38 protein-coding genes, 2 tRNA genes and 1 other RNA gene (1 of these 41 only partly in view) are annotated in these 53,899 nt (G+C 71.3%); 17 read left to right on the top strand and 24 right to left on the bottom strand.

Features of this window, described 5'->3' with window-relative positions:
• The 7 genes from AOM00_RS06815 to upp form a co-directional block, all read right to left on the bottom strand.
• Positions 1-1,513, bottom strand: partial view of a ribonucleoside-diphosphate reductase subunit alpha gene (locus AOM00_RS06815; protein ID WP_228373435.1) — the 5' portion only. It extends 1,343 nt beyond the left edge of the window; only the first 1,513 of its 2,856 coding nucleotides appear in the window; it begins with the start codon at positions 1,511-1,513; its stop codon lies off the left edge, out of view.
• Between the two features lie 407 nt (positions 1,514-1,920).
• Positions 1,921-2,922, bottom strand: coding sequence for a carbohydrate ABC transporter permease (locus AOM00_RS06820; protein ID WP_062517071.1), 1,002 nt, complete (start codon positions 2,920-2,922; stop codon positions 1,921-1,923).
• The gene (locus tag AOM00_RS06825) at positions 2,919-3,857 is read right to left on the bottom strand and encodes a carbohydrate ABC transporter permease (protein ID WP_174442332.1); all 939 of its coding nucleotides are present in this window, start codon (positions 3,855-3,857) and stop codon (positions 2,919-2,921) included. Before AOM00_RS06825 ends, AOM00_RS06820 begins: the two co-directional genes overlap by 4 nt.
• Before the next feature lie 58 nt (positions 3,858-3,915).
• On the bottom strand, positions 3,916-5,307 hold the full coding sequence (locus tag AOM00_RS06830; RefSeq protein ID WP_062517072.1) for an ABC transporter substrate-binding protein: 1,392 nt from the start codon (positions 5,305-5,307) through the stop codon (positions 3,916-3,918).
• Positions 5,308-5,339: 32 nt separating this feature from the next.
• Positions 5,340-7,040, bottom strand: a complete 1,701-nt coding sequence (locus AOM00_RS06835) for a glycoside hydrolase family 13 protein (RefSeq protein ID WP_082096715.1) — start codon at positions 7,038-7,040, stop codon at positions 5,340-5,342.
• A gap of 255 nt (positions 7,041-7,295) precedes the next feature.
• Positions 7,296-8,306, bottom strand: coding sequence for a LacI family DNA-binding transcriptional regulator (locus AOM00_RS06840; RefSeq protein WP_062517074.1), 1,011 nt, complete (start codon positions 8,304-8,306; stop codon positions 7,296-7,298).
• 49 nt (positions 8,307-8,355) lie between these two features.
• Positions 8,356-8,997 carry a uracil phosphoribosyltransferase gene (gene upp, locus AOM00_RS06845; RefSeq protein WP_062517075.1) on the bottom strand — a complete coding sequence of 214 codons (642 nt, stop codon included), beginning with the start codon at positions 8,995-8,997 and terminating at the stop codon, positions 8,356-8,358.
• 83 nt (positions 8,998-9,080) lie between these two features.
• Here upp and AOM00_RS06850 point away from each other — a divergent pair, with 83 nt between their 5' ends.
• The 3 genes from AOM00_RS06850 (at position 9,081) to AOM00_RS06860 (ending at position 10,759) form a co-directional block, all read left to right on the top strand.
• A complete protein-coding gene (locus AOM00_RS06850; protein ID WP_369345422.1) occupies positions 9,081-9,536 on the top strand; it encodes a nucleoside deaminase in 456 nt (151 codons plus the stop codon).
• On the top strand, positions 9,537-10,634 hold the full coding sequence (locus AOM00_RS06855) for an FUSC family protein (protein ID WP_062517077.1): 1,098 nt from the start codon (positions 9,537-9,539) through the stop codon (positions 10,632-10,634).
• Positions 10,635-10,668: 34 nt separating this feature from the next.
• Positions 10,669-10,759 (top strand) — tRNA-Ser (locus tag AOM00_RS06860).
• A 118-nt stretch (positions 10,760-10,877) separates the two neighbouring features.
• Here the strand turns inward: AOM00_RS06860 and AOM00_RS06865 are convergent.
• The 5 genes from AOM00_RS06865 to AOM00_RS06885 form a co-directional block, all read right to left on the bottom strand.
• Positions 10,878-11,252: a hypothetical protein gene (locus tag AOM00_RS06865; protein ID WP_156159074.1), complete on the bottom strand. Its 375-nt coding sequence runs from the start codon at positions 11,250-11,252 to the stop codon at positions 10,878-10,880.
• 69 nt (positions 11,253-11,321) lie between these two features.
• Complete coding sequence (locus tag AOM00_RS06870; protein ID WP_062517079.1) at positions 11,322-11,516, bottom strand: hypothetical protein; 195 nt, start codon at positions 11,514-11,516, stop codon at positions 11,322-11,324.
• A gap of 212 nt (positions 11,517-11,728) precedes the next feature.
• Positions 11,729-15,046 carry a hypothetical protein gene (locus tag AOM00_RS06875; RefSeq protein WP_062517080.1) on the bottom strand — a complete coding sequence of 1,106 codons (3,318 nt, stop codon included), beginning with the start codon at positions 15,044-15,046 and terminating at the stop codon, positions 11,729-11,731.
• Positions 15,047-15,048: 2 nt separating this feature from the next.
• Complete coding sequence (locus tag AOM00_RS06880) at positions 15,049-23,211, bottom strand: OmpA family protein (RefSeq protein ID WP_062517081.1); 8,163 nt, start codon at positions 23,209-23,211, stop codon at positions 15,049-15,051.
• A gap of 136 nt (positions 23,212-23,347) precedes the next feature.
• Positions 23,348-24,859 carry a hypothetical protein gene (locus AOM00_RS06885; RefSeq protein WP_062517082.1) on the bottom strand — a complete coding sequence of 504 codons (1,512 nt, stop codon included), beginning with the start codon at positions 24,857-24,859 and terminating at the stop codon, positions 23,348-23,350.
• Positions 24,860-25,117: 258 nt separating this feature from the next.
• Between AOM00_RS06885 and AOM00_RS06890 the strand changes: the two genes are divergently transcribed.
• The 3 genes from AOM00_RS06890 to AOM00_RS06900 all read left to right on the top strand — a co-directional run bounded on the left by AOM00_RS06890 (position 25,118) and on the right by AOM00_RS06900 (position 27,709).
• Positions 25,118-26,170: a DUF998 domain-containing protein gene (locus tag AOM00_RS06890; protein WP_062517083.1), complete on the top strand. Its 1,053-nt coding sequence runs from the start codon at positions 25,118-25,120 to the stop codon at positions 26,168-26,170.
• 61 nt (positions 26,171-26,231) lie between these two features.
• Positions 26,232-27,317, top strand: a complete 1,086-nt coding sequence (locus AOM00_RS06895; protein WP_062517084.1) for an FUSC family protein — start codon at positions 26,232-26,234, stop codon at positions 27,315-27,317.
• A gap of 32 nt (positions 27,318-27,349) precedes the next feature.
• Complete coding sequence (locus AOM00_RS06900; RefSeq protein WP_062517085.1) at positions 27,350-27,709, top strand: DUF2200 domain-containing protein; 360 nt, start codon at positions 27,350-27,352, stop codon at positions 27,707-27,709.
• Between the two features lie 13 nt (positions 27,710-27,722).
• Here the strand turns inward: AOM00_RS06900 and AOM00_RS06905 are convergent, their stop codons facing one another.
• Positions 27,723-28,262 (bottom strand): hypothetical protein, encoded by a 540-nt coding sequence (locus tag AOM00_RS06905; protein ID WP_062517086.1) that lies wholly within the window; start codon positions 28,260-28,262, stop codon positions 27,723-27,725.
• Positions 28,263-28,344: 82 nt separating this feature from the next.
• The gene (locus AOM00_RS06910; RefSeq protein ID WP_062517087.1) at positions 28,345-28,914 is read right to left on the bottom strand and encodes an NADPH-dependent FMN reductase; all 570 of its coding nucleotides are present in this window, start codon (positions 28,912-28,914) and stop codon (positions 28,345-28,347) included.
• 149 nt (positions 28,915-29,063) lie between these two features.
• Here AOM00_RS06910 and AOM00_RS06915 point away from each other — a divergent pair, with 149 nt between their 5' ends.
• Positions 29,064-31,004: a glycoside hydrolase family 127 protein gene (locus AOM00_RS06915; protein WP_062517088.1), complete on the top strand. Its 1,941-nt coding sequence runs from the start codon at positions 29,064-29,066 to the stop codon at positions 31,002-31,004.
• A 29-nt stretch (positions 31,005-31,033) separates the two neighbouring features.
• A complete protein-coding gene (locus tag AOM00_RS06920) occupies positions 31,034-32,026 on the top strand; it encodes a LacI family DNA-binding transcriptional regulator (RefSeq protein WP_062517116.1) in 993 nt (330 codons plus the stop codon).
• Between the two features lie 217 nt (positions 32,027-32,243).
• Here AOM00_RS06920 and AOM00_RS06925 read toward each other — a convergent pair whose 3' ends face one another.
• The 5 genes from AOM00_RS06925 to AOM00_RS06945 all read right to left on the bottom strand — a co-directional run bounded on the left by AOM00_RS06925 (position 32,244) and on the right by AOM00_RS06945 (position 37,723).
• Positions 32,244-32,957 (bottom strand): YesL family protein, encoded by a 714-nt coding sequence (locus tag AOM00_RS06925; RefSeq protein ID WP_169746820.1) that lies wholly within the window; start codon positions 32,955-32,957, stop codon positions 32,244-32,246.
• Between the two features lie 8 nt (positions 32,958-32,965).
• Positions 32,966-34,312 (bottom strand): arabinan endo-1,5-alpha-L-arabinosidase, encoded by a 1,347-nt coding sequence (locus AOM00_RS06930; RefSeq protein WP_062517090.1) that lies wholly within the window; start codon positions 34,310-34,312, stop codon positions 32,966-32,968.
• A gap of 1 nt (position 34,313) precedes the next feature.
• A complete protein-coding gene (locus tag AOM00_RS06935; protein ID WP_369345423.1) occupies positions 34,314-35,264 on the bottom strand; it encodes a carbohydrate ABC transporter permease in 951 nt (316 codons plus the stop codon).
• Between the two features lie 18 nt (positions 35,265-35,282).
• Entirely contained in the window at positions 35,283-36,239 is a 957-nt protein-coding gene (locus tag AOM00_RS06940; RefSeq protein ID WP_082096718.1) for a carbohydrate ABC transporter permease, read from the bottom strand.
• Between the two features lie 74 nt (positions 36,240-36,313).
• Positions 36,314-37,723: an ABC transporter substrate-binding protein gene (locus AOM00_RS06945; protein ID WP_062517091.1), complete on the bottom strand. Its 1,410-nt coding sequence runs from the start codon at positions 37,721-37,723 to the stop codon at positions 36,314-36,316.
• A gap of 383 nt (positions 37,724-38,106) precedes the next feature.
• On the opposite strand from AOM00_RS06945, the gene AOM00_RS06950 reads away from it, so the two are divergent.
• The 3 genes from AOM00_RS06950 to arfA are packed head-to-tail and all read left to right on the top strand — an operon-like array spanning position 38,107 to position 42,029.
• On the top strand, positions 38,107-39,390 hold the full coding sequence (locus AOM00_RS06950) for a glycoside hydrolase family 27 protein (RefSeq protein WP_228373433.1): 1,284 nt from the start codon (positions 38,107-38,109) through the stop codon (positions 39,388-39,390).
• Complete coding sequence (locus AOM00_RS06955) at positions 39,387-40,481, top strand: arabinan endo-1,5-alpha-L-arabinosidase (RefSeq protein ID WP_082096719.1); 1,095 nt, start codon at positions 39,387-39,389, stop codon at positions 40,479-40,481. Before AOM00_RS06950 ends, AOM00_RS06955 begins: the two co-directional genes overlap by 4 nt.
• Positions 40,482-40,526: 45 nt before the next feature.
• Positions 40,527-42,029 carry an arabinosylfuranosidase ArfA gene (arfA, locus tag AOM00_RS06960; protein WP_062517093.1) on the top strand — a complete coding sequence of 501 codons (1,503 nt, stop codon included), beginning with the start codon at positions 40,527-40,529 and terminating at the stop codon, positions 42,027-42,029.
• Between the two features lie 72 nt (positions 42,030-42,101).
• Here the strand turns inward: arfA and AOM00_RS06965 are convergent, their stop codons facing one another.
• Together AOM00_RS06965 and AOM00_RS06970 are read right to left on the bottom strand one after the other, a co-directional pair.
• The gene (locus AOM00_RS06965; protein ID WP_062517094.1) at positions 42,102-42,776 is read right to left on the bottom strand and encodes a LytR C-terminal domain-containing protein; all 675 of its coding nucleotides are present in this window, start codon (positions 42,774-42,776) and stop codon (positions 42,102-42,104) included.
• A 31-nt stretch (positions 42,777-42,807) separates the two neighbouring features.
• Positions 42,808-42,895: transfer RNA gene (locus AOM00_RS06970), tRNA-Ser, on the bottom strand.
• A 66-nt stretch (positions 42,896-42,961) separates the two neighbouring features.
• On the opposite strand from AOM00_RS06970, the gene ffs reads away from it, so the two are divergent.
• From ffs to AOM00_RS06990, 4 genes are all read left to right on the top strand, one after another.
• An RNA gene (ffs, locus tag AOM00_RS06975) (signal recognition particle sRNA small type) lies at positions 42,962-43,052 on the top strand.
• 66 nt (positions 43,053-43,118) lie between these two features.
• A complete protein-coding gene (locus AOM00_RS06980; protein WP_062517095.1) occupies positions 43,119-45,080 on the top strand; it encodes a DNA polymerase III subunit gamma and tau in 1,962 nt (653 codons plus the stop codon).
• Between the two features lie 141 nt (positions 45,081-45,221).
• A complete protein-coding gene (recR, locus tag AOM00_RS06985) occupies positions 45,222-45,818 on the top strand; it encodes a recombination mediator RecR (RefSeq protein ID WP_062517096.1) in 597 nt (198 codons plus the stop codon).
• A gap of 86 nt (positions 45,819-45,904) precedes the next feature.
• The gene (locus AOM00_RS06990; protein WP_062517097.1) at positions 45,905-47,443 is read left to right on the top strand and encodes a GAF domain-containing protein; all 1,539 of its coding nucleotides are present in this window, start codon (positions 45,905-45,907) and stop codon (positions 47,441-47,443) included.
• 116 nt (positions 47,444-47,559) lie between these two features.
• Here the strand turns inward: AOM00_RS06990 and AOM00_RS06995 are convergent, their stop codons facing one another.
• The 3 genes from AOM00_RS06995 to AOM00_RS07005 all read right to left on the bottom strand — a co-directional run bounded on the left by AOM00_RS06995 (position 47,560) and on the right by AOM00_RS07005 (position 51,374).
• Complete coding sequence (locus tag AOM00_RS06995) at positions 47,560-48,819, bottom strand: ABC transporter permease (protein WP_062517098.1); 1,260 nt, start codon at positions 48,817-48,819, stop codon at positions 47,560-47,562.
• On the bottom strand, positions 48,816-49,754 hold the full coding sequence (locus AOM00_RS07000; RefSeq protein ID WP_062517099.1) for an ABC transporter ATP-binding protein: 939 nt from the start codon (positions 49,752-49,754) through the stop codon (positions 48,816-48,818). Before AOM00_RS07000 ends, AOM00_RS06995 begins: the two co-directional genes overlap by 4 nt.
• A 111-nt stretch (positions 49,755-49,865) precedes the next feature.
• Complete coding sequence (locus AOM00_RS07005) at positions 49,866-51,374, bottom strand: carboxylesterase/lipase family protein (protein WP_062517100.1); 1,509 nt, start codon at positions 51,372-51,374, stop codon at positions 49,866-49,868.
• A 131-nt stretch (positions 51,375-51,505) separates the two neighbouring features.
• Between AOM00_RS07005 and AOM00_RS07010 the strand changes: the two genes are divergently transcribed.
• Both AOM00_RS07010 and AOM00_RS07015 read left to right on the top strand, forming a co-directional pair.
• A complete protein-coding gene (locus tag AOM00_RS07010; protein WP_062517101.1) occupies positions 51,506-52,777 on the top strand; it encodes an aspartate kinase in 1,272 nt (423 codons plus the stop codon).
• Positions 52,774-53,817 carry an aspartate-semialdehyde dehydrogenase gene (locus tag AOM00_RS07015; RefSeq protein ID WP_062517102.1) on the top strand — a complete coding sequence of 348 codons (1,044 nt, stop codon included), beginning with the start codon at positions 52,774-52,776 and terminating at the stop codon, positions 53,815-53,817. The genes AOM00_RS07010 and AOM00_RS07015 overlap by 4 nt, the downstream gene beginning before the upstream one ends.
• Positions 53,818-53,899: the final 82 nt, after the last annotated feature.

Consider the following 53,899-nt stretch of genomic DNA (forward strand, 5'->3'; position numbering starts at 1 on the left):
ATTCGGGAACCGACGACAGCGTGATGTCGACGAGGTTGTCGAGCTGGCGGACCGCGAGCCGCACCGAGTCCTTCATGCGGTCCCAGTCGATCCGACCGTCGATCAGGTGCTCGGGCAGGTTGATCGACGCGAGGTTGCAGACGGCGATGTTCTCGCGGTCCTGCGGCAGGCAGATCTCCGTGCAGAGGTTGGAGAGGTGGATGGTGCCCGTGTTGGTGTTGAGCGCACGCAGGTTGATGGTGTCCTTCCACGTGAGCCACGGGTGGGCGGTGGTCTGCAGCATCACCAGGATCGACTTGTACTGCTCGCGCGCCTTCATCTTCTTGAAGGTGCGCATGCGGCCCGCCTCGGCGAGCGCGATGTACTCGGCGTAGCGCGCGGAGAAGGCCGAGCCCACGAGCTCCACCAGGTCAGGGGTCTCGGCGGGGTCGAACAGGTACCAGTCGCCGTCGGTGGCGACGCGCTTCATGAACTCGTCGGAGATCCACACGGCGGTGTTGGCCGTGCGGGTCCGGCGGTACGGGTCCCCCGAGTTCTGCCGCAGGTCGAGGAACTGGTGGAAGTCGAGGTGCCAGTTCTCCATGTAGAACGCGAGGGCGCCGAACTTCTTGCCGCCGCGCGAGACCGCCCGCAGCGTCGAGTCGATGGTGTGCATGAACGGGATCGGGCCGGTCGAGGTGGTGTTGTTCGAGCGGATGGGCGAGCCCTCGGCACGGAGCTTGGTCACCGACAGCCCGATGCCGCCGGTGCCCTTGGTCAGCCACATGACATCGCGCACCGACTTCGCGATGTGCTCGATGTCGTCCTCCATCTGCATGACGAAGCAGTTGGACAGCTGCGGGTAGGACGTGCCCGCGTTGACGAGCGTCGAGCCCGCAGGGAGGTACTCGAGCGTCGAGATCTTGTCGTAGAACAGCAGCGCCGCGCCGGTCGGGTCCGCCTCGTTGAGCGACAGGCCCATCGCGACGCGCATCCAGAAGTACTGCGGGACCTCGAGCGCCTTCCCGTGGCGGTCGGTGATCATGTAGCGGTTGCGCATGGTCACGGTGCCGATGTACCGGAGGTTGTCGTCGCGCGTGTGGTCCAGCCGCGCGGCGAGCGCGTCGAGGTCGAACAGCTCGGTGAGACGCGTGTCGAGCAGGCCGTCCTCGACGGCGTCGCGGATGTAGCCCGGGAACCGCGCCTGGTGCAGCAGCGAGAGCTCGAGCTCGGTGTCGTAGCCGCCCAGCACGCGCTTGTAGATCACCTTGCGCAGCAGGCGCGCGGCGACGATGTCGAACTGAGGGTCGTCCTTGACGTTCTGGACCGCCACCCCGATCGCGGCCTCGTCGAGCTGCTCCGTGGTGATGCCGTCGAAGAGCGTGATCGCGAGCTCGGAGGCGATCTGCGTGGTCATCGAGATCTGATCCGGGAGGCCGTGCGCCGCGCGTTCGATCGCCTTGTTGATGCGGTCGGCGTTGTACGGCTCGCGCGTGCCGTCACGCTTGGTGACATGGATGCCCGGGCGCGCCACGGCGATGCCCTCGGTGGTCGCGCCGGCGGTGTTCTCGGTGATCGTCACGATGCTCTCCTCGCGGGTGCCGTGCGTGACCCTCCCCAGGCCGCGCAGCATGGTGGTGACAGGGCGCTCGGATGGCGGCGGAGTCCGGGGTGGTCCACCCGCATCGTCAGCACGAGGCGCAAGTCGAACCTAACCCGAACACCACCCATCCGCAACAAGATATGGGGGCAATTTCACGCACTCGCCCCTAGATGTTGTGGTCTTGTGGAGTTCTCTGTGCAAAGCCTGTGGACACCTCGGCGTGTCATGTGGACGGGGCAGCCCTGTCTGTTGAAGACTGCCCCACCGCATCGGGGCGCCACCAGAACAGTGTCCCGCGGGGGTCTGACAACGCCCCCCCGGCTCGATCCGCGGCGGGGTCAGCCCTTGACCGCTCCCCCGAGACCCGCCGAGCGCAGGAACACGCGCTGGAAGATGAGGAACATCGCGATGGGGATGATCGTCGCGATCGCGAGCGCCGCGAGGAACACGTCGAGCTCGGTCTGCGACTGCACCGCGGGCAGGCGGACCGACAGGGGCTGGACCGCGGGGTCGGGCAGCACCAGCAGCGGCCACAGGAAGTCCTTCCACGCCGCGATGATCGCGAACACGGACACCACGCCCAGGATGGGCCGCGACATGGGCAGGATGATCGACCAGAACAGCCGGAACGGCCCGGCGCCGTCCGTCTGCGCGGCCTCGATGACCTCGCGCGGGAGGTTGTCGAAGAACCGCTTCACCAGCAGGATGTTGAACGCGTTCGCCGCCATCGGCAGCCACACCGCCAGGTAGTTGTTGAGGAGCGAGTGGTCGCGACCCAGCAGCGGCGGGTCGACGATGGTGAGGTACAGCGGCACCAGCAGCACCACGGACGGGATGAACAGCGTCGCGAGCACCAGCGAGTTCAGCACCCTGGCATAGCGAGGCCGCAGCACCGACAGCGTGTAGGCGCCGGTGGTCGCGACCACCAGCTGGAACGCCCACGCTCCGGCCGCGATGACGATCGTGTTGAAGAAGTACTGGTCGATGTGGATGTCGCTCCACGCGGTCGACAGGTTCGCCCAGTCGATCCCGTTGGGCCACAGCGCGAACGGCTGGCGCAGCGTGTCCTGCGTCGGCGTCACCGCGGCCTTCGCGAGCCACAGCAGCGGACCGAGCCCCGCAAGCACGAGGGTGACCGACAGGAATATGTGGACGCCCGTCATGGCGCGCCGCACGCGCGGCTGGCGGCGGTCCGCGTCGGAGACGATCCCCCGCTCGGAGTCGGTGAGCGACGGCTTGCGCCGCGCGCGGCGCCGCTCGGGGACGGACGATGCGGCGGCAGGCGAGGACGGCATCGTCGCCGCGCTCACGGGGGCGGGGGCGGCGGTGTCCGCGCTCATGACGTGCTCCAGCGGTTGGTGAGACGGAAGTAGACCCAGGACAGCACCGCGAGGAAGCCCGCGAGCATGACCGACAGCGCCGTCGCCATGCCGTAGTTGCCGCCGAGCGAGTTCTGGAAGGCGTAGCGGTAGATGAGCAGCAGCACCGTGACGGTCGAGTTCGCGGGCCCGCCCCCCGTGAAGAGGAACGGCTCGAGGAACACCTGCGCCGTCGCGAGGATCTGCAGGATGAGCATGACGAAGATGACGCCGCGCAGCTGCGGCAGGGTCACGTGCCACGCCTTGCGCCAGATGCTCGCGCCGTCGACCTCGGCGGCGTCGTACAGCTCCGGCGGCACGGACAGCAGCGCCGCGAGGTAGATGATGATCGAGCCGCCCGCCGCGGCCCACGTGGCCTCGATCACCAGGGACGGCATCGCCATGGAGGTGCTCTGCAGCCACGGCTGCGGCCCGATGCCGAACCATCCGAGGATGGTGTTGAAGACCCCGTCGGGCGAGCCGTCGTAGAAGACCTTCCACAGGAGCACCGCGACCACGGGCGGCACCACCACCGGAAGGTAGGCGAGCGCCGAGTAGACGCCCTTGCCACGCTTGACCTCGCTCATGAGCACCGCCATGAGGATCGGGACGGGGAAGCCCATCACGAGCGCGAGCGCCGCGAAGTACAGGGTGTTGAGCACGGCCGTGCCCAGCAGCGGGTCGTTCAGCACCGCCTGGAAGTTGTCGAGCCCCACCCACTCCGCGGGGGTGAGCAGGTTGGTCTTCTGGAAGCTCATCACCACGGACCGCACGATGGGCGTCCAGCTGAAGATGGCGAAGACCAGGATCATCGGCAGCGCGAACAGGAGCTTCGAGAGCCCGCCGGCGCGGATCCAGGACAGAGGCGTGGCGCGCCGCGAGGCCGGTGCCGCCGGCGGGTGCTGCGTGGTGGTCATGGGAGTCCTCCGTGGAGGCGGTGGGTGCGGGCGCGCGGCCCGCACCCACCGCACGGTGTCACTGGTCGAGAAGGGCCTGGGCGTCGGCGTCGGCCTGCGCGAGCAGGGCGTCGATGTCCGCGTCCTTGTCGGTCAGCACCGTCTGGACCACGGGGTCGAGCAGGGCGTAGATCTCCTGCGTCTTGCCCTTGGGCTCGCCCACCGGCGTCTGGTCCCAGATGCGGTCCGTGAACGGGGCCATCTGGTCCAGCGGGACGTTGATGTAGTCGGCGATCCACTCCTGGGACTGCTCGTAGAGCTCGCGGCTGAGAACCGGAAGCACCGGGGTGCCCACCGCCTGGTCGGCGGCGGCAAGGGCCGAGGCATCGGCGACCGCGGCGTCCTCATCCATGAGCTTCTGCATGTAGTACCAGTCGATCCACTTCACGGCCGCAGCCTTGGTGGCGTCGTCGACGGTCGGGCTCACCACGGCGATGTCGCCGCCGCCGAGCGTGCCCGGGTCGTCGCCCTCGAGCGGCATGACCGTGAGCCCGTACTGGGCGGGATCCATGCCGAAGTCGCGCACGAGCGCCGTGTAGACGTCCGAGCCCGAGGTGTACATGCCGATGTTGCCGGCCGCGAACTCCTGGTTGATGGTGCCCCAGTCGAGGTCGACCTTGTAGCCGAACGAGTCGTCCTCCCAGCGCACGTCGTGAAGGAACTGCAGCGTGGCCTTCGTCCCCTCGTTGGCGATGGTGGACGTGTACGTGCCGTCGCCATCGTCGCTCTGGGTGCGGCCGCCGCGCGACACGGTCTGGGCCGTGAGCTGCCAGCCGCCCGTGTTGTTGATCGCCATCTGGGCATAGCCGGCCTTGCCGGTGGCCTCGGTGATCGCGTTGGCGGCCTCGCGGACCTCGTCCCACGTGGCGGGCGGGTCGTCCGGGTCGAGCCCGGCCTGCTCGAACAGGTCACGGTTGTAGTGGAGCCCCATCGCGTAGGCCTGACGCGGGAAGCCGTAGATGTGCCCATCCGCGCCGGTGACGCCGTCGAGGATCACCGGGTTGAAGGAGTCGGTGTACCCCAGCTCCTCGATCTCGTCGGTGACGTCCATGAGCTGGCCGTTCTCCAGCAGCGTCTTGGAGTCCGTGAACGGGACGGTGAAGACGTCGGGCAGGCTGCCGCCCGCGAGCTGCACCGCGAAGGTGGGCCCCGTCCATTCGTACTCGACGCCGATGACGTCGATGTCCGGGTTGGCCTCCTCGAACTGCGCCTCCTGCGTGGCGAAGGCCTCGTACGCAGCGGCATCGGCGCCGGGCGGGAAGGTGGCGACGCGGAGCTCGACCTTCGAGCCTCCCGCGTCCGACGAGCTGGCGGCCTCGCCGCCCTCCCCCGACGAGCACGCCGTGAGGAGCATCGCCCCGGCCGCGAGCGTCACGCCCGCCGCCGCGGTCCTGCGACTGATCGACATCATTGTCTTTCTCCTTATCTCGGGTGTCGGCGCCGTCAGGCGCTCTCCTCACCGGCGGGCTCGACGGTGAGCCAGACGGTGGAGTCCGGGGGGAGCATCCCGTCGGCGAGCGGCGCGCTCGTGAGGAGGATGCCCGTGTGGGGCGGCAGCGCGACGGGCGCCGCCCCGAGGTTGGTGAGGCAGACGCACGACGCGCCGCGGCGGAAGGCGATGACATCGCCCGGGAGGTCGAGCCACGTGAGCTCCCCCGCGCGCAGGTCGGTGCGGTTGCGGCGCAGCGCGAGCGCGTCGCGGTAGAGCAGCAGCATGGAGGAGGGGTCGCCCTCCTGGCGCTCGACGGCGAGCGCCGCGAAGACGGCGGGCTGCGGCAGCCAGGGCGCCGCCGCATCGTCCCCGCCGAAGCCGAGCGACGCCCCGCTCCCGGTCCAGGGCAGCGGCACGCGACAGCCGTCCCGGCCGGGGTCGACGCCGCCCGAGCGGAAGTGCATGGGGTCCTCGATGACGTCGAGCGGGAGCTCGGCCTCGGGGAGGCCCAGCTCGTCGCCCTGGTAGACGTAGAGGCAGCCCGGAAGCGCGGCGGTCAGCAGCGCCGCCGCGCGGGCGCGCCGCGTGCCGAGAGCGAGGTCCGTGGGCGTGCCGAAGCGCTTGCGGTCGAAGGCGAAGCCCGAGTCCTCTCGGCCGTAGCGGGTCACCGGACGCGTGATGTCGTGGTTGGACAGCACCCAGGTCGCCGGCGCGCCGACCGGCGCGTGCTCGGCGAGGGTCCGCGTGATCGAGGCGCGCATCGCACGCGCGTCCCACGGCTGGGTCATGAAGTCGAAGTTGAAGGCCGTGTGCATCTCGTCGGGGCGGAGGTACCGCGCGAAGCGCGCGGCGTCTTCGAGCCACACCTCGCCCACCAGCACGCGGGGCTCGTCGTACGAGTCCGCCACCGCGCGCCATGCGCGGTAGATGTCGTGGATCTCGTCGCGGTCGACGTGGGGGTGCTCGCCCGGGCTCGGCCGCTCCGGCAGCATCGGCAGCGCCGCGTCCTTGACCGGCAGGGCCGCGGAGTCGATGCGGACGCCGGCGACGCCGCGGTCGAACCAGAAGCGGAGCACGTCCTCGTGCTCGGCGCGGACGTCGGGGTGGTTCCAGTTGAGGTCGGGCTGCTCGGGCGTGAAGAGGTGGAGGTACCACTCGCCGGGCGTGCCGTCGGGGTTCTCGGTGCGCGTCCACGTGGAGCCCTGGAAGCTCGAGACCCAGTCGGTCGGGGCGAGCTCGCCTGCGTCGCCGCCGCCCTCGTGGAACCAGAAGCGCTCGCGCTCGGGGCTGCCCGGACCGGCCGCGAGCGCCGCCTGGAACCACGGGTGCCGGTCGCTCACATGGTTGGGGACGATGTCGATGATGGTCCGGATGCCCACGGCGCGCGCCTCGGTGATGAGCGCCTCGGCATCGGCGAGCGTGCCGAACATCGGGTGGATGCCGCGGTAGTCCTCGATGTCGTAGCCGCCGTCCGCGAGCGGGCTCGGGTACCAGGGGTTGAACCACAGCGCGTCGACGCCCAGAGCGGCCAGGTACGGCAGCCGCGAGCGCACACCCGCGAGGTCGCCGGTGCCGTCCCCGTCGCCATCCGCGAACGAGCGGACGTACACCTGGTAGATCACCGCGGTGCGCCACCAGTCGAGGTCGGCATCGACCGCGGCGGGCGCAGCTTCGGCCGCGGAGGCCGCCGGGCTCAGGACGTCGTTGTCCACGTCGCTCCTTGCATCGTCTTCGATCGGGACTACACACAACGTAACTTCGCGAGTAGATCAATGCAAGTTTTTGACAATGTAGAGAAAGATTGCGATTGCATAACGGCACGGGGTGCGGACTCGTGGTGGATCACCGCGCATCATCCCTGGCAGCGCTCGCTGGCGGGACATGAGGGTCGGATCAGGCCGCGATCCAGCCGCCATGTCCCGCTGGGACGAGGCGGATGCGCACACGCGGCGCGCGCGGCAGGGCCGTCAGGCCGCGGGCACCGGGCCCGTCGAGGCCCGGAGCACCAGCTCGGGCTCGAAGAGGAGCTCGTCACCGGGCTGCGCGGTGCCGGCGATCTGACCGAGCAGCATGTCGATCACCGCGCGGCCCATCGCGTCGATCGGCTGACGCACGGTGGTGAGCGGGGGCTCGGTGAAGGCCATCAGCGCGGAGTCGTCGAAGCCGATCACCGACACGTCCCCCGGCACGGCCAGCCCCGCGCGCCGAGCGGCGCGGATCGCGCCGAGCGCGAGCGGATCCGACGCGCACACGAGAGCGGTCGCACCCGCGCCGAGCAGCCGCGTCGCGCCGGCCTGGCCCGACTCGATGGAGTACAGGCCGTTGACCACGAGCGCGGGGTCGAAGCCCACGCCCAGGCGGTCGAGCACGCGCCGCGCCCCCTCGAGCTTGCGCCGCGAGGGCTGGTGGCCGGCGGGGCCGAGCAGCAGGCCGATGCGGCGGTGGCCCAGCTGGTGCAGGTGGAGGACGGCCTGCTCGGCGGCGAAGGAGTCGTCGGTCGAGACGGTCGCGAAATCCAGCTCGGGCACCGGCGCGCTCACCAGCACCGTCGGGAGGTTCACCTGGGCGAGCCGCGCATAGTGCTCATGCGGCGCATCGGCCTCGGTGTAGTTGCCGCCCAGGAAGATCACGCCGCTCACCTGCTGCGCCAGCAGGAGGTCGACGTAGTCCGACTCGGTGATGCCGCCCGCGTTCTGGGTGCATAGGAGCGGCGTGTAGCCGTTCTGCGCGAGCGCTCCGCCGATGATCTCGGCGAGCGCGGGGAAGATCGGGTTCTGGAGCTCGGGGAGGACGAGCCCGACCAGACGGGCGCGCTCGCCACGGAGCTTGGTGGGGCGCTCGTAGCCGAGCACGTCGAGCGCGGTCAGCACGGCCTGGCGGGTCGAATCCGAGACGCCCGGCTTGCCGTTGAGGACACGGCTGACCGTGGCCTCGCTCACCCCGACCTTGCGGGCGACCTCGGCAAGCCTCTTCGACATGGCGCAAGACTACGCAAGAACTTGCGCGATCGCGCAAGACCCCGGCGGGTCAGAGGTCGACGATGCCGTACAGACGGTCTCCCGCGTCGCCGAGGCCCGGCACGATGTAGCCGACCTCGTTGAGCTTCTCGTCGACCTGCGCGACCACCACGGAGACGTCGGCGCGGTCGCCGACCTTCTCCTGGACGTGCTGGATGCCCTCGGGCGCCGCGAGCAGGCACACGCACGTCACGTCGGTCGCGCCGCGCTCGAGCACGTACTCGATCGCCATGACGAGCGAGCCGCCGGTCGCGAGCATCGGGTCGATGAGGAACACCTGACGGCCCGTGAGGTCGTCGGGGAGGCGGTTCGCGTAGGTGATCGCCTCGAGCGTCTCCTCGTCGCGCTTGAGGCCCAGGAAGCCCACCTCGGCGCTCGGGATGAGGCGCGTCATGCCGTCGAGCATGCCCAGGCCCGCCCGCAGGATGGGGACGATGATCGGGGCCGGGTCGGCGATCTTGGTGCCGGTGGTCGCGGTGAGCGGCGTCTCGACCTCGCACTCCTCGACGCGCACGTCGCGCGTCGCCTCGTAGGCGAGGAGCGTCACCAGCTCGTCCACCAGGAGGCGGAACGTCGGCGACTTGGTGTTCTTGTCGCGCAGGACGGTGACCTTGTGACGGATGAGCGGGTGGTCCGCGACGTGCAGGTGCATGGTCCGAGACTATCGTCTCGAGCGGCGCATCTCCCGGGTAGTCCGCCCGGGTCGGCAGGCCGATGCGCCGGTAGCCTGGCCACGTGAGAGGACGCTGGGACGATGCGATGGGCGAGGCCCTCGTGCAGGCCCGGCTCGCCGCGGACGCGGGCGACGTCCCGGTCGGCGCCGTGGTCCTCTCCCCCTCGGGCGAGATCATCGGCACCGGGCGCAACCTGCGCGAGGCCGAGGGCGACCCCTCCGCCCATGCCGAGGTGGTCGCGATCCGGGCCGCCGCATCGTCCTTGGGGACCTGGCGGCTCGACGGCTGCACGCTCGTGGTCACGCTGGAGCCGTGCCTCATGTGCGCCGGTGCGATCCTCCAGGCGCGCATCCCGCGGCTCGTGCTGGGCGCGTGGGACGCCAAGGCCGGCGCGACCGGCTCCCAGTGGGACGTGGTGCGCGACGCGCGCATCGGCGCCAAGGTCGAGGTGACGTCAGGCGTGCGTGCCGACGAGTCGGCCGATCTGCTCGCGGAGTTCTTCGAGGCGAAGCGCTAGATGTCCGAGGAGCCCCGCAAGCGCGACGTGTGGCGCCACGGCATGAAGCGCGCCGTGGTGAGCCTGGGCACCATGGTCCCCGCGAAGGAGCCGCGCTGGCCCATCGCGCTCCAGGCGGCCGTGGTGCTCACGGTGCCGATCCTGGTGGGCATCGCCTTCGGCCGCGTGGACCTGGGGCTGATCGCCGCCACCGGCGCCTTCACCGTGCCGTATTTCGCGGCGCTGCCGCGGCTCGAGCGGTTGCGCCTGCGACCGATCGCCGGCCTGGGCCTGGTGCTCACCAGCATCCTGGGCGCCACGCTCGCGCCGCACCCGTGGCTCTCCGCGCTGGGGCTGATCGCGGTCGCGGTGCTCGTCGCGATCTCCGTGCACGGCTACCGGCTCGGGGCCCCCGGACCGCTGTTCCCGATCCTCGTCTACGGCATGTCGGGCCATGCGGTGAACGGCGGGGTGCCGCCGCTCGTGCTCGTGGGGACGGTGGCCGCGGGCTGCGCGTGGGCCGTGGTCGCGAGCATCGCGCCTCTGGTGAGGCGGGTGCACTGGCAGATCACGCCCCGACCTCTCTCGGTGCTGCTCGCGCGGCCCGCATGGGATCGCGGCGCCAAGGAGCTCGTGTGGCGTACCGCGATCGTCGCGGTGCTGGGCACGGCGCTGTCGCTGCTGTTCGTGGACCCCGATCGCGCCTACTGGACCGTCGCGGCCGGCGTGGTCGTCATCGGCGTGGTGCCCGGACGCGGCCCGGCGGTGACCCGCGGGCTGCATCGTGCCGTGGGGACCGTGCTCGGCGTGGGGGTCTACCTCGCGATCGCGTACTCGGGGATGCCCGCGGTGGCGCTCGCGCTCACGCTCGGGACCCTGCAGTTCATCACCGAGCTGGCCATCACGCGCCACTACGCGATCGCCGTCACGGCGGTCACGCCGATGGCGCTCGTGATCGTGACCGCCTCGGCCGGGGAGCTCGGCGACCTGGCCGTCACGGGAGAGCGGATCCTCGACACGGCACTCGGTGCGGGGCTCGCGGTGGCAACCGCCCTGCTACACCCGCCAGCGCCACCGGATCCGGCCGGCCGCATGGCCCCACCGCATCGGCCCGATTAGGTTTTTCAGTTCACGTTCCTGTAATCTCTTTCGCGGTGACGTGTCCGAGCGGCCGAAGGTGCAGCACTCGAAATGCTGTGTACGGTAACCCCGTACCGTGGGTTCAAATCCCACCGTCACCGCCACAGAAGAGGGCCTGTTCCTCCTGGTAATCCCAGGGGAGCAGGCCCTTTCTGCTGTTGCTGGTGGGCCGCGCAGCGATCGCGAGCCAGCGCGCAGGCGCCGCGCGGCCGTATCGGAGGCTCAGCCCTCGACGTTCGTCAGGGATCCGTCCTCGTGGAACGTCACCGTATGGTCCGGGCACGCGGACTCCTCGATACGCGCCAGCACTTCACCGTCCTCGGTCTCCACGCGGATGGCATCGCCCCAGCACTTATCCGCCGCCACGTAGTCGCGATGACCCGCGCTGTAAGTGAGTCCGCCCCCGCTTGCGCCCGGCACCTCGATGAAGAAGACAACAGTGATCGAGGAGTCGTTGACCAGGGCGGCCTGTGGACGTGCAGGATCAATCGCAATCAGACAGCCTCCAAGGGTGGCCGTCGAGACCATGCCGATCGCGGCGAGGAGCGGCGCCACGCGGAGCCGCAGATCCCCTGGAACACGCCCCGAAGCGCTCATCCCGCCCCCTCCGCGGACGCCCTCAGCGGCGCCGCGCGCGACCATCTACCCGCAGGTGACCGAGCGGTGTCAAGCACCCAGGTCGGCTCGGGTCCCCAGCGAGCGTACCGATCCGTTCTGCGACGGCTGCGGCGAGCCCAGCTTCCCCCCGAGCAGCTCCGTGAGGTGCTTCACGAAGTCCCACCGGGGCGGCCCGCCGAGCGCGGTCGCGTTCGCCGCTGCCTCGAGCACCTCGCGCGACGCCGTCGCCGAGGCATGACGCAAGGCGCACGCGCGTAGCAAGAACAGCGCGCAAGTCGTCGTGAGCCCACCTGAGGCGACCGATGCTCGCCGATGGACCTCCCCTCATCTACGAGGCGAAGTCGTGAATCGCGCCGACCCACGCGCAGCGCGAAACGGGTCCAGATCCCACCGTCACCGCCCTTGGAGAAGCCCGCCTCGCCACGTGCGAGGCGGGCTTCCTGCTTGTCGCTGCGTCAGCTCGACACGAGGTCCAGCGCGGGCGACGGCCGCCCCACCGGGTCGTACACGCGCACCCGATACGACGTCCCCAGCGGGATGACCTCCCCCGGCGGCTCGGCGAGGACCAGCGGCGCCGAGGCCACGTCCCCCGCCGCGAGGATGCTCCACTCCTCGCCCGGTCGCGCATGCCAGGCCTCGAAGCGCCAGGGGCCCAGCAGCGTGGGCGCGAGCCCGGACGGATGCGACACGGTGAGCGTGAGGTCGCTCGTGCCACCCGGCGCCGCGGTACCCCCGAGCGCGTCGAGCAGCGGCGCCGCGGGCGGCTCGAGCGGCACGGTCGCGACCCCGACGGGATCGGACTCCCTGCTCCACATCCCGGGCACGGAGGACCCGGACTCGGGCGCACCTTGGACCTGCGCGAGCCACTGGTATCGAGCGAATGCGGTGAGGAGCGCACCCGGCGCGATCTGAGCCGAGCCCCGATCCCGCACGACCGCCCGCTGGCGTCCCGTCTGCGGATCGGGCGCGGACAGGGGCACCTCGGCCACCACGGGGGCGTGCATGGGGTCCGCCTGCGTGCCCCGGGTGCGGAAGATGCGTGCGGTGAGCGCGGGCGTGATCCCCGGCTCGACCTCGACGGTCACCTCGACCATGAGCGGAGGCTCCCCTGCGACCGGCGGCGACAGCGTGGCGGTGACCGCCGGACGTGGCGGCGGGTCCGAGTTGGGAACGCCGTAGAAGACGATGGGCAGCGCCCCCAGCGCGGGGCGCGCGCCTGTGCCGGGGGCCTCGACGGCGATCTTGTAGGCGTTGAGCACGCGGCTCGATCCCGACACCGCATGGCGGAACCGATGCGTGCCGGGCGAGGGCGAGCTCACGGCGCCGGGCAGCCGCTCGAACAGATGGTCCGGGAAGTCGCCCTGGATGTCTCGCATCAGGCCGGCGCGTGCCGCGCGGTCCAGGGTCCCGGAGATCGTCGCCGCCTCGCCGAAGCGGCCCTGGAGCCGCAGCCACGACACGAGCCTCACCTCGTCCGTGTAGTAGATGGCGAAGCTGGCCGCGCCGCCGGACGGCGCGCTCCAGGACCGCTCGACCCAGGCGAGCCCGGTGGCGTCCGGTCGCGCCGAGTAGAGCAGCACGTCGGGGATGTCGAGCTGCGCGGGCGGGCGCGGATCGGACATGAGCAGGCGCAGCTCCTCCGACACCGCGGAGACCTGGCCGGCCGCATCGACCCAGACCGCCGTCACGATCATCCGACGCTGCTCCGTCGGCTGCAGGACGGGCCCGGACACCACCGCCGGCACGGCCCGCAGCGGCGCCTCGCCGGGCGGGGGCTCGTCGACGACGATCGCGGTGCCGACCGCGGCGGTGACGTCCGGCAGCGCGACCGGCACGGGCACCGGCTCGTCGACCCCGTGGTGGCGGAACGTGAGAACCGCGTGCGACAGCGGATGGGATCCAGGCGCGAGGCTCCCAGGCTCCGGCAGAGGCACGCGAAGGCTGAGGATCCCCCCGGTGGACGCAGCGGCGGTCGCGGACGGCCCCTGGTACGAGCCCAGCACCACCGGGCGCGGCGGCTTGGGACGCGGGCCGGGGGCCGCGTCACGCGCCGAGAACTCCGACCAGCGCCCGAACCGATCCTGCTGAGCGCCGTGGTACCGCGCGGCGTCCGGTCCGGCGCGCCGATCGCCCACGACACCCTGGCGCCCATCCTGATCCGCCAGCAGCCCGCCGTCGTCCAGGCTGGTGAGTCCCACCGTCAACGGCACATGCCAGCCCGAGGGCAGCTCGCGGTTGAGCTGACGATGCCCGCCGGGGACGGGCTGCTCCCGCTCCGCGGCGAGCGTCGCGCCCGGCAGCAGACCCTTGAGCGGAGCGACGACCTCGCGGACCACGTCTGGAGGCGGGACAGGCAGCCACGCGACATGAGCCGGCTCGAGCATCACCGGTGGCGGCGGCGGGGACGGGATCGCATCGCCGACGACCGCGGCGATCGCGGCCATCACCAGATAGTCGTCCGCGTCCTCGAGGTCCCCGGTCAGCTCCTGGCCCTCCTGGCCCAGCACGCCCGCCCCGAACCCGTTCCACATCCTCGCGACCGTGATCGCGTTCAGGCTGCGATCGCCGAGGGGGATCGCGCCGTCGACCGGGAGCCCCGCCAGGCTCTCGGGCGTCGCCCCGATCGCGAGCGGATGGCGGAAGAAGCCGATCGCCCGGTAGAGGGCCAGGCCCGCCGGCGGGTCGAGGTCGAGGTCCTTGTAGCCGAGCCACGCGGCGACCCCGGGATCCAACGAGCCCTGCAGCACCCTGAACAGATGGTTGACCTGGATCTCGCTCAGGTCGCCCGGCTCCGCCAACGCGTTCCCCGCCGCGTCCGTCACGGGGATGGCCTCGGAGGCGACGAGCGGCAGGTCCGTGCCATCGATGAGCGCGTCGAGATCCCTGTCGAGCGGTTCGCCCAGCGCATGGACGCGGTCGCTCTCCTCCGCATCGCTGAACCCCGCGGCGACGGCGGGGCTCGTCGCCCCGACGGTCTCCTGCATCGGCCTGCGCTGAGGCGCCTGCTCACGTAGGTGGCCCTCGGCCCGCCCGAACGGATCGCTCACCGACAGATAGCGACGCCCCTCCGTGTGCGGGAGGTTGAGCACGCTGATCGACTCCCACTCGAGCTTGCCCAGATCGCTCGCGGCCAGCCACACCAGATCGACGATGACGCCGTCGCCCGTGACCTCCACCTCCGCGATCGAGGGGGCGCCGATCATGTACGGCGCCTCGCGGCGCTCGCCGAGCAGCGCCGGCGCCTCGCCCATCGCGGCGCCGTACGCCCTCATGCGCAGCGCGCCGGCCTGCTCCGATGCCAGCGCTGCGAGGCCGCTCGCCGAGCGGATCGGCTCAGGCGGCGCGACGGCGGGCCGGAAGGCCCTGGAGGCGGTCAGGTCGGGGCGGTTGAGGATGATCGGTCGTCTCAGATCGGGGCGCGGGCGCACCGGCTCCACGCTGTCGGGTGTGGGGCGCGTGACCATCGCGACGGCCACGCACTGCGTGGCCGCGTCCTGCGGGATGGTCGCGAGGATCCGGTCGCCCTTGCGCACCTGGATCGGGAGGGTCAGCTGCGCCTGGGCCCCATCCCTGAAGGTGACACCGCGACGCAGGTTCAACGCGTCGCGAGCGCCGTCGAGCTGGGCCCTCTGCATGATGAACGGGGCCACGGGCAGACCGAAGCGCGGGTGGTGGGAGACGCGCAGGTGGTTGCCGGCCCGCAGATGCGGTCCTCTGCCGTCGTCGGGGAGGCCGGCAAGGTTGAACAGGTGCGGCGGAACGATCGTCGGCATGATCAGAATCCCTCCGTGTCCAGCATGAGCGGTCGCGCGTCGACCACCCGACGACCGGTCAGCGTGCCGCCCGGCGCCACCCGCAGCCGCAGCTCGAGCGCCGAGGCGTCGCCGGCGGGGATCACCGGTTGCGTCGCCACGAACAGCACGCGCGTCCAGTTCTGCGTGGCCCGCACCGGGGTGAAGACCACGCCGTCGAGCACCAGCCGGTCCGGCTCGCACCGCACGGAGTCCACCGCCTGCTGGCCCTGGACCACCGCGGCCACGCGCCGCATCGGCTCCGGCGCATCGAGCATGAAGCCGACGATCCCGTAGGGGCCGGCCGCGGTGCGCCGCCACAGGGCGATGGTGCGCGCCTGGTCGCCCGGCAGCGGCAGCGTGTCCGCACCGACCGCCGTCAGCGCGGCGCCGAAGTCGGCGTCGGACACGGACAGGGGACCTGAGGGGAGCGCCACCGCGTCGGCGAGGAGGATCTCCTCCGGCCGGAACGGGCTGACCCCGGCGGCGTCGAAGCCGAGTCCCGCCAGCATCTCCGTCGGGTTCGCGTAGCGCGACGTGGTGAACCGGGTCGCGTTGACGACGACGGGGTCACCGCCCCCGGGCGGCGCTCCCTTGCGCTGCGCGAGCAGCGAGAAGTCGTACATCGCGTTCTTCTCGAGCGCGAAGCGCGCACCCATGGAGGCGCCGCCCGTGACCGGCGCATCGGGCAGGCAGCGCGCCTCCGCCACCGCCTCGTTGATGAGCCGCTCCGCGGGAAGCAGGACCGATGCGGGAGCGATGAGCCACATGAGGTCCAGAAGCTCGGTGAGCATCGACTCCTCGAGCGCGGGCACGTCGGGCTGCGGAGGCGGGTCGGTGCGCCGCACCGACAGCACCAGCTCGCGGTCGTGGCGGTCGGCGAGCGCCTCGACGTGCCCAGCGCTGAAGTGCACCCACAGGGGGTCGTCGGTGAAGACCACGTCGCGACCGTCGGCGGGCTCGGTGCGGGTGAGGTAGCGGGCGAGGTCGCGAGGATCGAAGACGTACTCGTTGAGCCCGTCCTGCGTCTCGGCGCCGGCGAGCACCTCGGACGCGACCCGGAACCGGTAGGTGTCGGTCTGTCGAGGCTCCCACTCGGTCGCATCGACCGGCGTGCTGGGGAGGTCGGTGCCCTCGTCGTTCGACCGCCAGCCCTGCCACGACCAGTCGATCTCGATGCGGTACGTCTCACCCGGGTCGAGCAGGATCTCGCGTGCGAGGGTCGCGAGCGACCCGTCGGCGACGGTGACGAGCGTCCCGACCAGCGCACCCTGCGCGGCCTGGTCCTGCTCCTGCGCCGCCGCGGCCCGCGAGTCGATGCCGCACAGGGACAGCACCGTGACCCGGACGCCGTTCGGGCTGACGATGTCGAAGCCCGACGCATCGGGGACCGCGGCGGGCTGATCGAACGCGATCGCGCGGCACCGCCCGCCGTGCCCGTCGGGAACCGTGGCGAGCAGGGTCGGGGTCCACGCGTGGGATCTGCCGTCCTTGCGCGTGACCACCAGCGGGACCTCGCCTCGAGAGAGCTCGCCGTCGGGCCCGACGACCGGCGCCGTGCAGATCCTCGCCAGGAAGGTCCGCCCGCCCGCGTGCAGCTCGATCCTGGCGATCTCGGGCGCCTCGAGGCGGATGGTCAGCAGCGAGTCGCCTCGGCTCCGGGCGCCCTCGACGGCGACCTGACCACCCCGGGCGTCCAGCGCGATCGCCTCCACCTTGCCCTCCCCGATGGTCGCGACATGGAGCGTCACCGCACCTACCGGAGCGGCGAGGTCCAACGCGAGCCCGGGGCCGGGGATCGCCAGCTCGACCCGTCCGTCCGGCTGCGGCCTCGACGGATCGCGATCGTCCACCTGGTCCTCGAGCGACAGCAGCCCGCCAGGGTCGAGCGACGTGACGGTGATGCCCCCGAGTGCGATGTCCTGGAGATCCCGGCGGGGCTTCCCGTCGAAGCGGACACAGGTCTCGCCCTCCCCGACGGAGCCGCCCTCGCCGTGGCAGACACGGAACAGCACCGACTCGTGGCTGCCTCCAGAGAGGACCACGCGGTCGATCTCCGGAGCGGCCAGGTGCAGCTCCACAGGCATCCCGCTGTCGTCCTTCGCCTGCGCGACGGCGTTGCCCCCGTGGTCGAACGCGATCGCCGTGACGGGGCCGCCGCCGCTCAGCACGCTCAGGCTCACGGTGGTCCAGGGCCTCGCCGGCCGGATCTCCACGCCGCCGTCGGGGAAGAAGAGCTCGGGGACGCCATCGCTCCCGCGCTGCGCAGGCGTCGTACCGGCGTCGACCCAGTCCTCGAGCCGCATCCCGATCCTGGGGTCGATCACGCTGAAGGTCACGCCGTCGAGCGCGAACTGCCCGGAGGCGACGGCGGCCTTGTCGGCGCGGGCGAAGTCGAAGCACGACTCCGTCGCCTCGGAACCGACCGTGCAGATCTGCGCGAGGTGGACCTGCTTGCCGCGCGGCACGATCACCATCTCGACGATCGACGCCGGCGCCGTGACACGCAAGGTCGCCGCACCCACCGCATCGTCCGCCGTCACCGTGCCGCCGTTGCCCTCGGCGTCCTTCCACTCGACGTCGGCGCCGAAGGCGTCCCGGCGGTAGAGATGCAGCTCGAAGTCCCTCCCGCCGGACAGCGGACGGATGCTCATCCCGGGCACGGTGATGAGGATGTCGGGCTGCGCGTCGCCACCGAGCGTCAGGCCGCCCTGGGCGAGCGCCACATCGTCGGTCACCAGGAAGGGGCTGCGCGGGCTCACCGCGGTGAGCACATGGTCGGGCAGCTCCAGCTCGGTGAAGCGCCTGCCGATCGACAGCCCGTCGAACCGGTAGCACGAGCGAGGCTCGGACCCCGGCGGGCGGAGACGCCCGTCGCACACGAGCAGCAGCAGCCGGCCGGCCTGGATGGTCTGATCGAGGTCCGCGATCCACGGCAGGCTCGTGGTGGTGAGCCCGGCGGCGGAGGCGAACTGGGCCGCGGGTAGCCGGTAGCCCCGGCCGAGCGGGCCGGTGGGCCCGGCGACAGCCTGCGGGAGGTCGATCACGGCTCCCGCCACAGGCAGGCCCCCGGCGCCCGCGACGATCGAGCTCAGCGCGGCACCTTCCGTGGTTCCCGTCGCCGTGCGCAGCCCCGGCCGGCCCAGCAGGGTGAAGCGGCTCGCGTACGGTCCCGGCGCCGGGACCTCATGCAGCAGCCGGACCCGGTCCGTGCCCGCGGAGCGGGCATCCTTGCCGAACAGGCAGGCGCGCGACGGCTCCGGCACAGGCTCGCACAGCGTGCCGATCGTGTCGGCCGGGCTGCCGGGCGCAGACGCGCCGCCGTCCGCCATCGGCAACGCCCAGCCCCACGGCCTCCAGTCCAGCAGCGACAGGCTCGTGGTCTCCGCACCCGAGGGCGCGACCGGGCCCGCGCCGCCCGGCGGACGATGCGACGGCAGCCCCCAGGCACGATGCAGCGGGTTCGCACCGCTCACCGCCGTGCCATCCGACTCCCGGATGAGGCGCACATCGTCGAGCCGGAAGGCGTACCGGAGGCGGTTCGAGCCGGACCAGGGCTCCCCGGACGGCGCCCCGGGCTTGACGAACTGCCCGGCGGGCACGCCGTCCTCGATGAAGTGGCTGAAGTTGATGACGGGCACCGTGTCCGCCCAGACCGTCTGGTTCTCGCTCGGGTCCGCGCCGGTGTTGCGCGCCTCGCCGTTCACCTCGGTCATCTCGAAGATCGGCTGCCCGCGCAACGGGCCGCCACCGTCGCGACGCGCCTCGCCCATGACGCGACCGCCGCGATCGGTGAGGGCGACGTTCGAGACGGGGCTCGGGGGCGGCGGGATCTCCTCCTGCGGCTCCTTGCCGATGCGGAACTTCACGCATCCCTTGAGGGAGAAGAAGAACAGGTCGACCTCGCCGCAGAACTCGCCGTCGAGCCAGATGCTCTCGTCCTGATAGGTGAGGACGATGCTGCCGCGCGCCGTCACGGAGATCACCACCAGGTCGAGCTCGCCCGCGACCCAGATGCCTGCCTTGATCAGCAGCGGATCCGTGCCGATCCCCGCGAGGAGCAGCACCGAGGCGGAGAGCCTGATCGGGCCCGCCTTCCACTCGAGCGCGGCGCCCGCCCCGAAGCCCACGGAGAACCCTTCGAAGGAGAACTCGGGCTTGCCGCCGAGGCTCGGCAGGCCGTTCTGCTCGATCATCAGGTAGGAGAACGCCCGCAGGTTGAGGCTGCCCGGCAGCAGCGTCAGGGTCACCGGCTCGCCGGTGCGCCCCGCCTGCCCGTCCGAGCCGAGCCGCACGTAGATGCCGTCGCCCGAGTACGGGAAGTAGGCGGACAGCGACGCGACGACCTTGAGGATCTTCGGGATCTCGTAGCGGGCCTGGGCGGCCAGGGCGACCGCGGTGTCGTCGATGATGATGAGACCCGTCAGGCCCGCGCTCTGCGCCGCGTCCTTCTTCTCCTTGGGCGCGCGGACGGGCACCGAGAGCAACGAGATCTCCACCGCGAAGATGACCTCGGGATCCGGGAACGCGACCACGATCATCCCTGTCGCGGAGCACGAGAACGAGGCGTCCGGGAGGGTCCCCACGACGGCCCCGACACCCACGGCGTGCTGGCCCTTCTGGGGCCGGTACTTGCTCTCGGGCGGCTTGAACCACCACCCCAGCTCGCGCTTGACGATGTCGGGGTCGGCGGTCACGTCGCGCTCACCGTTGATCGCGGTCTGCCCGATCACGCCGTGCAGCGCCGCGCCCGACGGGCCCAGCGGGATGCCGACGGGGAACTGCACCTTGAGGAACAGGCTGACGAACGTGAACGGCTCGGGATCGGTCATGTTGGCCATCGCGAGCGCCGCCGACACCTTGAGCTTGAGCGGCACGAGGTCGAGGTCGAGCCCGGCGCGGATCACGCCGCCGGGGTCCTCGATCCGCAGCCTGCCCTCGCCCTTGACCGTGGCGGGGATGTCGATCTTCGCGGTCAGCCCGCGGAGCGCGAAGGCGACGTCCGGCGGGTTCCCACCGGAGAAGGTCACGCGGACCACCGCTTCGCTGATCTCGACCACCCCGATGTTCAGAGCGATCGCGAACCGGGTCTCCACCCACAGGGAACCCTTGCCCAGCGCGGTCTCGACGGCGCGGAGCAGCTGCCCGAGCACCCCGTCGACCTTCCACTTGCCAGGGTCCTCGATCTCCATCGAGTCGGTCGGGTACGAGACCCCCAGCTTGTCCCAGAAGTCGTCCTTCGACTGGTCGAAGACGATGCTCACCTTCTTGTAGCGGAACTTGACCGGATGGTCGGGGTCGGTCTTGAGGCCGAGCGCGCCGGTGTTGACGTGAAGGATGGTGGTGTAGTCGCTGGTCAGGCTGATCTTGTAGTCGTCGCCGACCTCATCGATGTCCTTGATCTCGGTGCTCGCCTCGATCGACTTGATCACGGCCTTGGACCCGGGACCGACCAGGGGGCCGCCACCGAGGTCCACCTGCGCGAACGCGGTGCCGGCCGCGAGCGCCGCGATGCGCGCGCCCTTCTCGATGGTGTCGGTGTCGGAGCTCACCTCGGACAGCAGCACAGGTCCGAGAGCCATCGCCGCCACCAGGTTGGGCTGGGTGAAGCTCATCAGCCCCTCGGGGTCGCCGTCGGACCGGATGCCCAGCTGCGCACGGGTGAAGCCCGTGGCGTCGTCATGGCGCCACCCGCCGTAGACGGTGAGCACCTCGAGCGTGACGGGTTCGCCCTCGAGGTCGGGCAGCGGATCGGTGTCAGGCGACCAGGCGTACTCGAACTCCGCCTTCGACGGGATGAGGTCGCGCCAGCCGTCGCCGCTCGGCTTGTCCCACGCGACCATCAGGCGGACGCGGTAGTCGCTGGCGGGGGTGGACGCGATCGCGGGCACCGGGGTCGCGGTCTCGCCGGGGACGAGCATGCGGCGCAGCGCGGGCGACCGTCCATCGTCCACCTCCTTGACCTCGGCGCTCGCCGCCGGGGTTCCGCCGACCGCGTAGACATCGACGCGGCGGAACTCCGCGCGGACCGGCTCGGAGGGTCCGGCGGTGTCGCGTCCGCTGGGCCACGCGCTCCTGTCGACCAGGGGATCGCCCGAACCATCGTCCACGGCGAGGATCAGCCGCTGGGCCGCCGCCTCCTCGGAGTCGAGCGGGCTGGTGGGGACGGTGCCCGGCTGGCCGTCCTGCTCTCCCCAGCTGGTGATGTCCGCGGCGTCGAGCGCCGCGAGTCCGCTGCCGGCGGGGACGGTGGTGAGGTAGCGCACCGCGGTGTCGCGGCGCCGGGAGGCCAGGTCCTTGTTGAAGTCGTCGCCGCCGATGTCGTCGCATCGCCCCACCACCAGGAACGATGCGCCGGGGTAGCGCGCCGCCCACGCGAGCAGCTGACGGTGGATCCCGTCGGGGCTGCCAGCCTGCGCGACGCCTGCGGGCTTCGCCTCATCGCTCCACCGCGTCGGCTCGGCCTTGTTGTACTCGAAGACGATGCGCACGTGACGGTCGTGCTCGACCGGCGCGGGCGGCGGCGGCGCTGGATCCGTCGACAGCGTGACGAGCGCGAGGGCGCCCGCAGGGACCGCCACCCCCGCCTCACTGCCGTCGATCTCGGCATCGTCCAGGAGCGGCCGATAGCTTCCCTGCGCATGGAAGTCCGTGAGGTCGAACGTGCTCTCGACAGCCGTCAGGGGGAGCTCGTCAGCCGGTGCGGCTGCCGTGACGACGCCGTCGACACCGCCGACGAGGAGCGTCTCGCCCTCGAGCACGTGGACCCGGAGCCGCGCGGTGCGCTTGCTTCCGTCCTTGGTCTCCGTCAGCACCAGGAACTGGTCGCCCGCGATCTCGCCGGGAGCGAGCTGGATGCTCTCGAGGTCCTGGACGGCACCGTCGGCGCCCAGCTTCCAGGTGAACGTGCCCGCGGCGACGTCGCTCGGCTGGCCGGTGCGCGCGTGGAAGTGCAGCCCTTCGAGGCCGGCCTTGGGCCCGGACGCGTGCACGGCGTTGAATACGGAGCTTCCCGCCGTGATCACATCGATCGCGGGCGGCTCCCCCGAGGCGACGAAGCGGAAGGTGATCTCGGGGTGGCGGATCTGCCGTCCACCCGTGGTCTCCTCGGGCACCACGCGCAGGATGTCGCCATGCGTGACCGACCCCGTGGACGCATCGCCGACCGTCTCGGTGCCGTCTGGCCACCGCCAGGTCGCGGTCCAGTCCGTGACCGCCCCGCCCTCGGGCGGTTGCGAGGCGACGAAGCTCGCCTGAAGGCTCACACGGTCGTCCTCGGTCGCCGTGATCGCGACCAGACGGCTCTCGCCGCTGCCCGTGGCGCCCACCGGCGCGTGGCCCGCCTGGGTGAACACGAAGGTGGCAGGGTCGAGCGCCGCGCGGCCCCACTGCACCTCGAGCTCCCCCTGGATCCCGCGGGGCGATCCGAGGAGCAGGTTGCGCACACCCCCCGAGAAGCCCCCGCGGCCAAGCGCGTTGGGAGGCGCGTAGAACGTGGCCTCGGCGATCGCGAAGCCCATCCACTCCGGCGTCTGCCCGAGCCTGGTGATGAAGTCGGGTGAGAACGTGTCGGACGAGTCGAAGAGCAGCCGGGTCAGGGTCATCCCGAACTGGGACGAGCCGAAGAAGAAGTGCGGAGGGGTGCACCGCAGCCCGACCACGCCACCGGTCGTGGCCAAGGGGTCGGACGCCGACTGGTTCTCGACGAACAGCAGTGTGACCGGAGCATCGGCAGACGCCTTCGCGAAGCGGATGGTGGCCTCTCCCGAGATCACCACCGCGGTGTCCTGAGCGCGACGGACCAGACGGCGCGGCGTGGTGCCGGCCTCCTTCACGAAGTCCGCGCCCTGCAGGCCCTTCAGCTTGAGGCTCAGCCCGTCGGCGACGATGTCGAGGTGCCAGCGCCCTCCGGGCGTATCGAAGATCGCGAGTCGGAAGGGGGTGCCCTCGGTCGCCCCTGGCAGCTCGAGCTCGCCGAACCCGAGGTCGATCGGCTCGTGACGGACCGGCTTGAGCGTGCCGCTGTGCTGGGTCCCCCCGGCGAACGGAACCGAGGTCACGCCCTCGGTGGTGAAGCGATCCGTGAGGTCCTTGAAAGAGGTGGGTATCGGACCTTCGAAGAGGTCCGCGAGCGTCCCGTCCGGCATGACCAGCCCCCCGAGCCCATCGACGTCTTCATCAACGACCGCCGATTCGATCCTTGGCACTCACGCACAGCACTGTCAAGCGAAATGTAGGAAATGTCGGTTTTCGCGGCGGGCCGGACAGCCGCAACCCGAGAGCTCACCTCCCCTTGCGCAGGCCCGTGAGCTGCTTCATCAGGTCGAACCAGAACGGGCCGCCGAGCGCCGTCGCGAGGCCGGTGAGCGCGATGCCTGCGAGCTGCCCCCAGAAGTCCATCTGGCGGGGCTGAGTCGGGGGCTTCGCCGCATCCCCCTCGCCCTCAACGCCCGCAGCGGGCGACGCACTGGGACTGGGGCTCGCGGACGCACTCGGGCTCGCGGACGATGCAGGCTCGGGCACGCCATCCCACGCGTCGCCGAAGAGCGTGAAGTAGTCCTCGTCACCAGGAACGATGAGGCCCGCCTCCGAGAACACGCGGAACTGCTGCACAGCACAACCGAGGTCCGCGTAGGGATCGGTGGTGGTCTCGCCACCGGATTCCGAGTCCGTTCCCACCGTCGGCTGCACCGTAGGGTCCGCGCCGGGTGTCGCCGCCTCGAGCATCTCACCCGAGGCCGCTACCGTCGTCTCGACCGTCGTGGTCACCGTCGCTGCTCCCTCGGCAGAGTCCTGGTCGCTGGATCCCCCCTCATCGCCCTCGCCCGCCTCCACGCAGGCCGGGAACTCCCCCGCGCTCACGCCGTCCGCGGCGGTGACGGCGGCCTGCCGGAACGCCGCGTTGTCGTTGAGCCCGCCGGCGATCGCGATCGCGTTGACGTTGAACAGGATCGCGATCACCACGCCGATCGCCCCGAGCGCCCACTTGGCGTTCCGCTTGTAGGTGCTGCTCAGCACCTGCATCTGGCCGTCGAACCAGGTCTCCGCCGCGGCGAGCAGCTTGTCGGTGTCGTGCGCGACCGCGGCACCCGTCGTCGCGAGGAAGGCCCCGAGCGGCGCGAGCAGCCCCTGGTCGGGCTGCTGGTACTCCTGGGCGAGGTCTCTCACGCGCGCCTCGAGCCCGTCTCCCTCGCGCGCCTGCGCGAGCTCCACCAGCGCGTTCGCGAACACCTTGCCGGGGATCTCCGAGACCTTCGATCGATGCCCCAGCTTGACGTAGTCGAGCCCTCCGACCGCGCCCGTCTGCGCCAAGGTCTGAAGTCGCGCTTGCGCCTGGGCGCGCTTCGCATCCCGCGGCTTGCGGTCGAAGATCCTGGCGAACCATCCGGTCGCGCGGGTGAGCGGATCCTGAGCCACCGCCACGGGCGGCGGACCGGATGCCCCGCGTGCGGACCGCCCACCGGACGCCGCAGCACCTGCCCCGAGACCGAGGAGCCGCTCCGCCAGCGACCGACCCTCGGCGGGCGGCTGAGCCGCTGGTCGTGACGGCGCGACGGCGATGACAGGGTTCCCGCGGATCGGCCTCACCGACCTGCAGAACAGACCCGTCCACAGGAATGGGATGCCCAGCTTGTGGTCCGCCCCCGAGAGCAGCTCATCGAGCCGTGCCCACAGGGCCTTGGATCGCACATTGAACAGCCTGGTGACGATCTCGTTCACCGCCGAGGCCGCTGCCGCGGCGATGGCGAAGACCAGGACCAGACCGATCGCGATCTCGAGGACGACGCTGTCCATACGGCACCTCCGGGCGCTGCCGCACGGCACCTCGCGCGAGCGACGCCCCCCTGTGCGCCCGTCCTCCCGCACGTCGGCCGACACGCCTGCTCCGACGTCGGCGCCACGCTCATGCTAAGCCCGCCGCGTCCCTTTTGTCCGGATCTTCGCGCATCTCGGTGAAGGTCCGCCATGACGACCCCCTCGCCGTGCATCGTCCCCGCGCGCGGCCGACGTCGACGCAGGTACGCTCCCAATCGAGGGCGGAGGGAGCGCGACATGAACGATGCAGCCCCGCGAAGGCGGGCGGACCTCCGGCTGACGCTGAGCGAGCGCGTCAACACCACTCTCGAGCTCACCGCGACCGGGCTCGGCGCGGTCGCGTTCGCGGTGGTGGCGGCGATCGCGCTGCCGGTGTTCGGCCTGGACGAGGCCGCGATCTCGGGCCCGGGATCCGTCGGCCAGTACGCCGCCATCGCATCGGCTGTCACCGCCGCGCTCGCCTTCGCCGCCGGCCGCTACGCGCTGCATCTGGGCGGTCGCTACCGGATCCGCGGCGCGCTCGACGTGGTCGACGTCGCGGCGCTCGCGCTCGCGCACGGCGTCATCGCGTTGCTCAGCTGGACGCTCGTGGCCGTGGTCCTCGCCGGCGGCTTCGTGGGCGCGACGCTGTACACGCTGCCGATCCTCGCGCTCAGCGGCGCCGCGGCCGCCGTCACCGCGTACGCGGCCTTCCTCTCCGCGGCGCACATGAACCCCGAGCTGCTCGCGGTGGTGCTCGCCGTCTTCCTGGTCGAGGGCATCCTCGCGAGCACGCTGACGGCGTCCGATCCCGACTGGTGGATGCAGAACCTCAGCACGTTGGGCATCTCGCACGACGTCTCGGCGATGGCCTTCAACCTCACGCTCATCGTCGCCGGCTTCCTGGTGACGGTGCTCGCACGCGTCGCCACGCGGGACGTGCCGACGTCGACGGAGCACGGCGTGCGAAGCGTCCGCACGGCGCTCATCGTGATCGGCATCTTCCTCGGGCTGGTCGGCGTGTTCCACGTCGACACGCACTTCTGGATCCACACCGCGGTCGCGAGCGGGATGGCGGTCACGTTCGCCGTCCTCACCATCCGCCTGCGCGCCTGGGTGCCGGGCATCTCACGCGCGTTCCTGCCGGTGGGCTGGGCGTTCGTCGCCGTGATCTTCGTGCTCGCGTTCTTCTTCGCGACGGGCTACTACTCCCTCACCGCGGTCGAGCTGGTCGCGGGCGTGCTGGTCTTCACCTGGATCATCCTGTTCCAGCGCAACGTGGGCGCGCTGCACGCCGACACCGCCGCGTAGGCGCTCGCCGGGCGGCACCGCGCGCATCCATGGCACCCTGGCAAGGGAGCCGGGGAGAGCCATGTCGGACGATGCGCGCACACCTCGCGGGCGCGGGCGCGCCTGGGCGGGCGGCGCCGGACGGGCCGTCGCCAGCCTCGGCACCATCGAGCCGTTCCCCGATCCACGCTGGCAGATCGCCCTCCAAGCCGCCATCGCGACCGCGGCACCCGTCGCGGTCGGAGTCGCGCTGGGCCATGCCGACCTGGGGCTGATCGCCTCGACCGGCGGCTTCACCACGCTCTACGCCTCGTGGCGCACGCCGGTGGACCGCATGCGGCTCCTGCCGTTCGTCGCCGTCGTGCTGACGCTCAGCGCGGCGCTCGGGACCCTGACCGGGCCATCGCCCGTCGCGGCGAGCATCGGCCTCATGCTGGTCGCCGTCGGCGTCGCCGCGATCGGCTACGGGTACGCGCTCGGGCCGCCGGGACCGCTGTTCCCCATGCTCGCGTACGGGCTCGCGGCGCACGTGAGCGAGCTCGACCATGGCGCCCGGATCCAGCAACCGGGGGTGGTGATCGGCGCGATCGGAGCGGGCGCCGTCTTCGCGTGCCTGGTGGCCGCGGCACGCCTGCTGCTGCCGCAGCATCGTCGAGCGCCCGCGACACCCCTGCGCGGCCTCCTCCCCGGGCCCACATGGGACGCGGCCGCGCGCGAGCTGCTGCTCCGCGCGAGCATCGTCGCCGTGGTCGGCACCGCGGTGAGCTACCTGGTCGTCGACCCGGGACGCGCGTACTGGACGGTGGGCGCGGGGCTCGCCGTGGTCGGCGCCAGGCCGGGACGGGGCCGCGCGGCGCAGCGAGGGGTCCACCGCATCGTCGGCACCATCGCCGGCGCCGGGCTCTACGTCGCGGCGGCGACGCTGGCGACGCCGCCGCCGTGGGTGCTCGTGCTGGTGATCGGCGTGCTCCAGTTCGCCGCGCAGATGCTCGTGGTGCGCAACTACGCGCTCGCGCTGACGTTCATCACCCCCACGGTGCTCATCATCGTGGGAGCGGCGCGCGGAGCCGATCCCCTGCTCGACGTGGTCTGGGAGCGCGTGCTCGACACCATCGTGGGCGGCATCCTCGGCGCGCTCACCGGGCTGGTGCATGGGCGCCGCCCGTAGCCGCCGCATCCCACGCCGTCTACCCTGGCGCCATGTCCCGCCACAAGATCTTCGACATGCCCTTCGCGCGCATCTACCCGGAGTACGTGAAGAAGGTCGAGCGGAAGGACCACACCGTCGACGAGCTCCACACGGTGCTCACTTGGCTGACCGGCTACAGCGACGACGGGATCGCGGACGCCGTCGCGGACGAGCGCACGCTCGAGCAGTTCTTCGCGAGCGCACCCGCGATGAACGACCACACGGATCTCATCACAGGCGTGATCTGCGGCGTCCGTGTCGAGGAGATCGAGGACCCTCTGATGCAGCAGATCCGCTGGATGGACAAGCTGGTCGACGAGGTCGCGCGGGGCAAGCGCATGGCCTCGATCCTGCGAGCGCCGAAGGCCTGATCGGGAGCCGCGGCTACTCGCCGGCCGGTCCGAGCCCCAGCGCGGCCCACCCGGCGACCGCCACCACCGCGGCGCCCGCCACCGCGATCACCACCACCGCGCGCGAGCCGCGCATCGCCTCGACCACCTTGGGCACCGCATCGTCCACCGCCATGCCTTCTGCCGCGAGCATGCGCGCGGTCCGCGCCGCCCGCCGCAGGCGCCCGCGCGTCTCGAGCGCGCCCAGGAAGGCCGCGACCACCAGCAGCGCGACGCCGATCGCCAGCAGCAGGAGCACCGCGGTTCCCAGCATGCGCTCGCTCCAGGTGCCGTTGAGCTGCGTGCCCTTGCGGACCTGGCGCGGGGCGTCGGCGAGCCCGACCACGTCGACGAGCTGCCAGATCCCGAACCATGCCGCACCGATCGCCAGCACCGCGACGGCGCCCGCGACCACCGTGAACGCCGTGCTGTGCTCGCCGGGCTCGGGCTCGGCGACCCCCCCAGGTTCCGGCTCCGGCGCGGCCTGGTCCACGCGATCGGGCTCGTCGGCGGCGGTGTCGAGGGGTGCGGTCATGGCGGCCTCCCGGTGCGACCTGGAGTGCGGGACAGGACCACAGCAGGATCACACGATCCCGCCGGTGACGCCATGCCGGCGGTCAGCGCTGCGCGCGCACCTCGCGCATCGCTGACGCCCACAGCTCGAGGGCGTCGAGCATGGCGGCCAAGCCGTGCTCGTGGTGCTCGTTCGGCGTGGCCGTGTAGCCGTCGAAGTCGGCACGGTTGGACAGCGTGGTCTGCGGCCGCACGTGGGCGATCCCCACCGCGCTCAGCACTCCGCGCAGATGCTCGGCGGAGCGGAGCCCCTCGCCGTTGCCGTACGAGACGATGGCCGCGGCCTTGTCGAGCCATTCCGCCCACAGGTAGTCGATCGCGTTCTTGAGCGCCGCAGGCAGGCCGTGGTTGTACTCGGGGCACACGAACACGAACGCGTCGTAGCGCGCGATCACCGCCGCCCAGATCCTCGTGTGCGCGTGGGTGTAGTCGCCCGTCGACGCGGCGGCAGGCTCGTCGAGCAGGGGCAGCGGGTGGTCGCGCAGGTCGATCAGCTCGTAGGTCGCGCCACGATGCTCGGCGTGGTCGAGCACCCAGCCCGCCACCGATTCGCCGCGCCGTCGCGGACGTGTGGAGCCGAGGATGACGCCGATGCGGAGGTCAGAGGTGTCCATCCGCGCATCGTCTCCCGCGCGCGGCAGCCGCACAACCTGGCGGATCGACGACGGTGCCGACACCCCCGTGTGCGATCGCGCCTCGCAGGGTAGGCTTTACATCGTTGCAAAGACGTCCCCGACGCCGCGCTCAAGGAGGAGCCTTGTCCATGGTCCGCACGCATGACGTCTGCGCCCCTGCCACGCCCTCGGCCGTCGCCGCGCACGACCTCACGCCGTTGCCGCTCGCCGCCGTGACGCTCGCCCCGGAGCACGAGCTCGGCGCCTGGCAGCACGTCAACCGCGAGCAGACCCTGCCCCATGTGATCGACCACCTCGAGTCGACGGGGGTGCTCGACAACCTGCGCCGCCTGACAGGCGGGACCGAGGCACCGTTCCGCGGCCCGCACTTCGCGGACTCGGACCTGTACAAGACGCTCGAGGCGATCGCGTGGGAGTCCGCGCGCATGCCGGACGACCAGCCCTGGGAGCCGTGGGTCCAGGAGGCCGCCGCTCTCCTCGCAACCGCCCAGAGGGACGACGGCTACCTGGACTCGCACGTCCAGGGCAACGCCGGCGAGGCATGGTCGGACATGCGTGGGGGCCATGAGCTGTACCTGCTGGGCCACCTGATCCAGGCGGCCGTGGCCCGCGAGCGCGCGACCGGCGCGGCGGACCTCATGGACGTGGCCCGGCGCTTCGCCGACCTCGCGGTCGCCACGTTCGGCCCTGCCGGCGCGCGCGAGGACGGCTACTGCGGACACCCCGAGGTGGAGACCGCCCTGGTCGAGCTCTACCGGCACACGGGCGAGCGCGCCTACCTCGACACCGCTCTCGCGATGCTCGACCGGCGCGGCACCGGCGCGCTCGGGAGCGCGCCCTTCGAGCCCTCGTACTTCCAGGACCATGCACCTGTCAGGGAGGTGCGGGAGGCGACCGGCCATGCGGTGCGCCAGCTCTACCTGGCCGCCGGCATGGCCGATGCCGCGGCCGAGGTCGACGACCCGGGCCTGCGCGATGCGCTCGCCGCCCTGTGGCGTTCGGCCCACGGCACCAAGGAGTACCTGACGGGCGGCATGGGCTCGCGCCACCGCGACGAGTCCTTCGGCGACCCCTACGAGCTGCCTCCGGACCGCGCCTATGCGGAGACGTGCGCCGCCATCGCCTCCTTCCAATGGAACTGGCGGATGCTGCTCGCCACCGGCGAGGCACGCCACGGCGATGCGATGGAGCGCACCCTCCACAACGCGATCGCGGCCGGGACCGGCGTCGACGGGAGGACGTTCTTCTACTCCAACCCGCTGCAGGTGCGCACGGGCCACGACGGCACCGGCGAGAACACGGCCGCGTCCCGCCGAGACTGGTACGGCTGCGCATGCTGCCCTCCGAACCTCGCCCGCCTGGTCTCCTCGCTCGGTGCCTACGTCGCGACGGGGACGGAACGTCGCGCACGCCTCCATCTCTACGGGGCGGGGACGGTGCGCATCGGCGCGACCACGCTCGGCCTGGCCACGGCGTACCCCTGGGACGGCCAGGTCGAGATCACCGTCGACGGGCCCCTCGAGGAGCTCGCCCTCCGGATCCCCGAGTGGTGCGACGGGGCGATGCTCGACGTCGACGGCACGGCGTCGGAGGTGCGCGGGGACGCCGACGGGTACGCCCGGGTGAGGCTCGCGCCCGGGCCGCACCGCATCGTGCTGTCCCTCCCCATGCCTGTCGACGTGCTCGACCCCCACCCGCGCGTGGACGCCGTCCGGGGGACGGTCGCGCTGCGCCGCGGACCGGTGGTCTTCTGCCTCGAGCAGGCGGACCTGCCTCCCGGTGTCGCGCTCGAGGACATCCGGCTCGACCTCGCCGTGCCGCCCCGCGTGGGCCCCGGCGTCGCCTCGCTGCGGGCGGGCGCGACCATCCTCGCGGAGGGCATCGTCCGCGCGACGCACGGGCTTCCCGCGCTGACCGCGCTGCCGAGGTCCTCGCATGCGACGGCGGCTTCTGGCATGCTTCCGGGGAGGATCGCCCTGCGCGCCATCCCGTACGCCCGCTGGGCGAACCGCGCGGGCGGCGCGATGCGGGTGTGGATCCCCGTCGACGAGGAGGTCTCGACCACGTGAGCGGCTCGGGTGTGCGTGGCACGGTGACGATGCACGATGTGGCGGCGGCCGCCGGCGTGTCCGTCAAGACCGTGTCCAACGTGGTCAACGACTATCCCCACATCCGTCCCGCGACGCGCGAGAAGGTCCAGAAGGCGATCGACGAGCTCGGCTACCGGATGAACCTGTCGGCGCGCAGCCTGCGCCAGGGCCGCACCGGCATCATCGGACTCGCGCTGCCCGAGCTGTCGCTGCCGTACTTCGCGGAGCTCGCGGACTCCGTGATCCGCGCGGCGGAGGCCCGCGGCGTGGTCGTGCTCATCGAGCAGACGGGCGCGGACCGCCAGCACGAGCTGGACGTCCTCACCTCGGACCGCCGCCAGCTCACCGACGGCCTCATCTTCTCGCCGCTCGAGCTCGGTCCGGACGACGCCGACGCGCTCAAGGTCGACTACCCGCTGGTGGTGCTGGGAGAGCGCATCTTCGGCGGCGACTGGGACCACGTCACCATGAACAACGTCGACGCGGCGCGCGCGGCGACGCAGCACCTCATCGACCAGGGACGCCGACGGATCGCCGTCATCGGCGCGCACGCGGGCGAGACGATGGGCTCGGCGGCGCTGCGTGTGCTCGGCTACCAGGCGGCGCTGGCCGCCAACGGCATCCCGCTCGACCCCTCGCTCATCGTCGAGGGTGGGCTGTGGCACCGCGCCACGGGTGCCGAGTGCGTCGATCACCTGGTGTCCACGGGCGTGGAGTTCGACGCCATCTTCGGCCTCAACGACGCCCTCGCGCTCGGCGCGCTGCACGCCCTGCACGCGCGCGGCATCGCGGTGCCGGACCCGGTCGCGGTCATCGGCTTCGACGACATCGAGGACGCCGCGTACACGTCCCCCACGCTCTCCTCGATCTCTCCCGGACGCGAGCAGATCGCGCAGGAGGCCGTCGACCTGCTGCTCGCACGCATCGCGGGCGGCGGCGATCCCTATCGCCGCGTGATCGCGGACTTCACCGTGGTGCCGCGGGAGTCGACGGGCGGCTGAGCTCCGCCTCCCGCCTCCCGCCTCCCGCCTCCCGCCTCCCGCCGAAGTGGTAGCTGGTGGTCGGCATTCCGAGCTTCTTGCCTCACAGTGGTGGCTGGTTGTCGCGCGCGCCGGCGTTGCGACAATGGCGCACCAACGTGGGGCAACGATTCCCGAAACGCGACACTCATCTACCACTTTCGGGGAGACGGAGTGCTGGGGGCGGGAGGTCCGCCGTTCAGGCCGCCGCACCTCGCGCGTCGACCTTGTCGAGCCAGCGGTCCACGATCAGCCCCGTGAGCAGCAGCGGCACGGAGAGCCCGATGAGCAGCATCACCGGGATGAACTTGATGCCGATCACCGTGAGCGCGATCACCGTGATCGCGCAGCCGAGCGCGGTCAGCGGCGAGAGCAGCGGCGCGACGGCGACGAAGCGCAACGTGCGCACCGCGGGATCCTCGTAGCGGCGCAGCACGTGAGGCGCGTACCCGAGGCAGGCGACGGCGTACGCCGCGAGCGCGATCACCGCACCCGACAGCACCGCGGTCATGGTGTCGGCACCGCCGTAGGCGAGCAGCACCAGCACCTCGTACCACCCGAGCGCGATGACGGCCATGAACGGGACGGTGACGATGGCCGCGCGCGGCAGCTCGGCGCGGTACGCGCGCCAGAAGTCCCCCCACAGCGCGTCGGACGGGTCACCGTCCACGATGCGACGGAGCAGCCCCGCGCCTGCGACGGCGGCCGGGCCGAGGCCCACGACGACGAGCCCGAGCACCGTGCCGGCGATCATCATGAGCTGGATGGCGACCAGGTGCGCGACGACCCGCATCCACACCATGAGGCGCCCCGTCCAGCCGGGCACCTCGTCGATGTCCGCAGGCGAGCCCTCGAGCCGCATGCGCGCCTTGTCGCGCTCACGCTGCTTGTCGTCGGGGTTCCGTGCGGCCACGACAGCCATCATCCCACCCGCGTGCCGACCACGACCGTGCCCTGGGGCCCACGTGCCGCGAAGCTGAGCGTGGGTACCGATCGCACCGCGTCCCAGGCGGGGAACACGACCGCGTCCACCGGTGCCTCGCCGTCCCGCGTGAAGCGTCCCGCGCCGCGCGCGACCAGGCCCGCGAGCTCGGTCTCGCCCACAAGCACGCGGCGCGACGGCACGACCTCCTGGGTCGGTCCCGCGTAGTCCACGATCTCCCACTCGCCGGCGAGCGCCGCGACGTCGGATGGCCAGCCCGCCTCATCATCGTCCTCCCGCGCGCCGGCCCAGGGCTGGACGGCCACGAGCGGCCATCCGCCGTGGGTCCACACCAGGCGGCGCACCTGCACCTCGTGCTGACGCGGGGTCTCGTCGAAGCGCGTGTGGTGCACCAGCACCTGGTGGGTCGGCTCGGTCAGGACCGCCGCGTGACCCGGCGCGAGGATCCCGCGGTCCGCGCCCTCGAGGCGGTGGCTCGCGAGCACGGTCAGCCCCGTGACCTCGGGGTCCGCGTCGAGGTCCGTCATGGAGCGGCCCTCGTGGTCCACGTAGGGACCGTAGAGATCATCGGACACCGCGACGCGCACGTGGTAGGTGCTCACCAGCGAGTCGTACGACACGATGAGCGCCCAACCACCGCCCGGACGGGGCACGATGTACGGCCCCTCGATGGCGGTGTCCACGGACGTGGGACGCCTCGCGATGAGCGTCCCGAACGACGATGCGGGCTCCCCGGGGCCGGGGGCATCCAGGGCGAAGCCGGTGACCGGGTCGATCTCCAGGATGTGCAGGCCGCCGAAGAACGAGCCGTAGACCATGTGGTGCCGGTCGCCGTCGATCACCAGCTGGGCGTCGATGGCGTTGTGACCGTCGCGATCGTGCTCGGTGGCCACCACGATGCCACGGTCCTCCCATGGACCGCTCGGATGCGGCGCGACCGCAAGGCCGATCGCGGAGGTGCGCGAACCGAAGCTCGAGGCCGAGTAGTACATGCGCCACTCCACGCCTGCGACGGTCTCGACGCGGACCACGTCGGGGGCCCACAGCCCCTCGGCGCCGGCGTGCTCGCGGGCCGGACCGGGGACGCCGTCGAGGGCGCAGCCCACGAACTCCCAGGTCACCAGGTCGGTCGAGCGGCGGATCTGCGCGCCGGCCGCCTGGAGCGGGCCATCCGCATCGGCATCCGTGGAGAAGAGCCAGTAGACGCCGTCGTCGTCGCGGACGGCGGTCGGGTCGTGGGAGTTGCGTGCGCCCCACGTGGACGGTGCGGGCCGTGAAAGGCCCGCGGCCCCGGCATCCGCCGGGGCCGCGTGCTCGCTGCTCATGTCAGGTCTTCGATCCGGTCAGGGCGATCGACTCGATGATCTGTCGCTGGAAGATCAGGAAGACGATGAGGATCGGGATGACGGAGATGACCGACGCCGCCATGATCAGCGGGTAGTCGCGCTGGGTCGCGTACTGGACGTTCATGTTCGCGATGACCACCTGAAGCGTCTGCTTCTCGGGCGAGTTCAGGTAGATGATCGGCGCGAGGTAGTCGTTCCACACCGCCATGAACCACAGGATGAACTGCGCGGCGATCGCGGGACGCATGAGCGGGAACATCATGGTCCAGAAGATCTTGAGGTAGCTTGCGCCGTCGATCTTCGCGGCCTCGACCAGGGAGTCCGGCACGTTGTGCAGGTACTGGCGCAGGAAGAAGATCATGATGACGTTGCCCAGGATCACCGGGACGATCAGCGGCAGCAGGGTGTCGACCCAGCCGATCTTCGAGAACATCACGAACTGGGGGATCATCAGCGTTGGGAACGGCACCATCATGCCGGACAGCAGCATGAGGAAGATCGCGTTCTTGCCGGGCAGGCGGAGCTTCGCGAGGGCGAAGGCCGCGAGCGACGAGAAGAGCGTTCCCACGACGGTCACCGAGAGCGCGACGATCAGCGAGTTCTTGATGCCGGAGAGGACGTACGTGTCGTCGAATACGCGGGCGTAGGTGTCCCACACGAAGGGATCGGGGATCCACTCCGGCGGGAGGGAGTACACGCCCTCCTTGGTCTTGAGCGAGGTCGAGACCATCCACACGAGCGGGGCGGCCATGATGATCGCGCCGAACGACAGGATGATGGTGAGGACCGCGTTGACCGCGGGGCTCTCCTGGGTCGCGGCCTTGCGCTTGAACATGCCGGGCCGCTGCTCGGGGAGCCGGCGGCCGGTGTCCGCAGCGGTGTCGGCGATCGCGCTCGAGGCGGAGCGCGCCGTGTTCTGGTTGAGGCTCATCGCAGTATCTCCTTCGCCTCAGTCGATCGAGAAGTCGTTGGCACGGTTGATGCGGAACTGGATCACCGTGACGATGAGGACCAGGATTCCCAGCACCAGCGCCATCGCGGTCGCATAGCCCATCTGGAGGTTCCGGAACGCCTGGTTCCAGACGTACCAGACCAGGGACGCCGTGCTCCACGACGGTCCGCCCGTCGGGGTCATGATGTTGATCTCGGTGAAGATCATGGAGCCCGCGATGATGTTGGTCACCACGAGGAAGAACGTGACGGGCTGCACCATGGGCCACGTGATCTTGGTGAAGCGCTTCCAGCTGGAGGCGCCGTCAAGGGCGGCTGCCTCGTACAGCGAGCGCGGGACCGCCTGGACGGCGGCGAGGTAGAGCAGCGTGGAGTAGCCGAGGCCCTTCCACACGGCCATGATGATGAGCGCCGGCTTGGACCATGTCGGATCCATGAGCCAGTTCGGGCCCTCGATGCCGATGAGCCCGAGCGCCTGGTTCACCAGGCCGAAGTCGCCGTTGTAGGCCCACTGCCAGAGGATGGCGACCGCGGCGAGCGAGGAGATGACCGGGATGTAGTACACGGTCCGGAAGAACGTGCGGCCGCGGATCTTGCGGCTCAGCGCGAGCGCGAGCGCGAGCGAGAGGGCGAGGCCGATCGGGATGCCGATCATGTAGAAGACGGTGTTCCACAGCGCACGCCAGAAGTACTGGTCCTGCAGCAGCCTGGTGTAGTTGTCCAGACCGATGAAGGTCATGTTGCCGATGCCGTTCCAGTTGGTCAGCGAGGCGTAGACCGAGAATCCGAGCGGGAAGAGCAGGAAGGCGATCCACCCGATCACGGGAGGGGCCATGAAGGCCGCGGCCCAGGCATGCTCCCTCCGGTGAAGCTTGTTGTTGGCCTTCCGGGACGCCTTCGCGTCCTCCTTGGTCCACACGGTGGTGGACTCGGCGGGGGGTGCCGTTGTCGCCATGATCTTTTCCTTCTTCCCTGCAGGGGGTCGGGGGCCGCCGCCGGGCGACGGCCCCCTTCCCTGCTGTCCTGCTGTTAGCCCTGGGCCTTCGCCTGGTCGGCGCTGATCCACGACTGGTCGAGCAGCTGCTGCATCTCAGGCTGCTTCGCCGCGAGGAAGTCGGCGGCGGTCTGCGAGCCGTTGTCGACGACGTTCTCGATGCCGATCCAGAAGTTGTCGTACCACTCCGGGGTGTAGGTCCACACGCCGGGGAGCGGCTTGCCCTTCGACTCGGCGATCTCGAGGAACGCCTTGGTGTTGGCGGGCCAGCCGGCGGCCGGGGCGTCGGTCTCGATCCACTCACCGGTCGCGTAGTCGATCAGGTTCGGGATCTGGACCTTGTTCTCCGCGAGGATCTTCTGCGCGTCGAGGTCGGTCGACAGGTAGGTCGCGAGCTGCGCCGCGAGCTCCTTGTTCTTCGAGTTCTCCGACACCGCGATGCCGAGCGAGCCGAGCCAGGTCGACCAGTCGTCACCCTCGTTGGCCACGGGGTAGGGGATCACGTCGTAGCCGAAGGTGTCGGGGTTCTCCTCCGCCACCGAGTTGTACGTCGCGATGTCCCACGGAGCGACCGGGAAGAAGCCGATCTCGCCGGCCATCCAGCGCTGGTAGGTGTCGAGCGTCTGCGCCTGCTCGGCCGACGGGGTCACACCCTCGACGAGGCCGAGGTCGGCGAACCACTGGAGCGCGTCCGCGAAGGCCGGGTCGTCGACCGTGACGGTCTTCTGGTCCTCGGAGATCCAGTCCGCGCCGGCGCCCCAGATGAAGGCCTGCGAGTTCCACACGACGTTGAGGCCGGTGCCCCAGGTCTCGTAGTCGAGCTTGTCGGACTGCGTGAGCTCCTTGCACAGCGCCACGAACTCGTCGAAGGTCATCGGCTCGTCCGCCGACGGGGCCTCGAGGCCGAGCTTCTCGAACAGGACCGTGTTGTAGCCGAAGCCGAACGGGCCGACGTCCTTGGGAAGGCCGTACAGCGGGTCGGCCGAGTCGCCGCGCGCACCGGTCTCGGTGTTGAAGCGGTAGGCGTCGGTGCCGAAGGACCAGATGTTGTCGATGGTCTCCTGCGGCACGTACTCGGTGAGGTCCGCGAGCACGTCGGCGTAGACGTAGCCCATCATCTTGCCGGGCTCGATGTAGAAGACGTCCGGGACCTTGTTGCCGGCGATGGCCGCCTGCAGCTTGGTCGCGTACTGGTCCGCGTCGGTGATGATCATCGTCACCGAGGCGCCCGTCTCCTGCTCGAACTTGTCGATGGCGGCCTCGTACGCGATCTTGTCGTACTCGCCACCACGGAACATGAACGTCAGCTCGTTGGGGGCGTCGCCACCCGCGGTGTCGGGCTCGGGGCTTCCCGAGGTGTCCCCACCGGTGCCGCCGCTGCACGCCGCGAGGGTGAGCGCACCCACCATGGTCGCGGTGATGGCGGCTGTCCTGAACTTACGCATTGCCTGCCTCCCTGATCATCGTTGATGAGTGAGGTCTTGCCCGGATCCCACGATGCCCTGATGAGGCGACCGTCGCATCCTGGTCGTCGTTGACCCCAGGCTCTGGAACCGACCCTTTGTCGGCGCCTTTACAACGATGGAACAATGACACGGGAAGCGGCGCTCGGTCAAGTCGGACAGGTTACGATTCCGAAACACCGCCGGCTAAGCATCATCTACCAGCGACGACGCTGGGAAATGCACTGGTGTGACGCATCTTTCACCCGGAAATGGGCCGTTTGTCGACCTGTCCGGGACCCTCGTCCGGGTACCCTCCGTTTGACGATCGGCGCCCGATTTGGGCACGATTGCCTTACAACGATGTAGACAGGAGGACGCCTCGCATGCGAGCCGCGACACCGCCCATGGGCTGGAACAGCTGGGACAGCTTCGGCACGACGGTCACCGAGGACGAGGTCCTCGCCAACGCTCAGGTGATGGCCGAGCGCCTCCTGCCTCACGGCTGGGACACCGTGGTGGTCGACATCGCGTGGTACGACCCGACCGCCCGATCGCACGGCTACAACGCCGATGCGCCGCTCACGCTCGACGCGTACGGCCGCCAGATGCCGGCGGTCAACCGGTTCCCCTCCGCCGCGGACGGCGCCGGCTTCGCGCCCCTCGCGGCCCAGGTCCACGCGCTCGGGCTCAAGTTCGGCCTGCACATCATGCGCGGCATCCCCCGCCTCGCGGTCGAGCTCGACCTGCCGATCCTCGGCACCGACTACACCGCGGCCCAGGTGGCGGACCTGGAGCACGTCTGCCAGTGGAACCCCGACAACTACGGGCTGAACCACGACCACCCGGGCGCACAGGCGTACTACGACGCCCAGGTCGCGCAGTTCGCGGCCTGGGGTGTCGACTTCATCAAGGCCGACGACATGCAGGCCCCCTACTTCGAGCGTGAGATCGCCGCCTACCAGCGCGCCATCCAGCGCTCCGGCCGCGACATCTCCCTGTCCCTGTCCCCCGGTACCCACCTGTCCACCGCGCACCTCGACCACCTCCGCGAGAACGCCCAGATGTGGCGCGTCTCCGACGACCTCTGGGACCGCTGGGAGGACGTGCACGCGCAGTTCGCGCGCCTCGCGCGCTGGGCGCCGTTCCAGCAGCCCGGCAGCTGGGCGGACGCCGACATGCTCCCGCTGGGCCGCATCGGCATCCGCGCCGAGCGCGGTGAGCCGCGCCACTGCCGGCTCACCCTCGACGAGCAGCGCACGATGCTCAGCCTGTGGTGCATGGGACGCTCCCCCCTCATGGTGGGCGGCGACCTGCCGACCAGCACGCCCGAGACGCTCGACCTCCTCGCGGCCCCCGCCGTCGCCGAGGTCCTCCAGGGCTCGGTCGACGGTCGCGAGCTGCTCCGCGAGCCCCTCGAGGGCGGCGAGCTCATCGTGTGGTCGGCACGCTCCGCATCGTCCGCCCGCGTGTACGCGGCCGTGTTCTGGACCGGCGACGCGCCCTTCGACGCGGCGGTCGCGCTCCCGTCGATCCTCGGCACCGGGATCGCCGATGCCACCCTGACCCATCTGTGGCCCGGCCAGGACGCATCCGCCGCGGATGGCCTGCTCCAGGCGAGCGTGCCCGCGCACGGCGTCGCCTGGGTCGCGCTGGACCCCGTCGCATGAGCGCGCGCCGCGGCATCGTGATCGGTGCGGCCGCGACCGCGGCGGTCGCCGTGCTCGGCGCGGGTGCGCTCCTCTGGAGCCCGTGGGAGGACGGCGGCGGCGACGCCGCGACCCCGGACGCCGGCGAGGAGGCGGTCGCGGCGACCGCGCTCGAGCTCTCCGGGGACCTCCACACGCATGATCCCGCGCTCGTCGTGGGCGAGGACGGCGAGGACTGGTACGTCTACTCGACCGGGGACGTGCAGAAGGGCCTCGGCTCCCCCCAGATCCGCCGCTCGACAGACGCGGGCGCGACGTGGGAGTACGTAGGGACCGTGTGGACCGCCTCGACCCGGCCCGCGTGGGTCTACGAGGAGGTCTCCGGGGTCCAGAACTTCTGGGCGCCCGAGCTGGTCGAGCACGACGGCACCTGGTACCTCTACTACGCGGCCTCGACGTTCGGCACCAACGGCTCGGTCATCGGCCTCATGACGTCCCCCACGCTCGACGTCGACAGCCCGGACTACGCCTGGACCGACCAGGGCATGGTCATCCGCTCGACGCCCGGCGTGGACAACTTCAACGCGATCGACGCCGGTGTGGTCACCGACGAGGACGGCACCCCGTGGATGACCTTCGGGTCCTTCTGGGGCGGCATCCAGCTGGTCGAGCTCGAATGGCCCAGCGGCAAGCCCGTGGAGGGCGCCGAGCCCACCACCATCGCGACGCGCAACAACGCGACCAACGCGATCGAGGCGCCCTACCTCATGCACCGCGACGGCTACTACTACCTGTTCGTCTCGCGCGACAAGTGCTGCCAGGGCACCGACTCGACGTACTCGATCGCGGTCGGCCGCTCCACGGACATCACCGGGCCGTACCTCGACAGCTGGGGCAACCAGATGATGTACGACGGCGGCGACGAGCTGCTGTCCACGCGCGGCAGCATGATCGGCCCCGGCGGGCAGTCGTACTCGAACGGCTACCTGGCCTTCCACTACTACGACGAGACCCTGGGCGGGGACTTCCAGCTCGCGATCCGGGAGCTGGGCTGGACCGAGGGCGGCTGGCCCGTCGCCTGGACAGCAGAGGAGCTCGCCGCGAGCGAGTAGCCGCCCCGCGCATCGTCCCTATCCCCTCAACGAAGAGAGAGAAGCATGACCACCATCACCCTTCACCCGGACTTCCGTGTGGGGCCCGTCGACCGCCGCGTGTTCGGCTCGTTCGTCGAGCACCTGGGACGATGCGTCTACACGGGCGTGTACGAGCCGGGCCATGAGACGGCCGACGAGCACGGCTTCCGCCGCGACGTCGCGGACCTCACGCGCGAGCTCGGCGTCACGATGCTGCGCTACCCGGGCGGCAACTTCGTGTCCAACTACACGTGGGAGGACGCCGTCGGCCCGGTCGAGGACCGCAAGCCGTTCCTGGACCTCGCATGGCGCACCGTGGAGCCCAACCTGGTGGGGACCGACGAGTTCCTCCAGTACTGCGAGCGCGAGGGGATCGAGCCGATGATGGCCGTGAACCTGGGCACGCGCGGCATCGACGCGGCCATCGGGCTGCTCGAGTACTGCAACGGCGAGGCCGGCACCAAGTGGGCCGACATGCGCATCGCGAACGGCCGCGAGGAGCCCTACGGCGTCAAGCTGTGGTGCCTGGGCAACGAGATGGACGGCCCGTGGCAGATCGGCCACAAGGACGCCCACGAGTACGGCAAGCTCGCCGCCGCCACCGGTCGCGCGATGCGCCAGGTGGACCCCTCGATCGAGCTGGTCGCGTGCGGCTCGAGCTCGATGATGATGGACACGTTCGGCGAGTGGGAGCGCACCGTCCTGTCCTACTGCTACGACGTGGTCGACCACATCTCGATGCACGCGTACTACGAGGAGATGGACGGCGACCGGGACTCGTTCCTCGCCTCCGGCACCGCGATGTCGACGTTCATCGAGCGGGTCGCCGCGTCCGCGGACGCGATCGGCGCGCAGAAGCGCTCGGACAAGCGCATCTCGATCAGCTTCGACGAGTGGAACGTCTGGTACCTGTTCTCGCGCTTCGTGGGCGAGACCAACCTGCCGGTCCAGAAGGACGCGCCGCGCATCATCGAGGACGTCTACTCCGCGCTCGACGCCGTCGTGGTCGGCGACATGATCGTGAGCCTGCTGTCCCACGCGGACCGCGTCGCGGTGGGCTGCCTCGCGCAGCTGGTCAACGTCATCGCGCCGATCATGACCGAGCCCGACGGCCCGGCCTGGAAGCAGACCACGTTCCACCCGTTCGCGACCGCCGCGCGCCTCGCGCAGGGCGAGGCCCTGCAGGTGAAGGTCGACTCTGCGACCATGTCCACCAAGAAGCACGGCGACGTGCCCACCGTGACCGCGGCCGCCACCGTCGACCCGGAGACCGGCGCGCTCGCGCTGTTCGTCACCAACCGCACCGCGGAGGAGCAGACGGTGACGCTGCGCCACCCGGGCGCGACGGCCCGCATCGAGGGCGGCTCCGCCGTGCTCGCGGACCACGTGGGCCCTCGCGAGGGCAAGGAGGCCGCCGAGGCCTACGGCATGGTCGACGCGCTGCCCGTGTCGCACGGGGACGGCGCGATCACGCTGCGCCTCGCGCCCGAGTCGTGGACCGCGTTCCACGGCACGCTCGCGTCCTGAGCCTCGAGGCACGATGCGGCGGTCGGGCGCCAGGCCCGGCCGCCGCATCGTCGCCGGCCCCGCTCCGCGGGGCTAGGAGTCCTTGTTCTTCTTCGCGTCGACCGGGTTCTCCGGGAGCGAGCGCGGCGCGGGCTCGGGCGTGACCAGGCCCACCGGGAGGCACTCGGCGTTGGCCGTGAGCGTCAGGTCGGGGTCCAGCTCGGGCGCGAGAGTCGACCGCAGGTTGCTGCTCACGTACTCCTCGCCGAGCACCACGTCCACAAGCGTGCCCTCGCGGTTGTCGAGCACCATGTCGACGTCGCCGTCGAAGTTCTGCGCGACGGTGTAAGCCTGACGCACGCCCTCGGGTCCGAAGACGATGCGGACGTTGCCGGCATAGGTCCGGCCCCAGTTCGCAGTGGTCACGATGACGTACTTGCGCTCCTTGAGCGACGCGGAGACGCTGCCCGCGAGGCCGGACACGTCGCTGCCGTTGAGGATGCGCACGCCGACGTTGCGATGGGCCATGGGCGTGCTGTTCACCGGCGGGCACACGAGCGTCACGTCGCTCTCGAACTCGCCCGCCGGCGTGACGAACGGCTGCGAGAAGGGGCCGTCGATGTCGCCCTTGTAGACGCCGGCCGCGAACAGCCCGGTGAAGGCGAGGGCGATGACGAGCACGCCGAACACGATGATCTGGCGCTCGCGGCGGTGACGGCGGACCTGAGCGCGTCGGGCGTCGGGACGTCCGTTCGCTCGCTCGGTCACAGGCACCATCCCGTCGCTGATCGAGGACTACTGGCGGAGGATAGGGGATTCGAACCCCTGAGGGCTTGCACCCAACACGCTTTCCAAGCGTGCGCCATAGGCCACTAGGCGAATCCTCCAGGCCCGGAAACTATACCCGATCCTGCGGGCATCTCCTCACCCCGCAAGCCGTTAGACTTGTCGGCAACCCCCCACGTGGCGATACCTCGCCCAACTCCCCCAGGTCGGGAACGAAGCAAGGGTAAGCGGGCTCTGTCGGGTACGTGGGGGGCCTTTCCATGCCCGCACGATGCTGTGGAGGGCTTTTCCGGGGCGTCCGACCCCCGCACTAGAGTCGTACCCGTGACCACCGCCCTGTACCGCCGCTACCGTCCCGACAACTTCGCGGACGTCGTGGGCCAGGAGCACGTCACCGTGCCGCTCATGCAGGCGCTGCGCGCGGATCGCGTCAACCACGCCTACCTGTTCTCGGGTCCGCGCGGCTGCGGCAAGACCACGTCCGCGCGCATCCTCGCCCGCTGCCTCAACTGCGCGGAGGGTCCCACGGACACCCCGTGCGGCTCATGCCCGTCGTGCGTCGAGCTCGCGCGCGGAGGCGCGGGTTCCGTCGACGTGGTCGAGATCGACGCGGCTTCGCACAACGGCGTCGACGACGCCCGCGAGCTGCGCGAGCGCGCGGCGTTCGCACCGGCGCGCGACCGCTACAAGATCTTCATCCTCGATGAGGCGCACATGGTGACGCCCCAGGGCTTCAACGCGCTGCTCAAGCTGGTCGAGGAGCCTCCGCCGCACATCCGGTTCATCTTCGCGACCACGGAGCCGGAGAAGGTCATCGGCACCATCCGCTCACGCACGCATCACTATCCGTTCCGGCTGGTGCCGCCGCCGGTCCTCACCGAGTACATGGAGACGCTGTGCACCGCGGAGGGCGTCGACGTCGCGAGCGGCGTGCTGCCGCTCGTGGTGCGGGCGGGCGGCGGCTCCGTCCGCGACTCGCTGTCGGTGCTCGACCAGCTCATGGCCGGCTCCGACGAGTCGGGCGTCACGTACGACCGCGCGATCGCGCTGCTCGGGTTCACGGACGCGACGCTGCTGGACGATGCCGTCGACGCGATCGCGGCCGCCGACGGCGCCTCGCTGTTCGACGTGGTCGAGCGCGTCATGTCCACGGGGCATGAGCCGCGTCGGTTCGTCGAGGACCTCCTGGAGCGGCTGCGCGACCTCCTGGTGCTGAGCGCGGCCGGCGATGCAGGGGCGCGGGCGCTCGGGTCGATGCCCGAGGACCAGCTCGAGCGGGTGCGCGCCCAGGCGCGACGTCTGGGGCTGGCACGCGGCTCGGCCGCGGCCGACCTTGTCAACGACGCCCTCACGCACATGGTGGGCGCGACCTCGCCGCGGCTGCACCTCGAGCTGCTGTGCGCACGCCTCCTCGCCGCGGAGGCGCCCGCGGCAGCTCCCGCGGCGGCGTCGTACGCCGCTCCCGCGCCTGCAGCTGCACCTGCGGCACCCGCGCCCGTGGCCCCCGTTCCCGCCGCGAACGTGCCCGCGGCGAACGCGCCCGCTCCCGCGGCACCGGCCGCCGAGCCACCGGCCGCACCTGCACCCACGACGCCTGCCTCCACGCCCGCTCCGGCACCCGTCCAGGACGACGACGACTGGACGCCGGCCGCCCCTGCCGCGTCCGCTCCGGCAGCTCCCGCGCCCGCGGACGAGCCCGCCGCGGTCACGTCCGGGGGCCCCGCGGACACGGAGCTGGTGCGCCGGCGCTGGCCCGAGGTGCTCGGGACGCTCGAGCGGTGGCGCGTGACGTGGACGCTCGTGAGCCAGAACGCGCAGGTGCAGTCGGTCCAGGAGGGCGTCCTGACGCTCTCCGTGTCGAACCCCAACCTGGTGTCCATGCTCGACGGCGGCAAGCACGCCGAGAACCTGCAGCTCGCATTGCGCGAGACGCTCGGCATGCAGCTGCGCATCGCGGCGGTCGCCGGCCCGGCGGGTCCGGCACCGACGCGGCCCGCGGCACCTGCGCCCTCCCGTCCGGCACCCGCGCCGGCCGCGGCGCCCTCCGCATCGTCCGCGCCCGCATCGTCCACCGCTGCCCCGCGCCCCGCTGCCCCGGCGACTGCCGCGCCCGTGGCCGTCGCACCCGTCGGCGATCCGCCGCCGTGGGATGTCCCGCCGCCCGAGGACGAGCCTCCCTACGAGGAGGAGGAGATCTCGGACGACGACGCCCGTGCCGCGGAGGCGGGCATGAGCGCGGCAGAGATCCTCGCCAAGGAGCTCGGCGGCGTGGTCATCGAGGACTGACCCCGGGCCCTCGACAGCCCCCCTCCCCCCGCCCCCGCCGGAAGTGGTCGATCAGTGTCGCTTCCGCAAGGTCGCCACCTCACAGTGGTGGCTCATGGGCGCTGACCGGCGCCGACCCCGCATGCGCCTACGCTTGTCCCCATGTACGACGGCGCGGTTCAGGACCTCATCGACGAGCTCGGTCATCTCCCGGGCATCGGCCCCAAGAGCGCCCAGCGCATCGCCTTCCACATCCTCAGCACCGACCCCGCGGACGTTCGCCGCCTCGCCGACGCCATCACCACGGTCAAGGAGAAGGTGCGCTTCTGCACCGTCTGCGGCAACGTCGCCGAGTCGGACCAGTGCCGCATCTGCACCGACCCCCGCCGCGCGGAGGACGTGCTGTGCGTGGTCGAGGAGCCCAAGGACGTGGTGGTGATCGAACGCACGCGCGAGTTCCGCGGCCGCTACCACGTGCTCGGCGGCGCGATCGATCCCATGAACGGCGTGGGCCCCGACGATCTGCGCATCCGCGAGCTCCTCTCCCGCCTGGGCGACGGGAAGATCGAGGAGGTCATCATCGCGACCGACCCGAACATCGAGGGCGAGGCGACCGCGACGTACCTCACGCGCATGCTGGTGCCCATGGGCGTGACGGTCTCCCGCCTGGCCTCCGGCCTGCCCGTGGGAGGCGACCTCGAGTACGCCGACGAGGTCACCCTGGGCCGCGCCTTCGAGGGTCGCCGCACGGTGAGCTGACGGCGACCGAGCCCTCACCTGGGGGCGACCTCGGTCGATAGGCATGCGGGTTTCCCACCCTCATCTACCTCGAAGGTCGCTCCCCCATGCTCGTTCGTCCGTCCCACCGCGCACCCGCCCCCGAGGAGGACCCCTCCCTCGAGCTGGAGGCCATCACCACGGTGGTGACGCGGCTCGCCGAGGCGCAGGACGTCGACACGGCTGTCCAGATCGCGCTCGAGGCGGTGCGCACCACCTTCGGCTGGGAGTACGGCTCGTACTGGGCCGTCGGCGAGGGGGACGCGCTGCGTTGGGTGCGCGATTGCGGCAGCGTGACCGAGGAGTTCCGCGCGGTGACCGAGTCCGCCTCGTTCGTCGAGGGCGTGGGGATCGCCGGCCGCGCATGGAGGACTCGCGACCTGGTGTTCGTGGCCGATCTGGGCGACGTCACGGACTGCGTCCGCGCGCCCGCCGCACGCCGCGCAGGCGTCCGCTCAGGGATCGCGTTCCCCCTGACACGACGCGGCCGGGTGGTCGGCACCATGGACTTCTTCACGATGCGCGAGCTGAAGCCGAGCCGCGCGCGGCTCACGGCCCTGCGCGGGGTCGGCCGCCTGGTGTCGCAGACCCTCGAGCGGCTGGAGGCGGACGAGCTCAAGCGCCAGGACGCCACGGACGTGGCCGCGGTGAGCGAGATCATCCGCGCGCTTGCGACGGCGGGAAGCGCGGAGGAGGCGATGGCGGTCGCGCTCGCGACCATCCGCGACGGCTTCGGCTGGCAGTACGCGTCGCACTGGGAGCTCGCGGGCGACGGCACGGTTCTCCGCTTCGCACAGGAGTCGGGAGAGGTGGGGCACGAGTTCCGCGAGATCACGCGATCCGCGACCTTCGCGCGCGGTGTCGGGCTGGCCGGCCGGGTCTGGGAGTCGGCGGACCTCATCGTGGTCGAGGACCTCGCGGAGGTGACGGACTGCGTGCGAGCGCCCGCGGCGCGCGAGGCGGGCGTCCGCTCCGGCATCTGCCTGCCTGTCCTGGTCGACGGGGCGGTCGTCGGGACCATGGACTTCTTCACCACGCGCACCGTCACGCTGTCGCGCTCGCGTGAGTCCGCGCTGCGCAACACCGCCTTCCTTGTGGGCCAGGCGCTCGAGCGCCACCTCGATCGTCGGCGCCTGCGCGACGCGGGGACGCGCCTGCTCGACTCCATCGCCCGGGTCGAGGAGAACGTGCGGGTGGCCACGGAGGTCGCGGAGCAGGGCCGCGCTGCGGTGGATCGGGCGCGCGACGACGTCGAGGGGCTGAACGGCTCGAGCGCCGAGATCGGCGACGTCACCACCGTGATCCAGCGGATCGCCGCGCAGACCAACCTGCTCGCGCTCAACGCGACCATCGAGGCCGCGCGCGCCGGGGAGGCTGGCCGCGGCTTCGCGATCGTCGCGCGCGAGGTCAAGGATCTGGCCGAGGCCACCGCGCGTGCCACGACGCAGGTCGATGACCGCGTGCTCACCATCCAACGCCAGGTCCAGGATGTGTCGGCTGCGCTCGGCTCGATCACCGACGCGGTGTCGCGCATCCGCGGGACCCAGGACCAGATCGAGGACGTGCTCGCCGAGCAGGACGGGACCACGCGGGCGATCCTCGGCTGACCTCCGCGCCGCCTGACAGTCCCAACGGAATCGACAGCGACACGCCGGCGACCAGGCCAGGAAGGCCTCGATCACCGGCGTGTCGAGCTGAGATCCGTTGGAACTGTCGGTGGGGGTCAGGCCACCCGGGTGCCCTGGCGCAGCTTCTTGTACGGCACCCGGAGACGCGCGATCACGATCCACATCGAGCCCAGCAGCAGGGCCGCCTGGACGCCCAGACCGAGCCACGGCGCACGCGGGTAGACCGAGTTGGCCTCCTGCTCCTGCTCCCAGCCGTTGTCCTCGTAGGCCGAGTAGTCGCCCGTCACCGAGGCCACCAGGTCGGCGCACTCGTCCCAGCTCACGGAGTCCTGGAGCTCCTCCTCCGAGGGGCCGATGCGCGCATCGCTGACGGCGCGGTGCATCTCTGCGAAGAGGCCAGGGGCCGCACGGCCGTCCTCGTCCCACGTGAGGTAGTTGACGATCGGCGAGGACTCCCCGATGAGCACCACCGGGTTCGCGAGCAGCAGCCACGCCGTCCGCTCGGTGCGGGCGACGCCGTGCTCCCACCCGCCGTCCTGGACGGAGCAGGTGATGTCATGCACGTCGACCTCGTCGAACGCCGCGACGTCGCCGTTCATGTACCAGGCGTCGACCGCCGCCTCCTGCTCGACGGTGAACTGATCCCAGTCGAAGCTGCGCGAGGTCTCGGTGACGGTCACGGAGATCAGCGGCTGCGTGAAGAAGAACAGCAGCAGCGTCCCGAGCAGCAGGAACCCGGTGGTGAGGTGGGCGAGGGACACGGACGCCACGGCGCGGGCCGCGAGCGCGGACCATGCGAGCCCCACCGCGGTCGCGGTGAGCACCACGAGCAGGATCACCGCCACGACCAGGAGCAGCTCGTCCCAGTGCCATCCGGAGCGCGAGAACGCGTAGACCAGCAGCGGCGTGGTGGTGAGCAGCACCGCGAGCGCGAACAGCCAGGAGGCGAGCAGCTTGCCCACCGCGAGGTCGCCGGCCGTGAGGCGCGTCATCTGAAGCGGTGCCAGCACGCCCTCGGACGAGTCTCCGTTGAGCGAGGTCGCCGAGAGCGACGGCGCCACCAGCAGGCCCGCGCCGAGCACCATCACGAGCACCAGCTCGAGCAGCATCGAGTTCTTGGAGCCGTCCGACTGGGCGGCGGCGAACATGCCGATCGCCATGATCCCGGCGAAGAGCAGGCCGTAGAAGATCCACCCCTTGGCCGTCGGGCGGCGACGCATGAGCTCGATCTGGGTGACCAGCAGCGTGCCGCGCAGCGTCGGCAGCCACGGGTTGCCCTTGACCGGGCGACGGGACGATGCGGGGGCCGGGCCGGGCGCGGGGGCGGCGGCCGGGGTGTCGTCGAGAACAGTCATCGCCGCTCCTCCTCCATGGTCATGTAGGTCTGCTCGAGCGCGCTGCCCGCAGGGCCGAAGCGGTGCACGGGCACGTTCTTGGACATGAGCCACGCGAGGGCCTGCGCCGCATCGGCCTCGGACCCGACGCGGATCACCATGCCGGCAGGCTCGTCGTCGAAGGCGATCTGCCCTTCCGTCAGCACCGCGCGCAGCAGGTCGTCGTCGAGCGTCCCGATCCGGTAGCGCGTCTTCGCGTCGGCGACCTTCGCGGCGATCTCGTCGCCCAGCGTGCGGCCCTTCGACATGAAGACCGCGTCGTCGACCATCTCGTCGAGCTCGGCGAGCACGTGCGAGGACACCAGCACGGCCTTGCCCTCCGCCGCGAGCTCGCGCACCAGCGTGCGCAGCTCGACCCGCGAGCGCGGGTCGAGGCCGTTCGCGGGCTCGTCCATGAGCAGCACGGCAGGGTCGTTCATGAGCGCGCGGGCGATCGACAGGCGCTGCTTCTGGCCGCGCGACAGCACCCGCGTGGGGCGGTCGGCGAACTCGGCGAGGTGCACCGTGCCCAGCAGCGCGGCGCCACGCTCGCGCGCCTCGTGGGTCGACAGCCGGAAGCCGCGCCCCATGAGCGTGAGAGTCTGGAGGCACGTGAGGTTGTCCCACGAGCCGAGCTGGTCGGGCATCCACCCGATCGCGTCACGCACCGCCGCCGCATCGTGCCGCGGGTCGGCGCCGGCGACGCGGATCTCGCCCGCGTCGGGCCGGAGCAGCCCCGCGAGCATGAGCATGAGCGTGGTCTTGCCGCAGCCGTTCGGCCCGATGAGCGCGGTCACCGTGCCGGGCTGCACCTCGAGCGTCGCGTTCGCGACGGCCTGCACGGAGCCGAAAGACCGTGCCACGCCGCGCGCGCTCACCGCCGCGGTCGTGACCGCGGCCGTGGTTGTCGCCACCATGGATCCCCCTGGGATGGGGTGCGGCTCCACCGCCGCACCGGGTGGCTCCACAGTGGCACACCGTGATCGGCTGATCTATCAGGGACATCCCCCCATTTGTGGGGGCAACGGTCAGGGGCTCCCCTGGGGTACCGGCGCGGTCGCCAGCGCGAGACGCTCCTCGAAGGCGTACCCCGCGCGCACCTCCCGGACCGGGTCCCCGTAGACGATGGTCGAACGGCCCTCCGCGTGCACGGGCGCGTCGACACGGCCGTCGCGGACGAGCGCGAGCCAGTCGCCGTGCACCGCATCGGCCAGCTCCTGCGGCGCCTCGGGACCGGTGCGTCGCAGCGCGGTGGGCTCGCGCAGGATGTCGAAGCCGAAGGGAAGGTCCAGGCAGTGACCGGCGATGCCGTCGACGGGGCTGGACCACCGGAAGTCGTACGCCCATGTGCGGGGCTGGGCTCCGCGCGCCGCGCGGAGCGCCGCCCACCGGCCCACGTGCCGCCGGAAGATCGCGTGCGTGATCGCCTGCCCCACGACCAGGCGACCCTCCGCACCGGGCGCGGTCGCCGCGAGCTCGTCGCGGAGCTCCTCGGGCACCCCGGCGCGCGCGAGCAGCTCCCGTGGCGTCCCCTCGACCAGGGCGTCCGGCGCATCGTGCAGCGCGAGCGTGAACTCGTGCGCCGTCGACCCGAGGAGCAGCGCGACCCCGTCCCCCACCCCGGCCGCGAGCGCCTCCGCCACGGTGCCGGGGACAAGGTCGCCATCGATCACGGGCGACAGCAGCAGGTTGTCGTGGAAGGTCCCGGCGAGGGGGTCGTCGAGCGCGGGCGGCTCCTCTTCCTGCGCGGCGAGCACCTGCGCCTCGGTGAGCGAGCGCAGGCCCTCGAGGTCGGGCGCGACACCCAGACGGGCCGCACCCGCGAGGGTCGCCTCGCGCGCCGCGTCCGCACGGATGGGCATGTCGGCCGGCGACAGCGCGAGCACGCGCTCGAACAGCCCCTGGGCCGCCGGCATGGTCAGGAGGCGCATGACGGCCGCACCGCCCGCGGACTGCCCCGCGATGGTCACCCGGTCCGGGTCTCCGCCGAACGCCCGGATGTTCTGCTGCACCCAGTCGAGCGCCGCGATCCAGTCGAGGACCCCGCGGTTGAGGGGCGCCCCGTCGATCCAGCCGAAGCCGTCGAACCCGAGCCGGTAGGACGCGGCCACGGTCACCACGCCGTCCCTGTGGAAGGCCTGTCCGCCGTACCAGGGGCTCGCGTGCGAGCCGGCGACGAACCCGCCCCCATGGATGTAGACGAGCACCGGCAGGCCCGCGTCGGGCGATGGATCGGGCGTGCCGACGTCGAGCGTGAGCAGGTCGTCTCCAGGGATGGACGGCTCGGGCACGAAGGGGTCCGGCCACGGCGAGCGCCGCTGCGGCGTCGCGCCGTGCAGCACGGCAGGCCGCACCCCGTCCCACGGCGCACGGGGCACCGGCGCCAGGAACCGACGCTCGCCCACGGGCGGCTCGGCGTACGGGATCCCCAGGAAGATCGCGGCGCGGCTCGCACCGCCGTCGGGGGAACGATGCTCGCGCCAGCGGCCGCTCACGGCGCCGGACGTTGTCCAGACCACGGGTGCGACGGTGCTCACGAGGTCACACTAGGGCGGACGGCTCGGAAGCGCACGGGACCCCAGGCGCTGGCCGCGCGCACGCGTGCCCCTAGAATGAGACACCGTGTCCGCCGGGCGGACATCGACCCCCATTCCTCCTGGAGCCTTGCATGTCGCTTGTGGTGCAGAAGTACGGCGGATCCTCGGTCTCGGACGCCGCCGCGATGAAGCGCGTCGCGCGTCGCGTGGCGGAGACGGTGCGCGAGGGCAACGACGTGGTCGTCACCGTGTCGGCGATGGGCGACACCACCGACGAGCTCATCGACCTCGCCAACCAGATCACGGACACGCCCGACGCCCGAGAGATGGACATCCTCCTCACCGCCGGCGAGCGCATCTCGATGGCGCTGCTCGCGATGGCGATCGCCAAGGAGGGCGTGCCGGCGCAGGCCTTCACCGGTCCGCAGGCCGGGGTCATCACCACCGAGCACCACGGCCGCGCGCGCATCATCGACGTCGCCCCGGGTCGCCTGCAGAAGGCGCTCGCCGACGGCAAGGTCGCCATCGTCGCCGGCTTCCAGGGCCTCAACCAGGAGACGCAGGACGTCACCACGCTGGGCCGCGGCGGCTCCGACACCACGGCCGTCGCGCTCGCCGCCGCGCTGGGCGCGGACGTGTGCGAGATCTACACGGACGTGGACGGCGTGTTCTCCGCGGACCCGCGCATCGTGCCCGCCGCCCGCAAGCTCGCGCGCATCACCTACGAGGAGATGCTCGACATGGCCGCCTCCGGCGCGAAGGTGCTCATGCCCCGCTGCGTCGAGTACGCGCGCCGTTTCAACGTGCCCATCCACGTGCGCTCGTCGTTCTCCGGCCTGGAGGGAACGTGGGTCGTGGGGGAGACTGAAGAAGGAGACGAGATGGAAGACCCGATCATCGCGGGAGTCGCGCACGACAGGTCCGAGGCCAAGATCACGGTCACGGGCGTGCCCGACGTGCCCGGCTCCGCCGCGCGGCTCTTCGAGGCCGTGGCGCGCGCCGACGTCAACATCGACATGATCGTCCAGAACGTCTCCGCGACGAACACGGGCGTCACGGACATCTCCTTCACGCTGCCTGCGGCCTCCGTGCCGGACGCGCTCTCGGCGATCGAGGCGGATCACGCCGCGATCGGCTTCGTCGAGCTCGTCACCGACGAGAGCATCGGCAAGGTGTCGCTCATCGGCGCGGGCATGAAGTCCTCGTCGGGTGTCTCCGCGAAGTTCTTCGCGGCGCTGCGCGACGCGGGGGTCAACATCGAGATGATCACCACCTCGGACATCCGCATCTCCGTGGTCACGCGTGACGCGGACCTCGAGAAGGCCGTCAAGGCGGTGCACACGGCGTTCGAGCTCGACTCCACCGAGGGCGAGGCCGTGGTCTACGGAGGGACGGGACGATGAGCCTGACCATTGCAGTCGTGGGCGCCACCGGGCAGGTGGGCGCCGTCATGCGCGAGCTGGTCGCGGAGCGCTTCCCCGACGCGTCGGTGCGCTTCTTCGCCTCCGCGCGCTCGGCAGGCAGGGCGCTGCCGCACCTGGGCGGCGAGATCGTGGTCGAGGACGTCGCCTCGGGCGACTACGCCGGGATCGACATCGCGCTGTTCTCCGCGGGCGGCGCCGCATCGAAGGAGTACGCGCCGCTGTTCGCCGCCGCAGGGGCGATCGTGATCGACAACTCCTCGGCGTGGCGCAAGGACCCCGAGGTGCCGCTGGTGGTCTCCGAGGTCAACCCCGAGGCGCTCGACGACATCCCCAAGGGCATCGTCGCCAACCCCAACTGCACCACCATGGCCGCGATGCCGGTGCTCAAGCCGCTGCACGAGGCCGCGGGTCTCGAGCGCCTGGTCGTGTGCTCGTACCAGGCCGTGTCCGGCTCGGGCCTCGCGGGCGTGGAGGAGCTGCACTCGCAGGCCGCCGCGGTGCTCGACGGCGCCAAGGCGCTCGCGCACGACGGCTCGGCAGTCGAGTTCCCCGCGCCCGTGAAGTACGTCGCGCCCATCGCGTTCAACGTGCTCCCCATGGCGGGCTCCGTGGTCGACGACGGCTCGAACGAGACCGATGAGGAGCAGAAGCTCCGCAACGAGTCCCGCAAGATCCTCGGCCTGCCCGAGCTCATGGTGTCCGGCACGTGCGTGCGCGTCCCGGTGTTCACCGGCCACTCGCTGTCGATCAACGCCGAGTTCGAGCGCGGTATCACGCCCGCCGATGCCTACGAGATCCTCGCGAACTCCCCCGGCGTGCGCGTCGAGGAGGTGCCGACTCCGCTCGCAGCCGCCGGCGGCGACGTGTCGCTCGTGGGCCGCATCCGTCAGGACATGTCGCTCGAGGGCACGCGCGGCCTGGTGCTGTTCGTCTCCGGTGACAACCTCCGCAAGGGCGCCGCGCTCAACGCCGTGCAGATCGCGGAGCTCGTCGCGGCCAAGCTGAAGGCCGCCGCGTAGGTCGCGTCCCGCATCGTCCGTCCCGAGGGCCGGTCTCCCGCTGGGGAGGCCGGCCCTCGGCGCTTCCCGCCCACCCTCGCCC

This window comes from Demequina gelatinilytica (genome assembly GCF_000971115.1).
Classification (GTDB): Bacteria; Actinomycetota; Actinomycetes; order Actinomycetales; family Demequinaceae; genus Demequina; species Demequina gelatinilytica.

Excerpts from the sequence above, each read along its gene's own strand:
- AOM00_RS06830 (WP_062517072.1), bottom strand. The coding sequence starts at position 5,307 with ATGATGTCGATCAGTCGCAGGACCGCGGCGGCGGGCGTGACGCTCGCG.
- arfA (WP_062517093.1), top strand. The coding sequence starts at position 40,527 with ATGACCACCATCACCCTTCACCCGGACTTCCGTGTGGGGCCCGTCGAC.
- AOM00_RS06825 (WP_174442332.1), bottom strand. The coding sequence starts at position 3,857 with ATGACCACCACGCAGCACCCGCCGGCGGCACCGGCCTCGCGGCGCGCC.
- AOM00_RS06930 (WP_062517090.1), bottom strand. The coding sequence starts at position 34,312 with ATGAGCAGCGAGCACGCGGCCCCGGCGGATGCCGGGGCCGCGGGCCTT.
- recR (WP_062517096.1), top strand. The coding sequence starts at position 45,222 with ATGTACGACGGCGCGGTTCAGGACCTCATCGACGAGCTCGGTCATCTC.
- AOM00_RS07010 (WP_062517101.1), top strand. The coding sequence starts at position 51,506 with ATGTCGCTTGTGGTGCAGAAGTACGGCGGATCCTCGGTCTCGGACGCC.
- AOM00_RS06995 (WP_062517098.1), bottom strand. The coding sequence starts at position 48,819 with ATGACTGTTCTCGACGACACCCCGGCCGCCGCCCCCGCGCCCGGCCCG.
- AOM00_RS06855 (WP_062517077.1), top strand. The coding sequence starts at position 9,537 with ATGTCCGAGGAGCCCCGCAAGCGCGACGTGTGGCGCCACGGCATGAAG.
- AOM00_RS06990 (WP_062517097.1), top strand. The coding sequence starts at position 45,905 with ATGCTCGTTCGTCCGTCCCACCGCGCACCCGCCCCCGAGGAGGACCCC.
- AOM00_RS07015 (WP_062517102.1), top strand. The coding sequence starts at position 52,774 with ATGAGCCTGACCATTGCAGTCGTGGGCGCCACCGGGCAGGTGGGCGCC.
- AOM00_RS06885 (WP_062517082.1), bottom strand. The coding sequence starts at position 24,859 with ATGGACAGCGTCGTCCTCGAGATCGCGATCGGTCTGGTCCTGGTCTTC.
- upp (WP_062517075.1), bottom strand. The coding sequence starts at position 8,997 with ATGCACCTGCACGTCGCGGACCACCCGCTCATCCGTCACAAGGTCACC.
- AOM00_RS06915 (WP_062517088.1), top strand. The coding sequence starts at position 29,064 with ATGGTCCGCACGCATGACGTCTGCGCCCCTGCCACGCCCTCGGCCGTC.
- AOM00_RS06890 (WP_062517083.1), top strand. The coding sequence starts at position 25,118 with ATGAACGATGCAGCCCCGCGAAGGCGGGCGGACCTCCGGCTGACGCTG.
- AOM00_RS06820 (WP_062517071.1), bottom strand. The coding sequence starts at position 2,922 with ATGAGCGCGGACACCGCCGCCCCCGCCCCCGTGAGCGCGGCGACGATG.
- AOM00_RS06875 (WP_062517080.1), bottom strand. The coding sequence starts at position 15,046 with ATGCCGACGATCGTTCCGCCGCACCTGTTCAACCTTGCCGGCCTCCCC.
- AOM00_RS06955 (WP_082096719.1), top strand. The coding sequence starts at position 39,387 with ATGAGCGCGCGCCGCGGCATCGTGATCGGTGCGGCCGCGACCGCGGCG.
- AOM00_RS06935 (WP_369345423.1), bottom strand. The coding sequence starts at position 35,264 with ATGAGCCTCAACCAGAACACGGCGCGCTCCGCCTCGAGCGCGATCGCC.
- AOM00_RS06905 (WP_062517086.1), bottom strand. The coding sequence starts at position 28,262 with ATGACCGCACCCCTCGACACCGCCGCCGACGAGCCCGATCGCGTGGAC.
- AOM00_RS06950 (WP_228373433.1), top strand. The coding sequence starts at position 38,107 with ATGCGAGCCGCGACACCGCCCATGGGCTGGAACAGCTGGGACAGCTTC.
- AOM00_RS06895 (WP_062517084.1), top strand. The coding sequence starts at position 26,232 with ATGTCGGACGATGCGCGCACACCTCGCGGGCGCGGGCGCGCCTGGGCG.
- AOM00_RS06880 (WP_062517081.1), bottom strand. The coding sequence starts at position 23,211 with ATGCCGGACGGGACGCTCGCGGACCTCTTCGAAGGTCCGATACCCACC.
- AOM00_RS06920 (WP_062517116.1), top strand. The coding sequence starts at position 31,034 with ATGCACGATGTGGCGGCGGCCGCCGGCGTGTCCGTCAAGACCGTGTCC.
- AOM00_RS06900 (WP_062517085.1), top strand. The coding sequence starts at position 27,350 with ATGTCCCGCCACAAGATCTTCGACATGCCCTTCGCGCGCATCTACCCG.
- AOM00_RS06910 (WP_062517087.1), bottom strand. The coding sequence starts at position 28,914 with ATGGACACCTCTGACCTCCGCATCGGCGTCATCCTCGGCTCCACACGT.
- AOM00_RS06865 (WP_156159074.1), bottom strand. The coding sequence starts at position 11,252 with ATGAGCGCTTCGGGGCGTGTTCCAGGGGATCTGCGGCTCCGCGTGGCG.
- AOM00_RS07000 (WP_062517099.1), bottom strand. The coding sequence starts at position 49,754 with ATGGTGGCGACAACCACGGCCGCGGTCACGACCGCGGCGGTGAGCGCG.
- AOM00_RS06840 (WP_062517074.1), bottom strand. The coding sequence starts at position 8,306 with ATGTCGAAGAGGCTTGCCGAGGTCGCCCGCAAGGTCGGGGTGAGCGAG.
- AOM00_RS06940 (WP_082096718.1), bottom strand. The coding sequence starts at position 36,239 with ATGGCGACAACGGCACCCCCCGCCGAGTCCACCACCGTGTGGACCAAG.
- AOM00_RS06945 (WP_062517091.1), bottom strand. The coding sequence starts at position 37,723 with ATGCGTAAGTTCAGGACAGCCGCCATCACCGCGACCATGGTGGGTGCG.